Annotated in this window: 41 protein-coding genes and 1 tRNA gene (2 of these 42 cut by a window edge); 26 read left to right on the forward strand and 16 right to left on the reverse strand. The window is 56.2% G+C overall.

Features of this window, described 5'->3' with window-relative positions; translation table 11 throughout:
• Positions 1–425 carry the 5' end (the start) of a carbohydrate-binding protein gene (locus ACIPF8_RS01310; protein WP_400416671.1) on the reverse strand. The gene continues 1,096 nt to the left of window position 1, outside the view, so 425 of the gene's 1,521 nt are visible here — the first part of the coding sequence; it begins with the start codon at positions 423–425; its stop codon lies beyond the left edge, outside the window.
• A gap of 261 nt (positions 426–686) precedes the next feature.
• On the opposite strand from ACIPF8_RS01310, the gene ACIPF8_RS01315 reads away from it, so the two are divergent.
• The 3 genes from ACIPF8_RS01315 to ACIPF8_RS01325 are packed head-to-tail and all read left to right on the forward strand — an operon-like array spanning position 687 to position 3,085.
• The gene (locus ACIPF8_RS01315) at positions 687–1,001 is read left to right on the forward strand and encodes a hypothetical protein (RefSeq protein WP_400416673.1); all 315 of its coding nucleotides are present in this window, start codon (positions 687–689) and stop codon (positions 999–1,001) included.
• Positions 971–2,179, forward strand: a complete 1,209-nt coding sequence (locus ACIPF8_RS01320; protein WP_400416675.1) for a PQQ-dependent sugar dehydrogenase — start codon at positions 971–973, stop codon at positions 2,177–2,179. Before ACIPF8_RS01315 ends, ACIPF8_RS01320 begins: the two co-directional genes overlap by 31 nt.
• A gap of 9 nt (positions 2,180–2,188) precedes the next feature.
• A complete protein-coding gene (locus tag ACIPF8_RS01325) occupies positions 2,189–3,085 on the forward strand; it encodes a dienelactone hydrolase family protein (protein ID WP_400416677.1) in 897 nt (298 codons plus the stop codon).
• A gap of 47 nt (positions 3,086–3,132) precedes the next feature.
• Here ACIPF8_RS01325 and ACIPF8_RS01330 read toward each other — a convergent pair whose 3' ends face one another.
• Positions 3,133–4,548: an aminotransferase class I/II-fold pyridoxal phosphate-dependent enzyme gene (locus ACIPF8_RS01330; protein WP_400416679.1), complete on the reverse strand. Its 1,416-nt coding sequence runs from the start codon at positions 4,546–4,548 to the stop codon at positions 3,133–3,135.
• 81 nt (positions 4,549–4,629) lie between these two features.
• Positions 4,630–5,370, reverse strand: coding sequence for an SDR family NAD(P)-dependent oxidoreductase (locus ACIPF8_RS01335; RefSeq protein WP_400416681.1), 741 nt, complete (start codon positions 5,368–5,370; stop codon positions 4,630–4,632).
• A 547-nt stretch (positions 5,371–5,917) separates the two neighbouring features.
• Between ACIPF8_RS01335 and ACIPF8_RS01340 the strand changes: the two genes are divergently transcribed.
• The 3 genes from ACIPF8_RS01340 to ACIPF8_RS01350 are packed head-to-tail and all read left to right on the forward strand — an operon-like array spanning position 5,918 to position 11,839.
• The gene (locus ACIPF8_RS01340; RefSeq protein ID WP_400416683.1) at positions 5,918–9,136 is read left to right on the forward strand and encodes an efflux RND transporter permease subunit; all 3,219 of its coding nucleotides are present in this window, start codon (positions 5,918–5,920) and stop codon (positions 9,134–9,136) included.
• A 1-nt stretch (position 9,137) separates the two neighbouring features.
• Positions 9,138–10,397 (forward strand): efflux RND transporter periplasmic adaptor subunit, encoded by a 1,260-nt coding sequence (locus tag ACIPF8_RS01345; RefSeq protein WP_400416685.1) that lies wholly within the window; start codon positions 9,138–9,140, stop codon positions 10,395–10,397.
• Complete coding sequence (locus tag ACIPF8_RS01350) at positions 10,394–11,839, forward strand: efflux transporter outer membrane subunit (RefSeq protein WP_400416687.1); 1,446 nt, start codon at positions 10,394–10,396, stop codon at positions 11,837–11,839. The genes ACIPF8_RS01345 and ACIPF8_RS01350 overlap by 4 nt, the downstream gene beginning before the upstream one ends.
• 6 nt (positions 11,840–11,845) lie before the next feature.
• Here ACIPF8_RS01350 and ACIPF8_RS01355 read toward each other — a convergent pair whose 3' ends face one another.
• The 3 genes from ACIPF8_RS01355 to ACIPF8_RS01365 all read right to left on the reverse strand — a co-directional run bounded on the left by ACIPF8_RS01355 (position 11,846) and on the right by ACIPF8_RS01365 (position 13,981).
• On the reverse strand, positions 11,846–12,415 hold the full coding sequence (locus ACIPF8_RS01355; protein WP_400416689.1) for a peroxiredoxin family protein: 570 nt from the start codon (positions 12,413–12,415) through the stop codon (positions 11,846–11,848).
• The gene (locus ACIPF8_RS01360) at positions 12,405–13,442 is read right to left on the reverse strand and encodes a transporter (protein WP_400417007.1); all 1,038 of its coding nucleotides are present in this window, start codon (positions 13,440–13,442) and stop codon (positions 12,405–12,407) included. Before ACIPF8_RS01360 ends, ACIPF8_RS01355 begins: the two co-directional genes overlap by 11 nt.
• Before the next feature lie 173 nt (positions 13,443–13,615).
• The gene (locus ACIPF8_RS01365; protein ID WP_400416691.1) at positions 13,616–13,981 is read right to left on the reverse strand and encodes a DUF2946 domain-containing protein; all 366 of its coding nucleotides are present in this window, start codon (positions 13,979–13,981) and stop codon (positions 13,616–13,618) included.
• A gap of 364 nt (positions 13,982–14,345) precedes the next feature.
• On the opposite strand from ACIPF8_RS01365, the gene ACIPF8_RS01370 reads away from it, so the two are divergent.
• From ACIPF8_RS01370 to ACIPF8_RS01415, 10 genes are all read left to right on the forward strand, one after another.
• Complete coding sequence (locus ACIPF8_RS01370; protein WP_400416693.1) at positions 14,346–16,937, forward strand: filamentous hemagglutinin N-terminal domain-containing protein; 2,592 nt, start codon at positions 14,346–14,348, stop codon at positions 16,935–16,937.
• A gap of 6 nt (positions 16,938–16,943) precedes the next feature.
• Positions 16,944–18,731, forward strand: coding sequence for a ShlB/FhaC/HecB family hemolysin secretion/activation protein (locus ACIPF8_RS01375; RefSeq protein ID WP_400416695.1), 1,788 nt, complete (start codon positions 16,944–16,946; stop codon positions 18,729–18,731).
• Positions 18,732–18,827: 96 nt separating this feature from the next.
• The gene (locus ACIPF8_RS01380; protein ID WP_400417008.1) at positions 18,828–19,652 is read left to right on the forward strand and encodes a peptidyl-prolyl cis-trans isomerase; all 825 of its coding nucleotides are present in this window, start codon (positions 18,828–18,830) and stop codon (positions 19,650–19,652) included.
• A gap of 81 nt (positions 19,653–19,733) precedes the next feature.
• On the forward strand, positions 19,734–28,910 hold the full coding sequence (locus tag ACIPF8_RS01385) for a hypothetical protein (protein WP_400416697.1): 9,177 nt from the start codon (positions 19,734–19,736) through the stop codon (positions 28,908–28,910).
• Between the two features lie 414 nt (positions 28,911–29,324).
• Positions 29,325–29,600, forward strand: a complete 276-nt coding sequence (locus ACIPF8_RS01390; protein ID WP_400416699.1) for a hypothetical protein — start codon at positions 29,325–29,327, stop codon at positions 29,598–29,600.
• A 10-nt stretch (positions 29,601–29,610) separates the two neighbouring features.
• Positions 29,611–30,450 carry a transposase gene (locus tag ACIPF8_RS01395; RefSeq protein ID WP_400416701.1) on the forward strand — a complete coding sequence of 280 codons (840 nt, stop codon included), beginning with the start codon at positions 29,611–29,613 and terminating at the stop codon, positions 30,448–30,450.
• Between the two features lie 233 nt (positions 30,451–30,683).
• Entirely contained in the window at positions 30,684–31,175 is a 492-nt protein-coding gene (locus ACIPF8_RS01400) for an SMI1/KNR4 family protein (protein ID WP_400416703.1), read from the forward strand.
• A gap of 216 nt (positions 31,176–31,391) precedes the next feature.
• A complete protein-coding gene (locus ACIPF8_RS01405) occupies positions 31,392–31,649 on the forward strand; it encodes a hypothetical protein (RefSeq protein ID WP_400416705.1) in 258 nt (85 codons plus the stop codon).
• 280 nt (positions 31,650–31,929) lie between these two features.
• Positions 31,930–32,574 carry a hypothetical protein gene (locus ACIPF8_RS01410; protein ID WP_400416707.1) on the forward strand — a complete coding sequence of 215 codons (645 nt, stop codon included), beginning with the start codon at positions 31,930–31,932 and terminating at the stop codon, positions 32,572–32,574.
• 32 nt (positions 32,575–32,606) lie between these two features.
• A complete protein-coding gene (locus ACIPF8_RS01415) occupies positions 32,607–33,197 on the forward strand; it encodes a hypothetical protein (protein WP_400416709.1) in 591 nt (196 codons plus the stop codon).
• A gap of 236 nt (positions 33,198–33,433) precedes the next feature.
• On the opposite strand, the gene ACIPF8_RS01420 is transcribed toward ACIPF8_RS01415, so the two are convergent.
• The 5 genes from ACIPF8_RS01420 to ACIPF8_RS01440 all read right to left on the reverse strand — a co-directional run bounded on the left by ACIPF8_RS01420 (position 33,434) and on the right by ACIPF8_RS01440 (position 38,968).
• On the reverse strand, positions 33,434–35,416 hold the full coding sequence (locus ACIPF8_RS01420) for an aconitase family protein (protein ID WP_400417009.1): 1,983 nt from the start codon (positions 35,414–35,416) through the stop codon (positions 33,434–33,436).
• Between the two features lie 98 nt (positions 35,417–35,514).
• On the reverse strand, positions 35,515–36,168 hold the full coding sequence (gene leuD / locus ACIPF8_RS01425) for a 3-isopropylmalate dehydratase small subunit (protein ID WP_400416711.1): 654 nt from the start codon (positions 36,166–36,168) through the stop codon (positions 35,515–35,517).
• 15 nt (positions 36,169–36,183) lie between these two features.
• A complete protein-coding gene (gene leuC / locus ACIPF8_RS01430; RefSeq protein WP_400416713.1) occupies positions 36,184–37,581 on the reverse strand; it encodes a 3-isopropylmalate dehydratase large subunit in 1,398 nt (465 codons plus the stop codon).
• Positions 37,582–37,718: 137 nt separating this feature from the next.
• The gene (locus ACIPF8_RS01435; RefSeq protein ID WP_400416714.1) at positions 37,719–38,618 is read right to left on the reverse strand and encodes a LysR family transcriptional regulator; all 900 of its coding nucleotides are present in this window, start codon (positions 38,616–38,618) and stop codon (positions 37,719–37,721) included.
• A gap of 273 nt (positions 38,619–38,891) precedes the next feature.
• Positions 38,892–38,968: transfer RNA gene (locus tag ACIPF8_RS01440), tRNA-Pro, on the reverse strand.
• Between the two features lie 171 nt (positions 38,969–39,139).
• Between ACIPF8_RS01440 and ACIPF8_RS01445 the strand changes: the two genes are divergently transcribed.
• Positions 39,140–40,261, forward strand: a complete 1,122-nt coding sequence (locus ACIPF8_RS01445; RefSeq protein ID WP_400416715.1) for a M14-type cytosolic carboxypeptidase — start codon at positions 39,140–39,142, stop codon at positions 40,259–40,261.
• A gap of 81 nt (positions 40,262–40,342) precedes the next feature.
• On the opposite strand, the gene ACIPF8_RS01450 is transcribed toward ACIPF8_RS01445, so the two are convergent.
• From ACIPF8_RS01450 to ACIPF8_RS01470, 5 genes are all read right to left on the reverse strand, one after another.
• Positions 40,343–41,596, reverse strand: a complete 1,254-nt coding sequence (locus ACIPF8_RS01450) for a DUF2863 family protein (protein ID WP_400416716.1) — start codon at positions 41,594–41,596, stop codon at positions 40,343–40,345.
• Between the two features lie 484 nt (positions 41,597–42,080).
• A complete protein-coding gene (acnA, locus tag ACIPF8_RS01455) occupies positions 42,081–44,792 on the reverse strand; it encodes an aconitate hydratase AcnA (RefSeq protein ID WP_061533671.1) in 2,712 nt (903 codons plus the stop codon).
• A 14-nt stretch (positions 44,793–44,806) separates the two neighbouring features.
• Entirely contained in the window at positions 44,807–45,298 is a 492-nt protein-coding gene (locus ACIPF8_RS01460; RefSeq protein WP_400416717.1) for a hypothetical protein, read from the reverse strand.
• A gap of 54 nt (positions 45,299–45,352) precedes the next feature.
• Positions 45,353–46,324: an HpcH/HpaI aldolase/citrate lyase family protein gene (locus tag ACIPF8_RS01465; RefSeq protein WP_400416718.1), complete on the reverse strand. Its 972-nt coding sequence runs from the start codon at positions 46,322–46,324 to the stop codon at positions 45,353–45,355.
• 186 nt (positions 46,325–46,510) lie between these two features.
• Positions 46,511–47,500, reverse strand: coding sequence for a malate dehydrogenase (locus ACIPF8_RS01470; protein WP_400416719.1), 990 nt, complete (start codon positions 47,498–47,500; stop codon positions 46,511–46,513).
• Between the two features lie 450 nt (positions 47,501–47,950).
• On the opposite strand from ACIPF8_RS01470, the gene ACIPF8_RS01475 reads away from it, so the two are divergent.
• The 9 genes from ACIPF8_RS01475 to odhB form a co-directional block, all read left to right on the forward strand.
• Entirely contained in the window at positions 47,951–48,736 is a 786-nt protein-coding gene (locus ACIPF8_RS01475) for a GntR family transcriptional regulator (RefSeq protein ID WP_400416720.1), read from the forward strand.
• Between the two features lie 281 nt (positions 48,737–49,017).
• The gene (gene sdhC / locus ACIPF8_RS01480) at positions 49,018–49,428 is read left to right on the forward strand and encodes a succinate dehydrogenase, cytochrome b556 subunit (RefSeq protein ID WP_400416721.1); all 411 of its coding nucleotides are present in this window, start codon (positions 49,018–49,020) and stop codon (positions 49,426–49,428) included.
• On the forward strand, positions 49,429–49,797 hold the full coding sequence (sdhD, locus tag ACIPF8_RS01485; RefSeq protein WP_400416722.1) for a succinate dehydrogenase, hydrophobic membrane anchor protein: 369 nt from the start codon (positions 49,429–49,431) through the stop codon (positions 49,795–49,797).
• Positions 49,798–49,799: 2 nt separating this feature from the next.
• Positions 49,800–51,578, forward strand: a complete 1,779-nt coding sequence (sdhA, locus tag ACIPF8_RS01490) for a succinate dehydrogenase flavoprotein subunit (protein ID WP_400416723.1) — start codon at positions 49,800–49,802, stop codon at positions 51,576–51,578.
• Positions 51,579–51,744: 166 nt separating this feature from the next.
• On the forward strand, positions 51,745–52,458 hold the full coding sequence (locus ACIPF8_RS01495; RefSeq protein ID WP_400416724.1) for a succinate dehydrogenase iron-sulfur subunit: 714 nt from the start codon (positions 51,745–51,747) through the stop codon (positions 52,456–52,458).
• 233 nt (positions 52,459–52,691) lie between these two features.
• Positions 52,692–52,961, forward strand: coding sequence for a succinate dehydrogenase assembly factor 2 (locus tag ACIPF8_RS01500; RefSeq protein ID WP_400416725.1), 270 nt, complete (start codon positions 52,692–52,694; stop codon positions 52,959–52,961).
• Between the two features lie 106 nt (positions 52,962–53,067).
• The gene (gene gltA / locus ACIPF8_RS01505) at positions 53,068–54,372 is read left to right on the forward strand and encodes a citrate synthase (RefSeq protein ID WP_400416726.1); all 1,305 of its coding nucleotides are present in this window, start codon (positions 53,068–53,070) and stop codon (positions 54,370–54,372) included.
• Positions 54,373–54,696: 324 nt separating this feature from the next.
• Positions 54,697–57,552, forward strand: a complete 2,856-nt coding sequence (locus tag ACIPF8_RS01510; protein WP_400416727.1) for a 2-oxoglutarate dehydrogenase E1 component — start codon at positions 54,697–54,699, stop codon at positions 57,550–57,552.
• A gap of 60 nt (positions 57,553–57,612) precedes the next feature.
• Positions 57,613–57,671, forward strand: the 5' end (the start) of a protein-coding gene (odhB, locus tag ACIPF8_RS01515) for a 2-oxoglutarate dehydrogenase complex dihydrolipoyllysine-residue succinyltransferase (protein ID WP_400416728.1). Its footprint extends 1,204 nt past the window's final position; the window shows 59 of its 1,263 coding nt (coding positions 1–59); the start codon lies at positions 57,613–57,615; its stop codon lies off the right edge, out of view.

The following is a 57,671-nucleotide window of genomic DNA, read 5'->3' on the forward strand; positions in this document are numbered from 1 at the left end:
GCTGAACCCGCGCCCAATAGCAGGTGGTAGTTGATGGTCCCGACTGTGCTGCCTGGTGTCGGCGGCGTCACGGGCGGCGTGACAGGTGGAGTGACGGGCGGTGTTGGCGTCCCGCTGCCACAAGCGCCGGTGGACGTCCACGGTTTGCCGCTGCCACTGCTGCCGCTGTCGGTAGCCGGATTATTCCCCTGGGTCCACCAGTTCGCCGTGTAATTCGTGCTGTTGTAGCTGGCGCTATTGCCACCGACATAGACCGCGCTGGCGTCCCAAGCGGCCGCACAAGCCGGTGCGCTCGCTTTTGCGCTGGCGACCAGCTGTTTCTGGCTGGCTCCTGACGTGTCTGACGTACCGCCGCCATCGCTGCAAGCTACGAGCATGCAGCCGGATAGGCCAAGCAACAGGGCACCATATACTTTTGATTTCATGCATTTCTCCTGAATCGAATGACGATGGTTGAGACGCAAGTCGGACGATGGACGGCAAGCACCCAGGCCCCAGGCTGCGCTTGAGAATGGGGCTGCTCAAAATGAGCGTCAAGTGGTTTGGGGGATTTGTCGGAGTGCTAATACCAGTGAGGTGGCGTCCGGATCGTCGAGGTAGAACTCGCACGGACAACGCACTGGGGAGGAATTAATTTTCGCTCAATATTTCCCCTTGGAAATTAGTTTGATCTAAAATCCTCATTGTTGTCGGTCACAGAAAAACAGGTTGTTGGAGCACTTGAAGGCGACGTCCAGCGCCGGTTCAGGCAGATACCACTTTTGCCGATTTCCCCGAGTGGTCTTACGCCAGTCATTCGTTCATTTTGGGAAATCTGTTTCGAATTAATCGTGAGGGAAGCAGATGAATTTGAAAAACCGCAGATCAACCAAGGAGTGTGGCAATATTTCAAACATTTCTCCACAGGGCATGTTTACACAACAATGGTCATCGTTGCCGATGCGACGAGACTGATTTTTGAAGGCTTTTTATGCGATCAGCGCTTTTCCTGCGCACGGTAGTTTGCGCCAGTTTCCTGCTTGCCTGCGGATTCGCCTCCGCAAAAGACAGCTATCAAACCTCCGGCACATGCGATGGTTTTCCGCGTCTCGATGTGACGGTTGCCAAGGGCTTGTGCGTTGGCCTGGTTGCTGAACACTTAGGTTTCGCGCGCGGCGTGGCGGCCATCGGTGAGGATATCTATGTGCTCGATATGGGCGGATGGACCAACAAGCATGGCCGCTTGTTGCGCCTGAATCTGAAGAAGGGGGCGAAGCCGGAAGTCTTGCTGAGCAAACTGGATATGCCCAATGCGATTGTTGCCACGCCGGATAAGCGTCTGCTGGTCAGCATGGTTGGACGCATCGTCCGTGTTGATCCGGCAGCCAAGGATATTGCCGGCAGCATGCAGGATGTCGTTGTCAATCTGCCTTCTACCGGCCGTCATCCGCTGTCAGCGATGGTGCTTGGCGCCGACGGTTCGCTGTACATCAATGTCGGCTCGGCGACGGATAATTGCGAAAGCCAGCCCGGCAAGGCTAGTCTGCCTTGCCCGGAAATTGCAGAGACGCCACCCCGCGCCAGCGTGCTGCATGCAAACCTGACGTCTGGCCAACTGCCGCTGGATGCGCGCACTTTGCCGGTCCACGCGCGTGGTTTGCGCAATAGCATGGCCTTGGCGCTCAGTGCCGATGGCAAGGTGATTGCCGCCACCAACTCGCGCGACAATATCAATGTAGCCGACCCCAAGCTGTCCGACGCCGCGCTGCCGCACGACACCCTGAGCTGGCTGGTTGCCGGTGCGGATTACGGCTGGCCGTATTGCTTCGACATGCTGAAGGCGAGCCCCGAATATGTCGGCTTTGACTGCAGCAAAAAGACCGCGCCAAGCCGGCTGCTGCCGGCCCACGCTGCGCCGCTCGGCATGCTGATCTACAACGGTAAAGGCATGCCGGCATTGGCTGGCCACCTGATCATCGGTTATCACGGCTATCGGGATACCGGTCACAGGCTGGTTAGCCAGGCGCTGAATGCCAATTACTTGCCTGTGGGAGAACCGCAGGAAGTGGTGTCGGGATGGCAGTTCCGGTCTGGCGGGCATCCGATGGGTGCGCCGGTAGCGTTGGCGACACTGGATGACGGTAGCATCGTGATTACCGAAGACCGCAACGGCACCTTGCTGCGTCTGGCTCCCAACTGACCGACAACCATGAAGACTGCCGTCCGGCCCGTTTGCATCGGCTTGCTTTGGCTGCTTGCCGTGTGGCTGCCATTGGCGGCATGGGGCGAGACGCCTCAGACGGTTTACTTTCCTGCCGCTGACGGCAAGACCGAATTGGTCGGCTATCTTTTCGTTCCGCAAGGAGCCGGCCCGCATCCTGCGATTGTCATGCTGCATGGCCGGGCTGGCCCTTATTCGGCCAATGTCAATGCCGCTTGCAGCTCGGTGGCGCGCGGGCAAGTTTCGGCCTGCGACGCCGCTGGCTTGTCCAAGCGGCACATGATGTGGGGGACGTACTGGGCGCAGCACGGCTATCTCGCATTGCATGTGGACAGCTTTGGGCCGCGCGGACGCGCACATGGTTATGGTCGGGGTACGCACGACGACCCTGACAGGAGCGAGGTCAATGAGCGCACGGTGCGGCCGTTGGATGCGGAGGCTGCGCTCGCTTATTTGCTAACGCGTAGCGACGTGCAGCCCAATCGCGTGATGCTGCAAGGCTGGTCGAACGGCGGCAGCACCGCACTCAACGTCATGTATCGGCAGGCCTTGGCTGGAGCCGGCGAAGATCGGCCAGGCTTTCGCGCCGCGCTGGTGTTTTATCCGGGCTGCGGTCCGCGTGCGCTGTTGTCGCAGCATTACCAGGTCGATAGCAAAGTATGGGTATTTCTCGGCTCTGCCGATGAAGAAGTTTCACCGGTGATTTGCCGTAACGTTTTGAGCCGCACCGACGCCACACCGGGTCAGCTTGATGTGACCTGGTACGACGGCGCTACACACGATTTCGACGACCCCGGCGACAAGCGCCAGGCCGTCGAGGCCAACCGCAAGGCCAAGGACGACGTGATGCGTCGCGCCGCCGGGTTGCTCGATAACGTTCCTTGAAACGACGGCAGATAGTCCAGCAAGAGCCGTCTTTCGGCCAGGTGGCGTCAACCGTGCAACACGGATCGGCACACCTCAACGATCGCCTTGCCGCATTGATGCATCTCTGCTTCCGAGATCACCGGCATCACGGTTAGGCGTATCTGGTCGCGCCCCTGCGGCACTACCGGATACACCAGTCCGAGCACGTATACGCCGTGCTGATAGAGTCGCTTTTGTATCTCGAACAGGGCCTGTTCGTTGCCGACGACGATGCGCTGCACTGCGCCGGGCGCAAAGTCCGGCTCGGTTTCGATTCCCAGTTCCTGAAGCTGACGCAGGTAGCCGCGCAGGATCTCCATGTTGCGGCGCTGCTTGTGATACATGCTGCTGAAGGTGTTGCCGGTAGAGCTCGCTATTGAGGCAGGCGTGGCGGCGTTCATTTGCCGTAGCACCTCGGTCGCGGCGGCGGCGATCGAGGCCGGGACGCCGGATGAGAATACGCGATTGGTCGTGTATTCATAGCTTGCCTCTGCGGCCAGCGACGCGTTGCAGATGATATAACCGCCTTGCGCGCCAACCGCTTTCGCCAGCGTGCCGGTGATGACGTCGATGCAGGCCGGGTCCATGTTCCAATGGTCTGCCGTCCCGCGCCCGGACGGGCCGAGTGCGCCCAACGCATGTGCTTCGTCTATCAGCAGACGGCATTGGTAGCGGCGCGCCAGTTCCACCAGTTTCGGCAGGTTGCAGACATGGCCGCTCATGCTGAAGATGCCGTCGCTGACCAGCAACCTGCGGCGCACTCTTTGCGGATCGTTGCGGTCGAACTCAATCAGTTTTCGTTCCAGTTCCTGCATGTCGCCATGTTTGAAGCGCAGCACGCGCGCTTGCGAGGCCGTAAAACCCTGCATCAGCGTCATGTGGCTTTCGGCATCGGCAAAGATGGTGTCGCCCCGGCCGACCAGCATCGGCACCGCGGTGATATTCGCCATGCTGGCGCTGATGGTCAGGAATGCGGCCCCGCCGCCGTTGGGACGGTACAGCTTGAGCAATTCTTCCTTGACGTGTTCGTGATGCAGGGTTTCGCCCGATAGCGGCGCCGAATCGTAGGAGCCGACGCCGTGCGAGTCGATGGCGCGATGCGCGGCGGCGATGGTTTCCGGCCAGAACGAGGCGCTCAGGTAAGCGCAGCCGCAGAGCACGAATACGCCATCGGCATGTGACAGTTCGCCGTGGGCGTTTCTGATGGTGGTAGCCGTATGCAGTGGAAAGCCCGGCGACGTCAGGTGCCGCACCCACGCACCTTTGGGGCCGACCGAATCAACGCGCAGCCGCGACAGATCCGCGCCTGCTTCGGCCGCCTTGCTGTAACTGTCCGCCATGCCGCGCGCGCTGCGCGCGAAAAAATTATCTGCGGGGGCGGTGGCCGCATCTGGGGTATCGATAACCGGGGTGTCGGCATCCAAGGTCAATTCCTGTTCCATTTGCAGCTCCTTTTCGCAGGCAGTGGATCAAAATGAATAACAACGGAAGATGTTGGTCGATCGGCGTCGGGATCGAGTTGCTCAACTCAGAAAGCCGCCATCGATGGTCAATGCCGAGCCGGTGACGAACGCGGCTTCAGGCGACACCAGATAGGCAACGCCAGCCGCGATTTCATCGGGCTGGCCGTAACGCGGTACGGCGAGCATGCCGACGAGCTGATCAGCCCATGGCGTGTCGCGCGGATTCATGTCGGTTTCGATTGGCCCCGGCTGTATCACATTGACCGTGATTCCCAGTTTCCCCAGGTCCCAGGCCATGCCTTTTGTCAGGCCAATCAGCGCACTCTTGGTCATCGCATAGCCGGTCATGCCGACCATTCCGGCCCGTACGCCGCTGACGCTGCCGATGTTCACTATACGGCTGCCTTTTTCCATCACCTTGGCAGCTTCCTGGCAGGCGGTGAACACACCACGGATATTGATGTTGATGAGCCGGTCCAGCGCCTCCAGGGCCAAGTCGGGCAAGGGTGCGGCTTCCAGGATGCCAGCGTTGTTGACGAGGATATCCAGCCGTCCAAATTGGTGCATGACCTGGCTGACGGCTTCCCTGATGGCGATCGGGGAGGCGGCGTCAGCGTGGATCGCGATTGCCTCTCTGCCCGATGCGGCAATGTCCTTGGCTACCGCCGCAGCCTTGTCGGGTTGACTGACGTATGTGAACGCCACATTTGCGCCATCCTTTGCCAGCCGCCGGGCGATTGCCGCGCCGATGCCGCGGCTGCCGCCGGTAATCAATGCAACCTTGCCGATCAGATTTGCCATTGTCGTTACTCCTCGTTGCCTGCATTTTTTTGTGGAAGAATAGAAAATGCGCCGCGTTAATCGTGCGGCGCATCACATGCATGAATTTTCGTGGGTATGCTTCGCTAACAAAGGAGCGATTGGCTGGGCAAACTGGGTCTTTTACAGCTTAGGTCGGCTTTAAAATATTTCCACCTGTCAAGATTGATAGGTTTTTGTTGGGACTGATAATCACGATTTGACGGGCAATTGAGCCGTCACCGTCGTAGAAATGGAAGTAGGCAAGTTGCCGACCAGGGCCGTCGTGCCATGCGTTGCAAAAATGGGTTGCATGCGGTCGGGACGAATTGCGACTCAATTCTGCACTGGCGCGACGGCAAAGTATCTTAAAGAAACACGATGTATCACGCCTTTGCCGGGTAGCTTGTTTGTTTCATTTTGACCGTGCCGAACCCTGCATAAAGCCGGGCATGTTCCGCTATGATAGGCGTTGGGCATGGCGTGCCCGATATTGATGTCATGCGCTCATCTCTAACAACACCGATAACCGGTGTAGGGCTTGTCTACTATGTGGATCGTTCAAATAGCGCTGCGGCGGCCCTACACGTTCATCGTGATGGCGCTGCTGATCCTGCTGGCGACGCCCATAGTGCTGTTCAAGATGGCGACCGATATTTTCCCGGAAATTAATATCCCGGTCATCAGCATCATCTGGAACTACAACGGTTTGTCGGCCCAGGACATGGGACAGCGCATCGCCGCCAGCAACGAACGCGGCCTGACCACAACGGTCAACGACATCGAACACATCGAGTCGCAATCGCTGGCCGGCATCTCGATCATCAAGATTTTCTTCCAGCCGACCGCCAATATCCAGACCGCGATTGCCCAGGTGGTTGCCGTCGAGCAGGCGCAATTGCGCCAACTCCCGCCCGGCATCACGCCGCCGCTGATCATCAAGTACTCGGCGTCCAGCATCCCGGTGATCCAGCTGGCACTGTCCAGTCCAACCATGACCGAACAGGCGCTGGGTGATGTCGCGCTCAATTTCCTGCGGCCGCAACTGATCACCGTACCGGGCGCCGCCATACCGTATCCGTATGGCGGCAAATCGCGCGTGATTTCAGTCGACCTCGATACCAAGGCGATGTTGTCAAAAGGCCTGACGCCGACCGATGTGGTGAATGCCGTCAACGCGCAAAACCTGATCCTGCCATCCGGCACGGCCAAGATCGGCGTCACCGAGTTCAACGTCAGCATGAATGGTTCGCCGGATACGATTGCCGGCTTGAACAATATCCCGGTGCTGAACCGCAGCGGCGCCACCACTTATCTTTCCGAAGTGGCAAGGGTGCGCGACGGCTTTACGCCACAAACGAATATCGTGCGCCAGAACGGTGAGCGCGGCGTGCTGATTTCAGTGCTCAAGAACGGCGGTTCGTCGACATTGGATATCGTCAGCACCTTGCGTGCGATACTTCCCGTCGCTTTGCAATCGCTGCCGGAAGATTTGAAGATCACGCCGTTGTTCGATCAGTCACTGTTCGTCAAGGCGGCCATCAGCGGCGTGATTCATGAAGCGTTGATTGCCGCTTGCCTGACCGCTGCGATGATCCTGGTGTTCCTGGGTAACTGGCGGAGCACCTGCATCATTGCCGTGTCGATTCCGCTGTCTATCCTGTCGTCGATCCTGGTGCTGTATGCACTGGGCGAAACCATCAACATCATGACCCTGGGCGGATTGGCGCTGGCGGTCGGGATCCTGGTCGATGACGCCACGGTCACCATCGAAAACATCGAACGCCATTTGCACCAGGGCTCCGACTTGCACAAGGCGATCCTGGAGGGCGCCGGTGAAATCGCAGTGCCGGCGTTTGTCTCCACGCTGTGTATCTGTATCGTCTTCGTGCCGATGTTCTTCCTCACCGGCGTGGCGCGCTACCTGTTCGTGCCGTTGGCGGAGGCGGTGGTGTTTGCGATGCTGGCGTCGTATGTGCTGTCGCGCACATTGGTGCCAACCATGGTGATGCTGATGATGGATAACTCGCATGTCGATCCCAACGCCAAGCCGAGCCTGTTGCAACGGATGTATCGCAGATTCGACGCCGGCTTTGAGAAATTCCGCGGCGGTTATATCGTTATCCTGGCGTCGTTGTTGACCCGCCGCAAAGTGTTCGGCGGATTGTTTTTGGGATTTTGCGTGCTGTCCTGTGGCCTGGTGTTCTTTTCGGGCCGTGATTTCTTTCCAAGCGTCGATGCCGGCCAGATCCGCTTGCACATGCGGGCGCCAACCGGTACCCGTATCGAAGAAACCGCGCGCCTCGCCGACGAAGTCGAAAAAGTGATCCGCGAAATCATTCCGGCCAAGGATCTGGGGCCGATCCTGGACAACCTGGGTTTGCCGTATAGCGGTATTAATCTCTCTTATAGCAATGCCGGCACCATCGGCACGCTGGACGGCGAAATCCAGATCCCGTTGAACGAAGGTCATCGCGCCACCGCCATTTACGTAGACAAGTTGCGGCATGAACTGCCGCGCCGTTTTCCGGGCATGGAATTCTTTTTCCAGCCGGCCGACATCGTCACCCAGATCCTCAATTTCGGTTTGCCTGCAGCGCTTGACGTGCAGATCAGCGGCGCCGACGTGGCGACCAACTACGCCTTTGCCAGCAAGTTGATGAAGCAGGTCAAACAGGTTCCTGGTACGGTTGATGTCCATATCCTGCAACGGCTCAACCAGCCGACGCTGGCCCTGAACATGGAGCGGGTGCAAATCAAGCAGCTTGGCCTGAATCCGGTCGACGTTGCCCAGAATGTGCTGGTGTCGTTGTCCGGCAGCTTCCAGACCGCGCCGGCGTTCTGGCTCAATCCAGCCAATGGCGTGGTGTACAACATTGCGGTGCAGACGCCGCAATACCAGGTCGATAACCTGGATGCATTGCTGCGCACGCCGGTCAGTGCCAACTCGGGAGCGTCGGGCCTTGCAAATGGCGCGGCGCCAACCCAGCTGCTCAGTAACCTGGTACAGGTTGCGCCGGCACAGCAATTGGCCGATGTCTCGCATTACAACGTCACGCCGGTGGTCGATCTGTATGTCAGCGCGGGAGGGCGTGACCTGGGCGGCGTATCCGGCGATGTTGAAAAGCTGGTCGACCAGCTGCGGCCAAGCTTGCCGCGCGGGACGCACATCGTGATACGCGGCCAGGTGGATACCATGAAATCGTCATTCATCGGCTTGGGCATCGGCTTGTTGATGGCGGTTGTGCTGGTCTATCTTCTGATCGTCGTCAATTTCCAATCCTGGGTTGATCCGTTCATCATCATCACCGCGTTGCCGGCGGCGCTGGCGGGCATTGCCTGGATGCTGTTCCTGACCGGCACCACGCTTAGCGTGCCAGCCCTGACCGGGGCCATCATGACCATGGGCGTGGCCACCGCCAACAGCATCCTGATGGTGTCGTTCGCGCGCAAACGGTTGGACGAAGGCGTGCCGCCACTATCGGCGGCACTGGAAGCCGGCGCCACCCGCATCCGGCCGGTGCTGATGACGGCGCTGGCGATGATCATCGGCATGATCCCGATGGCGATCGGCTTTGGCGAAGGCGCGGAACAGAATGCGCCGCTCGGCCGGGCGGTGATCGGCGGCCTGCTGTTTGCGACGGTCTCCACCTTGTTTTTCGTTCCGGTCGTATTCGCCGGCATCCATCGTCATTTGGCGCGCCGCAATGCAGCGCGCAGCGCCGTCCGGCCGCATTCGTCATCGCCTGCAGCAGAGGGAGATATTTGAAATGTCTGAAAAACGTCACGCCGCACTCGGAATCCATGGCGCCGAGACAGCTTCCGCGACACAAGCGCCACATTATCCGCGCGCGGCGATCCTGAAGCGCGCCCGCTTGGTTGTCGCTTGCATTCTTGTCTTGCTGCTGCTGGGGGCTGTTGTCACGGTTGTAATGCGTTTTGCCCACGCACGCACGCTGAATGCATCGATCGGCGAGAATGCCCGGCTGTACGTGACCACAACCAACGCCAAACAAGCTGCCAGCAGCGAACCCGTCACCTTGCCTGGCACCTTGCAGGGCATCATCGAATCAACGATTTATGCGCGCAGCAGCGGCTACCTCTTGCGCTGGTATAAAGATATCGGCGCCAGCGTCGCCAGAGGCGAGTTGTTGGCCGATATCGATACGCCCGAAGTCGACCAGCAATTGTCGCAGGCCATCGCTGCACGCGACCAGGCTGCCTCCAGCCTGGACCTGGCCAAGACCTCCGCCGAACGTTGGGAAGCGTTGCGCAAGAAAGATGCGGTAACGCAGCAGGAGCTCAATGAGCGCAGCAGCGCCTACACGCAGGCGCAAGCCAACCTGGCAGCCGCTGACGCCAATGTGCGGCGCCTGCAAAAGCTGGAAGGCTTCAAGAAGGTGATTGCGCCGTTTGCCGGTGTGGTGACGCGCCGCAGCGTCGATGTCGGTGATCTGATCGATGCCGGCAACGGCGGCGCCGGACGGGCATTGTTTTCGTTGGCGCAGGTCGACCGGCTACGGGTATATGTGTATGTTCCGCAAGCTTATGCGCAACGTATCAAGGTCGGCGATCCGGTCGATGTCAGGCAAACCGAGCTGCCCGGCCAGGTATTCCACGGCACCGTGGTGCGTACTGCCGGCGCAATCGACGTCGCTACCCGCACCATGCAGATGGAGATCAACCTGCCGAACCAGGAGCACGCCTTGTTGGCTGGCGCTTATGTACAGGTGGCGTTGCCGGTCAGCGGTACATCCGATGTGTTGATCGTGCCGTCGAACGTGATTTTGTTCCGGCCTGAAGGCACGCGCATTGCGGTGGTCGACGGCAATGGGAAGATCAAACTCCATCCGATCGTCATCGGTCATGATCTCGGCAATTCGCTGGAAATCCTGAGCGGTATCAGCACTGCAGACAAGCTGGTGCTGAACCCGCCGGACTCCCTGGCCGACAACGACGCCGTGAGCATTGTGCCGCCGAAGGCAGCTGCGCCGGCTGCAGCTGCGGCTGCGGCGAAAGCCAAATCATGAAACCCGCGCGCCGCTCAGCATTGCTCGCATCGCTTGGCGTTGCCACCTTGCTGGCGGGCTGCGCCAGCGGTCCGGATTACAAGAAGCCGGATATCGAGATGCCTGCGGCCTGGCAATTCGAGGCGCCATTTCACGAAGCCACACCCAACGATGGCGCATTGAAGGGCAACTGGTGGGAATCTTTCCAGGACGAGCGCTTGAATCAATTGGCGCAGCAGGCCTTGGCGCAGAATCAGACTTTGCGCATCGCCGCCACGCGCCTTGAACAGGCCCGCCAGCAGGTTACGGTGAGTAGCGCTGGACTGTTTCCGCAGGTTAGCCTGCAGGCCGGCGCTGCCCGCGAAAAGATATCAGCCAACCGGCCACTGAGCGCCTATGGCACGCCGAACCAGTCGACCGTGCAAAACAATTTCCAGCTTGGCTTTGCAGTCAATTATGAAGCCGACTTGTTTGGGCGGGTGCGGCGTACCGTGGAAGAGGCGCGTGCCTCGTCCGAGCAGGCCGCCGCCGATTTCGAAAATGCGCGGCTGGTGCTGTTGTCGGAACTGGCCGCCGATTATTTCAACCTGCGTGAGCTCGATGCGGAAATCGATGTCGTGCGGCAGGGTATCGGATTGCAAGAAAAGGCCTTGGAATTCATCACTGCGCGCCACGATCTTGGCATCGCCTCGGGCCTGGATCTGGCGCAACAGCAAGCGCTGCTCGACACCAATCGGACCCAGCTGGAACTATTGCAGAACCAGCGCATGCAATACGAACACGCGCTGGCCACCATGACCGGCACGCCAGCCCCGCAATTCAAGCTGGAGCCGACGCTGACCAAACCGGTCCTGGCGTCGTTGCCGGTCGGCCTGCCATCCGATGTGTTGCAGCGCCGCCCCGATGTGGCTTCCGCCGAACGCGCAATGGCTGCCGCCAATGCCGGCATCGGCGTGGCGCGCGCCGCTTACTTCCCGACCATCCTGTTGCAGCCAAACGGCGGCTGGGACAGCAACCAGATCGGCAACCTGCTGAGTGCGCCCAGCCTGCTGTGGTCACTTGGCGCGTCCCTGACACAAACACTGTTCGATGCCGGCAAGACCCGCGCTACTGTCAAGATCGCCGAAGCTTCGTACACGGCCTCGGTGGCCAATTACCGGCAAACCGTGCTGGTCGCCATGCAGGAAGTCGAAGACGGGATCGACGGCCTGGCGATACTCGGCCGCGCCGGCAAACAGGCCGAAGCCAGCGTGCGCAGTTCGCAACGCGTGCTCGATCTTGCCAACGATCGCTATACCGGCGGTCTCGATACTTATCTCGACGTCATCACCGCACAGCAGTCGTTGCTGACCAACCAGCGCCAGGCCGTGCAGATCAACGGCCAGCAGATGCTGACCGCGGTCTACCTGGTCAAGGCGCTGGGCGGCGGCTGGCAGGGTGATGTCATGCAGGTTGCAAAGTAAGATGCACTAGCGCAGCAGCGGTGTGACGATCCGTTCCAGCCGTTCAGCGGTCCAGACCGGCTCCTTGTCTTTCCAGCCATTGTCGACCAGTACCCCGTCACGGTCGATGGTGAAGTTGACTGGAATATGCCAGATGCGCCCATAGTCGCCCGCCCAAGGATTGCCCAGTAAGCCAACCGGGAAACTCAGGCTGGCCGCGACTTTTTTCACTTCCGCCAAATCGTCCGGACTGTCCAGGCTGAACCCCAATACTTCGAGGCCCTGCTTGGTGTGGCGCGCGGCATAAGCCGAGAGCAGCGGCAGCTCCTCGCGGCATGGTCCGCACCAGGTCGCCCAGAAAGTCAGGATCACTACTTTGCCCTTGAGATCGCGGCTGTCGATACTGCGTCCGTCCAATGTGTGGAGGATCAGCTGCGGCGCCGCTTTGCCGACTTCCAGGTTATTCGCGTTGGCCATGGGCGACCAGCCGAAAATGCTTAGCCCAAGCCAGCAGGCCAGGGCGGCACGCAGCCAGTGACGACGTCCCGTAAAAGCCAGGGCAGGGACGAGCGACATGTTTTTGAAATCAGAACGCATAGCTGACACCCACGTTGCCGGTCCAGCGCGGAAACACCTGGTAGCCATCGAGTCGGCTATAAATGGCGCGCTGCACGAAGGCATAGACATGCGTGTTCTTCAACACGCTGAACGTCACGCCAGGACTGAGATAGGCGACGGTGCCGGCGGTATCGGTGGTATCGGCCAGCGCACCCTGGTCGGCGCTCTTGCGGGAAATGTTGACTTGCAGTTGCGGCACCACGTCTGGATTGGCTTCATAGCGCAAACCAAAACTCACGGTGCTGGTATTGCCGGGACGATAGTCGCTGCCAACCTGGTCGAGTTTCGTCATGACCGCTGCCTGGAACTGGCCATTGATGAAAGCGTCGAAATCCTGGCTGATCGGCTGGAAATAGTAAGCGCCAAGAATCAGGTCGGTGCTGCCGGTGCCTGGCTGCAGGCTGGTGTCGAGCGCCTGGCCGGCACTGGCGTTGGGGCCGCTTGAAAAGAACACCGGATTACGCCCGACGGTCGCGCCGGTGAGGACATTCTGTCCGCCGTAATTCCCGGTCGGCAGTTTGATGCCGAACTGCACGCCCAGATTATGCGTCGGCAAGAATCCCTGGTAACTGGCCAGCAATTTGATGTCGCCCAGGCCGCTGCTGTTGACGCCGCTGACATTCGACGGGTTGAGCTGGTCGCTGGTGGCATTGCCGTAAGTAGTGTGGCTGCGATCAATGTAAGGAATGATCGCACCGAAATTCCAGTTGGCGTTCGGCGCGTAGTTGATGCCCAGGTTGATATAGCGATTGATCGTTTGCTTTTCCACTTCCTGCTCACCGCCGGCGTCGTTGATGCTGGCCGGCCGCGTATTCGGCACTGCGCTGGAACCATAGCGCAATTGATTCTGGTTGATAAAGTTGTATCCCAAACTGATGCTCCAGCCAGGCTCGGCCGAGTAACCGGTCGCCGCGTCGGTGCTCAATGAGCAACCGCAGGTGGCGCATGCGTAGGCAGCGCCGGGCAAGAACACGCTCGCCGCCAACGGCAGCGCATAGCGCAGCATTGCGCCTTTATTCATCAACATCATTTCTCCGATTCATACAAAAATGCGCGCATGCGTCCATCTTGGACGTCGATACGCATTGGTTTTCTGTAAATTTTGCCAGGCAAAAGGCCGCTCCTTGTCACATCGCCATGAAGACGCCGCGAATCAGGGAGCGGACAGGAACAGACGAATCAGGAAACGAAGGGAGGGTCGCGCGGGCGCCCGGATGGGAAGGTGAAAATCGGAACGAAGGCGACCGGCTCCGAGATGCGGGGAGCAACGAACACCGCATCCGTCAAAGCCTGGGGCGGTGCGACGATGGTGGCGGCGACATGGTGCGAAAAGAAACTGCAATAACCGCAGGCATCCATCTGGTCATGCGACCCGGAATGGCTGGCGGCGGAATGTTCATGGACGACAGAAGAGCAAACGATCTCAACCGGTTCCTTGGCGCGCGCCGAGGCAATCAGCTGACATGTCAGCGGCGCAAAGACGACAAGCAGCATGGCAACCAGGCCAAGCCATGCGACAGCGTGCTTGTGAATTCGGAGCTTCATATCTGTTGGGAAAAAATGTCTGTAGGGATTTTACGCCGATTCGTTAAGGAATCGGTCGTGGATTGCGCATGGAATGTTTATCGCCTGGAGTTGGATTTTTTTAGAGGAGCATTCGGCGATACAAAGGCGTATTGGTATTGGTGAGGTGGCTGGCAAATGATTGCCGCATGGAAAATTACTGATGTAAATGAGCAACAATTTGTTACATGATGAAAAATATTTCTCTTTTCCAAAGATTTCTTTAGGAGAACATAATGTCGTTTTGTAAAATCCTGCCTCGGGGAAATAATAAAGAAGGCAACAAATGGGGAAGTCTGCGGAGTTCACAAACAACCATCCGTTGGTATCGGTAAGGCATTTACGTTTGCAACGAAAGCCAATCGCACTGTTGATCAGTTTGTGGCTAGGAACATCGGGGCTGAGCTGGGCTGCTGGCATCGTCAGCGATGGCGGCACCGCAACCACCGTCAACACTGCCGGCAACGGCAGGCAAACAGTCAATATCGCGCCCGCGGTGTCGGGCGTTTCCCATAACACCTACAGTCAGTTCAATGTTGGTCAGGCTGGCGCCAGTCTCAACAACGTCGGCGTCAATGCCCGCAACATCGTCAATCAAGTGACCAGCACCAATCCGAGCCTGATTCAGGGCGATATCACGGTTCTGGGGCCGCGCGCCAACGTGATTCTGGCTAATCCCAACGGGATTACGGTGAATGGCGGATCGTTCGTCAACACCGGCAACGTTGCTTTGACTACGGGGCAGGTATCGTTCAACGATTTCATTCCCGCACCTGGCCTGACCCAGCGCAATATTGTGTTGAATACCAGCCAGGGCCAGATCGTCATCGGCCCGGAGGGATTGAGCGGCGCGATGCTGAATCTGGAGTTGATTGCCAAGAGCCTGGTAGTGAATGGGCCGGTAGCTAACTCCTTCAGCGGTAGTTCTGCCGGGATTCGTGCCGTCGCCGGCGATAGCCATGCAGAGATCGATAGCAGTGTTTCCCCAACCGATAATCTGACACCGTGGATCAACTACACCTCTCCGAATACCAAGAACGCCGTGACGGCGATAGACATCACGCCGCTGGGTAGTTTGACCGCCGGGCGCATTGAATTGATCGTCACCGATCAGGGAGCGGGAGTGCATCATGCCGGCGCAATGTACGCCAACGTCGGTGATTTTTCTGTTTCTGCCAGTGGCGATATTCAGCTCGCTGGCGGCAGCATCGCCGCTGCCGGCAACCTGATCGTGGCGGCACCCGGCTTGAATGTCGCAAGCGGCATGAATGGTAATCCGTCGTTAAGCGCTGGCGGTAACGTCGACATTCGTTCCAGTTCGGTGCAATTGGCGAATGCCACGGTCACCGCCGGCAGTCCGAAAATCACCCAAGCCGGCAATATTCTGCTCGGTGTCCAAGGTGCCGCAACGACAACCGATACGACCATAGCCAATAGCAATTTGACTGCTACCGGCGGCATCGGTGTGTTCAATCAGGGACACGCGCTGCAAGTCAACGCCAGCACCTTGAATGCGGCTCAGAATGTGTTGATCAACGCCGACAGCGTCAACCTGATATCTGGTTGGAACGGTCAGGCGGCAGCGCCGACGCAAGTCAACTCGAACGGTGGCACAGTTGGCATTACTTCGTCCGGAGCATTACAAATGTCCGGCGCCCAGGTCAATGGTACGGCGGGCAGCCTGGTTGATGTCTCCAGCCTGACGCTGGCAGCGTTACATAGCCCGGATGGTAGCAGCGTGCAAAGGGCCGGGTTGCAATCGGCCGGCGGTGCGGTGATGGTGACAGCAACTGGAGCGATCAGCGTTACCGGCTCCGATCTGCTGGCGGCAACCGACCTTGTGACCAACAGCGCCGGTTTTGCCTTGAAAAATGATGGCGCATCCGGTTCCACCGCTGTGGCTAGCAACGGCGGCGTGGTCATTAATAGCAGCGCCGATATCTCGAACAGCGGAAGCCTGATTCAGGGAAAAATGCGAAACGCTGCGAATACTGCTTCGTTAGGAGCTGTCACGCTGATGGCGGCTGGCAACATCCTGAACCAGTCGCCGGACACGAACACGCTGGCAGCGGTATTTGGCGTGAGCGACGATGTGAACTTGAAAGCCAACGGCAATATCGTCAATCACTACGGCCGTATCCTGACCAACAACGCGTTGTACATCAGCGCACTGGGCGACGTCAGCAACATCGTTGACAAGCAAACCGGTAGCAATAACGAACAGCCGCAGAGCAGCCAGAGTCAAGGTACACGCTGGCTCTTCCTGACCAAGAGCACGAATAATTTTTCTGTCGACTACGGTCAACTGGACAGGCCTGATCAATTGTCCTATTTGGTTTCTTATGCGGGAACCACTATCAGCGGCCGTAATGTGCTTAATCTTGGCGGCGTGATTCTTGCCAACGACGCCGGCAATATCACTATCAATGCAACCCAGTCTTTCCAGAATGCAGCCCTGTTTTCCGGGCAAGCGCAATTTCAGCGCAGCTGTCTGTTCATTTGCCACAGCAGTGCATCAAGCACGGTGCAAAGCGTCGGCGGCAACATCAGTGCTGGCAATAATATCCAGATTACTGCCGGAACTACGGCCAGCAATATCGGCGGCACGGTCACCGCGGCAGGCGGCAACCTGACCGTGACTGCACCGACGGTGCTGGCGCAAGGTGTGCTTGGCTACCGGGCCTATGAGCAGGGGAAAGGATTCAAGTCCTGGTTCGGCGACACCTGGGCGCAACTTTATGCAATGGATGTCGGTGGCAGCTGGATGGCGAATGTCGGCAAGATCGTCATCAACGGCCAGGAAATCATCGATGGCGGTTCGTTTAACGGCGCCGGCGGCGTCACCGCGTCAGGTGGCGTCCTAACTCTAAAGAATCCGCAAAACGATCCCGTTACGATTAACCGTCATCTCGGCCTGATCAGCTGGTTGTGGCATTAAAGGCAAATGATGCGATACGTTTTTTATCCGCGTTTGCGGTCATCTATGCTGGCGACAGCACTATTATTCGTCGGCTCGGTCAGCATGCAGTCGGCGTGGGCGCAACAGGCGCCAAGGATTGAACAAGATCCGGCTCAACGCTTGCTGCAGGAGCAGAGGGACCGCGAGCGTGAGCGCGCATTGAATCAGCCGCCGCCGCAGATTACCGTCGCTCAGCCGCCGCCGCAAACGCTGCCGGCCGGGGTGGATATTGAATCGCTGCCCGATGTTGAACCGACGTTCAAGATAGATCGCATCGATCTGGTCGGCAATACTGTGCTGCCGACGGCGCAAGTGGAGGAGATCACCCGTCCGTTCATCGGCAAGCACTTGGGCAGCAATCGTATCAATCTGCTGCTGCGTCGTTTGACTGAGGCGTTTGTCGCGCGCGGGCTGATTACGACGCGTGCCTACCTGGGAGAACAAAATCTCAAGGATGGCAAACTGATCATCACCGTTATTCCAGGCAAGATCGAGGAAATCAAACTCAACGGTATGCCGTTATCGACGGTAAAGGGCTATGCGGCATCCGGTCCGTTGCAGGGCGGTGGCTGGCTGACCGATCGCGGCGTGTTGTTGGCCATGCCCACGGCAGTTGGCGAAACCCTCAACCTGACCGATCTGGAGCAGGGTGTCGAGCAAATCAACCGTCTGCGCCGCAACAGGGCTGAAATGCAAATCCTGCCAGGAACAACGCCTGGCAGCTCCATTGTTGCCCTTAATAATCAACCTGGCGATCGCTTCTGGTACACCGCCGGAGTGGATAACTATGGCAGCAACCAGACCGGATTGGTGCGAACAAATCTGATTGCAGAGGCTGACAACCTGCTTGGTCTACAAGAGATGTTCTCCATCAGCTACAGCGGTAGCCTTGATACCAATGCGCTGGTCGGTTCTGTGACGCTTCCGATTGGCTACAGCACGTTCAGCTATACCGGTGCGATCTCCGAATATCAAAACCTGGTCGGCAGCACGGCACTTTTGTATGGCAATAGCACCAGCCATACCTTTGGCTGGAACTACGTTCTGTCGCGTAGCCAGGCGGTAAAAAACGCCATGGATGTGACACTGTCAAGGCGCAAGGTCGAGCGCAATGTCAATGACTTTGAACTCGACCCACAGCAATTAACCGTATTGCGCATTGCTGCAAATACCTTGCATCGGTTTGCCTTTAATGACCAACAGGCAAGTTGGACGCTGGATGCCGGTGTCTCGCAGGGATTGCGTGCGTTGGATGCCAGCAGTGACGCTCCCGGTATCGCCAGCGGCGACGCACACAGTCAGTTCACCAAGATCGACGCCACGGCAACCCTATCGCTGCCCATGGGAAAACTCGGCTCGACCGCATGGAACTGGCGCGCACAACTTAATGCGCAGTGGAGCAAGCAAGCCTTGTTCGGATCGGAACAGATTTTTGCCGGGGGCATGTCATCTGTGCGCGGATTTCAGGAAGGCGGCGGCAGCAGCGGAGATCGCGGCCTGACGTTACGTAATGACGTGGCGTGGGTCAACGCGCCCGAATTTGCCGGCGTGCACTTCGAACCCTATGTGTTCCTCGATATGGGGCGGACCGAGCTGATTGCGCAGAGAGCGTACCAGCAACTTGTCGGTGCCGGATTTGGAACACGCATGCAAGCCGTGTTTGGCAAGCACCGGCTGACAGGTGAAGTCCTGTTGGGCCGTGCATTGGCGCAACCCGATGGATTGCCACCTAAGAGCACCTTGTTACTCGCCAGTTTGAACTGGTCATATTGATTCCGTCATTCAAAGCAAAGAGGAAAAGCCATGTCTTACGCATCCACATACCGCCAACTGCAGCCACTGTTCGTTGCATGCAGCCTCGCTGCCGCGATGGCCGCACCGATTGCGCATGCGCAAACTGCAACTGCACCGGCGAGTGTCGCCGCGCCGGCCAGCAATCTGGGGCCTGGCGTGATCGCCAAGGTCAACAATGTAGCGATAACTGAAGCGCAGTTGCTACGTGCGGTTCAGCAATCCGGTTTGCCCGATAGCCTGAATTTGCGGGCTGCGTTGAAAAGCCAATTGGTATCGCGGGAATTGTTCCGCCAGGAAGCAGAAAAAAAGCACATTTATGACAGTCGCCCTGAGGTCAAGCAAGCCATGCAAGAGGCCAAGGATGCGGCCATTACGCAACTGTATTTGCGCGACGTAATCAAGCCGGCACCTGTCACCGAACAGCAAGTGCAGGCGCAGTTCGACAGTATCGTGGCTAGCTTGGGCGACAAGGAATACAAGTCGCGGCTGATTCAGGTGGGCGATGCCGCCACGGCTGCCGACGCATTGGCCAAATTGAAGGCTGGCGCAGATTTCGGTCAATTGGCGCAACAGGTGAGCCTGGCGCAAAACAAGGTACGCGGTGGTGAACTTGACTGGATCAGTTTCAAGACCCCGGCACAAGAAGGGCATACGCAGAATCTGCCGTTGCCGATTGCCCAGGCGTTGGTAGGGCTGCCGGTAGGCGGGTTGACGCCGACGCCGGTGAATTGGAACAACACGTACTTCATCCTCAAACTTGAACAGGTCCGTCCGACGCAAGTGCCGAAATATGACGACGTGAAAGCGGTGCTGCGGCAGCAGCAGGAAGTCACGGCACTTGAAAAAGCCACGATTGGCGTTGTCAGCAATCTGGTCAAGCAGGCCAAGATCGAACAGTAAGTGTAGGTAATACCGTAGTTGGAACGTTGTGATTTTTGTCGTCGCAGTCATAGCGTAAAAAATAAAAAATCAGGGAAAAGTATGAATCGCTCGCTCCGTCAATTGCTGTCTCGTCTGGATCAATCGCGTCTGTCGATATCGTTGCGCCGCAGTGGGCTGCAGGCCGATCGTTTGGTCTCGGCGGAGCAGGGCATCATCGGTCTGTCACAGGACGGCGCGCCCCAGGTACGCGTTTGGCAACGCTTAGTTGCTGCGATAGTTGCTTTTACGTTATGGCTGGCTCCTTTGCAGGTGACTTGGCAAAACGCGACGCAATCTGCGGCTCAATTGGGCATCAGCGGCGATGTGCAGCGGGCTGGAAATTCGGCGGCGGATTGGCAATTTTTTACCGGACAGTTGAAACAGAGCTTGGCGAAAGCGCAGCAGGACGGCAATTGGGCGCCGCTGCAGGCGCAGATCGAACAGAAAATGCCGGGCTTTAGCCGTGTGCTGGCAGCCAGGATTGCAGCAGCATTGCCTTCCGTGCAAATTGGCCTTCATGGCGCCCAGGCGGCGCCGATCACTGATCCTAGCGCACCGATACGCTTTCAACCGCAAGTTACCAGTAGCACTGGCGTCGGCGGCAATGTGCCGGTGGTCAATATTACCCAGCCGAACGCCAACGGCATTTCGCTCAACCAATACAGTCAGTTCAACGTCGACGCGGTTGGGTTGATACTTAATAACAGCACGACCGCAGGCGGCAGTCTGTTGGGGGGCAACGTCGCGGCGAATCCTTTCCTGAACGGTCGCACGGCGACTCAAATTATCAACCAGGTCACCTCACAAGGTGGTCCGAGCAATATCGCCGGAACGATAGAGGTTTTCGGCGCTCCGGCTTCGGTCATTGTGGTCAATCCAAATGGCGTGAATTGCACAAGTTGCGGCTTTGTGAATGCGCCGCATATCACCTTGAGTACCGGGACGCCGCAGTTCCTGAGCGGCCCGGGCGGCAGCACCACTTCGTTCGACAATGCGGCGGCGCTGTCCTACAACGTCCAGGGAGGCCGGATTCAGATTGAAGGCGCACCTGGTGCAAATGGTACGCCGGGTGCGGGTATAGAAGGAACTGTCGGCGCAATCGATTTGATCGCCGGCAGCATCGGCATCAATGCACCGCTTTACGCAGGTCAGCAAATCAATTTGATCAGTGGTCAGCAAGTTGTGGCGCAAGCGCAGCCGGGACAAGGCCGTGCCGGTAGCGACTATCAAGTCAGCAGCAACGGCGCCAATACTGCCGCCAGCAATACGTCAGCACAAAATGGTTTGCAAATCGATGCCAGCGCATTCGGCGCGATGACGGCGGGGCAGATCAAGGTTATTGGCACCAGTCAGGGACTAGGCGTACGTAACGACGGCACCTTGACCTCCAGCGTGGGGGCACTGTCGATAGATGCCAACGGAGATGTCCGGGTTGGCACCACTTATGCGCAAACCACGGTCGGCGTCACGACGAGCGGCAATGTCATCGCTAACGGCGACAGCCTCGGCGAACAAGCTGTTAACATCGCAGCCAACGGTAATGTGCAAGTCAACGGCAGCATCCAGTCGCAGCAAAACGTCAATCTGCAAGCCGGCGGCAATATATCCGGTACCGGCGGCGCGGTCGCGAACACCATTACGGCGAGCGCCGGCAACTCGCTCAGTTTGGGCGGCACCGTCCAGGCGACCAATGCGCTGAATCTTACTGCGCAGGGACACGATGGCACAGGGGACATTACCCTGGGCGGCAATGTAACAGCTCCGAACCTGACAGCGATCAATGCGGCGCGCGACATCACCATCGATGGCAGCATCACCAGCGCCACCACCTTGGCGCTGGCGGCGACACGCAATCTGACGATCAATGGCACCGCCGGATCGATTGGCGATTTGAGCCTGAAGGGGCAGCAGGGTAGCGTCATCACTACCGGCAATGTGGTCAGCTCCACCGGCAACGTGAATGTCGTGGCAAATACAGACGCCAATCTGGGCGGCCAGGTCTATGCGGCACAGAGCGCCCAACTGCAAGCACAGAACGGCAGCATCACCGTCGGCGGTACGCTGGCAGCACAACAGCAGGTAAGTGCCACAGCTGCCAACGATATTGCTTTAGGCGGCAGCACGCAATCCGGCGCCAACACCAGCATCACGGCCGCCAACGGCAGTGTGGCGTTGAACGGAGATTTGACCTCAGGTGGTGTGGTCGGCGTCACTGCAGGACAAAACATCACCGGTACCGGTAAATTAACCGCTCAAACCGATACGACGTTAACTGCCGGGCAGGGCATCGCCATCAGTGGCGCCCTGCAGGCCGGCGGTAATCTGAATGCAACAGCTGGCAGGGATCTCTCGCTGGCGGCATTGACAGTCGGCGGCAACAATGGCGGCAGCGCCAAGCTGCAAGGCGCCAATGTCACGCTGTCCGGCCCGAGCGTGGTCGGCAATGCCAGTGGCGGCAATCTGACGATCGGCGCCAGTAATGATGCGAACTTGGGTGGTCAGACCCAGACTACTGGATTGCTGCAAGTAACAGCTGGGCGCGACATCAGCGTCAACGGCGGCACACTCTCCAATGGTTCGACGACGTTGAGTGCGAATCGCAATCTGGCCGTTGGTGGCACTGTCATCGCTCTGGGAGATATGAACCTGAGCGCGCAGACCGGAACACTGAAGACTACCGGTAGTGTGCTGGCAATGTCCGGGTTGACGGCCAAATCAGGTGGCGACTTCAATCTTGGCGGACAAGTCTATGCGCAGAACGCAGCGGTCTTGCAGAGCCAGAACGGTAGCCTCAACGTTAGCGGCGATGTCAATGCACAAAGCAGCTTGCAGGTAAGCGCGGCCAATAATGCTACGCTGGGCGGTACCACTCAGGTTGTGGGCGACACGACAATTACGGCAACATCCGGGGACATAACTCTGGCCGGTAACCTGGCCGGACATACTGTGGGAACCCTGACCGCAGGCGGCAGCATCAACGGCGCCGGCAATACGCAATTCACGCAAGATCTCACGCTCGGCGCGGCCAAGGATGTTGCCTTGGCGGGCACAGTTGGCGTTGGAGCGAATCTGAATGCGACTGCGGGTAACAACCTCGCGCTGGGTGCAACCACAGTGATCGGCAATGCAACGCTGGCTGCTACCCGAGGTAATGTCGGTCTGAACGGCGCCACGACTGCTGGCGGCAACATTCAGGCCAACGCTGGAACCGACCTGATTGCCGCTGGTGCCGTCAACAGCTTGCAAAATATCACTCTCAACGCTGGACGCAACCTGACGACGCAAGGCAGTATCGGCGCGAGCAATACGCTGACTGCCGGCGCCGGTCAGGCGTTGGCGTTGAATGGCGTCACTACCAGCCTGGGCAATGCGACCCTGACGGGAGCCAATATTGGGACCGGAGGCGATCTCAATGTGGGCGGCACGCTGCAAGCCACCGCGCAAAATAATCTCAGTCTGACTGGCGGCTTGCTGACAGTCGGCAAGGATGCCAATCTGGCTGGCGCCAACATTACGCTGGGTGGCGTCGCAAGCGCCACCAGCATCACGGCAGCCAATCCGAATCCGGTCAACGCCATCGGCGGCAATTTGACCGCGACAGCCGGCAACAGTGTGACCACCAACAATGTCGGTGTCGTCAAAGGCAACGCGACCTTGAACGGCGCCAACAGCGCGACCAACAACGGCAACTGGCTGGCAGCGGGCAATGTCAATATCACGACGCAGCAGGCGGCCAACAATGCTGGTGCAGCCTTGCAATCGCTGGGTACCGCAACAATCAACACCAGCAATTTGACAAATGCTGGCACGATCTACGGCGCCAGTACCAACGTCAACGCCAACAACAGCATCATCAATAACAATGGTTCGTTATTGGCTCGCGACAATTTGAATCTGGTGACCAATACTTTCGCCGCCAATCAAGGTGGATTATTGTTTGCCGGTGATACTAGCGCCTCCGCATCGGCATCGCCTGCATCCGGTAATGTCAGTTTGACTGTCAATGGCGGCGCCGGCAGTTTCAACAACGCCGGTGGCCAGATCCTGGCTGCCAACAACGTCACATTGGCGTTGCGGAACCAGGATGTCGATCCGACTGCAGTGGCATTTGGCACAGTCAATTTGAACGGTACGCTGACGTTGATCGCGCAATCGATCAACGTCAATGGCAATTGGAATTTGCCAGGTTCAGGTTTGAACCTGCAAGCGACCAATGCGTTTACCAACACCGGTACGATCCAGAAATCCGGTGATATTTCGATCAGCGGCGCGTCCTTCACGAATAGCGGCAGCGTCATTTCCGGCAATGACCTGACGCTAAATGGCGTGATCACCAATCAGGCTGGCGGTACCCTCCATGCCGATCGCGATGTCAATCTGGGTGGCGTAGTCACCAACGCCGGCAAAGTAGAAGCGGTACGAGATGTCAATCTGTCTGGTGCCAGCTACGACAATACCGGCGGCACGACCACGGCCAACCGCGACGTGAACGCTACGTTGTCCGGCACACTGACCAATGTCGGCAGCACCATCACAGCGGCCAACAATGTCAATATCAACGCAGCAACAGTCAATAATAACCGTGCTGCGCCGGTATTCTTGCAAAACACCACAACTTCGGTGATTGACCCGGCATTATTGGGACAAGCGCTTGTCGGCACCCAGCAAATTCAAACCGGCGGCGGCTGCAGTGGTGACAATTGCCAGCCAATCAGCTACGTCACCCAAAACGTGACACTGGCCGATTTGAGTCCGAATTATTCGGCGGGGACGCTCAAGGTCACCAGCGTCTATGAAGTAGTGCCGAACGATGACGGGAGCGGCGGCAGTCACTTTGCCAATGTATGGCATTTTGCTGGCGACAATCCGGAGACGCTGACAACCCCGACGACCCAGTTGCTGGCCTTGCCAACAGTGCAGACAACGGTACAGAGTCAGACTAATGGTCAGCAAGGCCTGATCACGGCAGGTGGACAGACCAGCATTACCGCCAACAGCTTGTCCAATCGTGGCAGCACCATCAGCGGCAACAATGTAGTGCTGAACGTACAGAGCCTGGATAATGGCCGTTCCGACACGATCATCACCTCCAAAACCAGCACCTTGGTTGATCAAGCTGGATTGAATAGTTTGATTGCGCAAATTGCCGGACTCGGTGTCAGCGCCATCGGACAACCGAATATCGCTACCTGTCCTGGAGAGTCTCAGGGTGGTTGCACCTCAACGCTGGTGATTCCCTACCTGACACCTGCGGCTGCAGGAACCAGTGTGGCGCCAAGCACCGGCGGCACTACCACGGCATTAGGTGTGCGCGGTCAGATCGTCGCGAACCAGGATATGCAGATTAGCGGCGGCAATTTGGTCAACGCCGGCAATATCGTTGCGGGGCGAGATATTACGTTCAATGTGGCAGGGCTGACCAATCAGGGAGAGAGTAGCTATAACGTGCTGACTCAGGGTAGCTTGGTGGTGGCAAACCAGGTTGGCTTTACGGTGAGCGACAATTTTAATCCGCTGTCGCAGAGCATTGCGATCACACAGGATCCTGCGATCATCGTCGCCGGGCGTAATCTTGCGATTAATGCGGGCAGCGTCACCAACAACAATGCCAACCTGGCGGCATTGAGCAATGTCACGATTACCAGCCCGGGCACTGTCAGCAACCAATCCGGCACAATCCAGGCAACGAACGGCGATGTCAGCATCACTGCCGGGCAGTTGAACAATGCGCGCAGCGGTGGCACTGTCGGCTTGCAATCCCGCCAGACCACGTTTGCCGGCCAAACCGTGGCCGACTTGAACCAGGACTTCTTTGGCGTGACAGAGCAAGCCGAAACGTCGCAGGCAGCTGTCATCAATGGCGCCCGCAATGTAACGATCAATAGCGCCACGCTGAACAATAACGGTAGCTTGATCAATGCCGGACAAAATGCCAATATCACCGTCACCAGCGCACTGAACAACAATGCGGATGTACTGGCAGTGACCAGCTACCACAGCCATGTCGAAAACCATTGCAGCCTGGGTTCGTGCGACCACGTGCGCGAGAACGATCCCGTCAACAACAATACGCCGAATCAATCCAACAGTGTCATCCAGGCTGCGGGCAGCCTGAACGTCAACGGCCAGGGTGGCCAGTACGCCGCGTTGCAAAACACCGGCACCATCAGCGGTTACCAGGTAAACCTGACCGGCAGCAATATTACCAACGGCTATACCAACCCGCAAATCATGACGCCGGCCGGTTCCAGTCCGAAAAACGTCATCCCGCTCGGGCCGATAGGCGTACCGAGCGCAGCAGCAAACGCCCAGAACGGTGCGAGCCAGGCCGCAGGAGCCGGCGGCGCCACGAGCCAAGTCAACGCCAATCCAAATGTGGGGCAGCAAACAGCAGTGCCGACAGCCACCGCAAACGGTAGCACCGGCAATAACGCGACATCCACGGGAGCTATTGGCAGCCAGGGTTTCAGCACGGCCCCGACTTCCACTGTCGGCAATGGCAACTTCCATTTCACTGGCACCACGCCAACAGGGCAGGCGAGCCTGCCGACGCAAGGCAGCAGTAGCGATCCGAAATACGTGATCAATAATCCGGCCAGCAATGTGCTGGGCGGATTGACGCCGCAGGTTTTGTTGAACAGCTTGCCGCCGGCATTGCAGCCGAACGGCTCGGTGCCGTTCTACTTCGATCCCTTTACCGAAGATCAGAAACTGCAACAGGCCGCGCTGGCGCAAACCGGCAATGCCAGTTTTGTCAGCGGCGTGCAATGGGACAACCAGACGCAGGTCAGCCTGGCCGATCAGCAAAAGGCGGTCCTGTACAGCAACGCGATCAACTACGCGACCGAGAACAATATCCAGTTAGGGCAAGCGCTGTCGCAGCAGCAGATCAACCAGTTGACCGCGCCGATGCTGTGGTACGTCGAGCAAACGGTTCCTGACCCCAGTTGCACCGCCACAGGCACCTCTCAATGCGGGACCATCAATGCGCTGATGCCGCAGGTCTATCTGCCCCAAGCCACGCAAGGCGCGCTGGCAGGCGGCGTCATCCAGGGCAATCAGGTCACGCTGACCGCAACCGGCACCGGCGATGCAGACCATCCCAACGGTACGGTCACCAACACCGGCTTCATCAGCGCCCAGCAACTGATCATCAACGCGCAGCAGCTCAACAACGAGGCGCGCAACGCCGATATCGGTGTACAAACCTATCGCACAGACAAGCAGGGCTACACCAAGGTAACCGGCGACGAAGTCCAGCCGGGCGGCTTCCTGTCGGCCGCCAACTACCAGCTCAACGTCGACCGCGTCAACAGCGTCAGCGGCCAGTTCCAGCAACTCAATGCCGACGGCAGCGTCAACCAGGCCGGTAGCCAGGCCTTGCTGGACAACCTGCAGCAGCAATTGGGCAGCGATTTCACCCAAAGCACGGCGCAGAACCATATTCAGCAGGAGTGGGTACAGACCAAGAAGGCTGATCCAACCGCTTCGATTGTGATGATCGCTGCCGCGATTGCTATTGCAATAGTGACGGCAGGTGCGGGGGCTGCGATAGTTGGAACAGTGGCAGGAATGTCATCAACCGCAGTTGGTGCGAGTGCTGTAGCGTCAGCGGTGGCGGCAGGGATACAAGGTGCAATTGTCGGCACCCTGAGCAGCATGACTGGCCAGCTCATCACCAATGGCAGCATTGATATCGGGCAGGCCCTGAAATCCGGTGCAGTCAGCGGTTTGACTGCTGGCGTGACGAACGGTGTCCTTGGGAATATGAACAGCCCAGGCACGGTCACTCCTGGCGTTGATGGCGCACAGCCGATCAGCCAAGGTAGCTGGAATAACTTCGTCAATAACCCAAGCCAATACGTTGCGACCAGCGTCGTGCGTAGTGGTATTAGCGCGGCAATTAATTCTGCAGCTTACGGTGGCAGCTTTGGTAATGCCTTTGCAAACGGAATGATCGGTGACGCGGCGGCAGTTGGTGCTAACGGTATCGGGGCAAATTTAGCCGGAATCAACGCTGACGGTGCGACTGCGACCAGTATTGTCGCGAACGTCAGCAGTCATGCGTTATTGGGATGTGCGGCGGCGAGCTTAGGTGGCAACAGCTGCGCCAGTGGCGCGATTGGCGGCGCGACGAGCGCGATTGTTGCACCGTTGATTCGGGATGTGATTTATGACGGGACGCAAACCATTAGCACTATCAATAACGGCGACGGTACGCAGACTACGACGACTAGCTACATTAATGCGAACTATAACGCCGCCATTGATGCGTTAGCGATCCTTGCTGGTGGAGGGGTAGCAGCGGCGTTAGGTCAGAATGCGACCGTAGCTGCCAATGCGGCCGCGAATGAAACCATTAACAATGCTACCAGCATCAAGATTTCCACTACAACAGTGCCGCTTCCGATTGTTGTGCCAGTTGGCCCATTTCTAACAATTGCTCCGGGGCCAATTACACTGACGAGTGGCGGCATCACGGCGGACCCAGTCGGAAAAAATCTCTACGGTTTGATTAGTGGTGGTTTGAGCGGCTTGAAAACGCTGATAACCGATCCATCGACTGCGTGGAGTAATTTTCAAAAAAATATCTATGATGATTTTGGTATATCGATCGGTGTTAACGGGAAGCCGATCACCGCTCCGCAAGCCAGTGGTCCGCTGATTAACCCGGGTGATCAGTCAAGCGGTAATAATATTCTGGTGAATCCAGCGGCGCAGCCCCAAGGGTCTAATATCATAAGCACTCCGACTAACCAGTCTGGGGGCAACAACGTGTTGGTGAATCCGGCTGCTCAGCCCCAGGGATCTAATGTCATATTTAATTCGGGGAATTCGGGGAGCAGTGGGTCATCATTTTCAAGCAATGCTACAAACAACTCTCAGCAAGGGTTGGACTGGTCGATTGTTAGCAAATCTGGCGAAACGCGAGCCGATCACGTTATTGATCAGCACGGGGATCTCAACCTTAATAAGCCGAACCAAGGCGTTTTCTATGGCAATCCTGTGTCGGTAGTGAACGACGCTTGGAATGCTGTCCAGCAAAATGGCATCCAACCGGTAACCAACGGCGGTACCGATATTTACGTTGTACCACGTCCGAACTCGGGATATGCTGGCGGCTACACTGGGCAGCAACAAAACTTGAATACGGTGACCATCATTACGGTGCATGGGACGAATCAAGTTATTACCGCATTCCCTGGTAATGGTCTACCTTTGCCGAAAGCTCCCTAATCATGACGTATTCGCACTACGCTGTTGTCAACGAAATATGTTCGGTCTGTAGTCAGGGTAGAGTTCTTGTGGCCTCCGAGAGAGGGGGGCACACTCTCTTCGTTATCTGCGAGGATTGTGAATCCGAGTGGCGTGAGCCGAATGAATCTCACGATGCGGCTTTAGCTACCCGAGACAAGCATACGTTCTCGCATTACCTTGAGCCTGATGAATTGGCGGACCATCAGTGGTACCCTTTGATACTAAACAGGTAACCGCAACATGGGGTATTAAAGGGAGGTCGGGGGGCTTGCAATGACACATTTAATGATTTGACGCAGGACAATCTGTACACGATATTTGCTTTGGCGTTGTGGCGTTGTGGCGTTGTGGCGTTGTGGCGTTGCGGCGTTGCGGCGTTGTGGCAATGTGCCATTGCAAGAGCTGATCCCAATCTCTTCGGCTGCCATCGGCAGCCAAGGTTTCAGCACGGCCCCCACATCGACCGTCGGCAACGGCAACTTCCATTTCACCGGCGCCACGCCAAGCGGCCAGGCGAGCCTGCCAACGCAAGGTAGCAGCAGCGATCCGAAATATGTGATCAATAATCCGGCCAGCAATGTGCTGGGCGGATTGACGCCGCACAGAGATCGGGGTCAGGTCTTGCAGAGATCGGGGTCAGGTCTTGCAATGACACATTTCCTGTTTTAATGTGAGGGCTATGTCAAGGCCCTTAAGATTAGAACTCGCTGGTGGTGTCTATCACGTTACCTCGCGTGGGGACAGGCGCGAAGATATCTATATCGATGACCAAGATCGATTGATGTGGCTGGAAATTTTTGAGCAGGTCTGCAAGCGTTTCAATTGGACTTGTCATACCTGGTGTCAAATGTCCAATCATTATCACGTTGTGGTGGAGACGGCGGATGCCAATTTGTCGCAGGGCATGCGCCAACTCAACGGCGTCTATACGCAAAGCACAAACCGCAGGCATGGCCGGGTCGAGCATGTGTTCCAGGGGCGTTATAAAGCCATCTTGGTCGAAAAGGACAGTTATTTGCTTGAGTTGTCACGGTATGTCGTACTCAATCCTGTTCGGGCGCGCATGGTGAAGGATATTGGCAAGTGGCGATGGAGTTCTTATGCTGCGATGTTGGGAGGGGAAGTTGCTCCCGGCTGGCTGCAGACGGATTGGATATTAGGGCAATTCAGTCGTCAGCGGAAAAGAGCAATTGCCAAATACATTGATTTTGTACGCGCAGGTATAGGCTTGCCCAGCATTTGGGAAAATGTGCGCGGGCAAGTCTATCTTGGCGGCGACACCTTTCTAGAACACGTGCAGGATTTTCTTGATTTAGAAACCCTAGAAATCCCACGCGCACAACGACACCCGAATGTACGTCAACTCTCGTTTTATAGCGACAACGATCGTGATGCGAAGCATGCGATGGCAGCGGCGTTTGCCAGTGGAAATTATACTTTGCATGAGATTGCCGAGCATTTTTGCGTGCACTATTCCACGGTTAGCCGAGCGATAAAGAAGGCTGAAAAAGAATTTTAGCAGTACTGAAGACAGCGGATTCCACGTGGACTCCTGGTGCGGTGTTGTGGCAATGTGTCATTGCAAGACCTGACCCAAATTTTCACAACGGCAACGGTGAATATTGCTGTTCAAAATACTTCTCTATCTAATCCAGGAATGTGTGCGGGTTGCATACAAACGATTCCAAATTTTGCTATTAAAAATCCGAATTTGCAAATCAACGTATTTCAGGGGTCAACAGGAGTTAATCGATGAGCAAAGACGTATTTAAACTTTTGGCAGGAAAAGATGATGTTGAGTCCAAGGCTGTTATTGGATATACGGAAAATGAGATAAATAAAATAGAAGCTCTGTATGACATTAAAGTCAAAGGTGAATTCCGTGATTTTATGCTACAAATGGGACGATCTGATGGTGGATTAATTGGAGATGACCCCATTGTTCTTTATAGACCAGCATGGACGGTTCGTGGTCAAATTTTATTTCAAATAAATTTGTTTAATTCACTTCAAGAATATGGCGCTTGGGATCAAATAAATAAACCATTTTCTTTCTCGCGAGAAAGTGAGACACAATATTATTACCTGCAAACGGAGAAAAATGATGGTCTTGTATATCATTTCGATGAAAATGCGGGGAGTGTTGAATGCACAAATTTAACTTTCCTTGAGTATCTTCTCGATGTGCGGAAAAGGTATCCTTATAAAGGAGTCGTTTGCAAGGGTGAGTTGATTGTTGTCTAATCACTTTTGAGAAAATGGGAAGTCGGGGTCAGATACGGTAATGAAGGAGAAATCGGGGTCAGATACTGTCTTGAATAGCAAGCCCGTTCGCTAAATAATTTGGATCGAAGCAGAGGTCGGGGTCAGGTACCGCCTTGTAGAAGTTGCGATTAGGTTTTGCAATGACATATTTTATGTTTTAGAGCGAACAATCTGCACTCGATTTTTACTGTGTTAATGCAAAACCTGATACCAATTCTCTGCTTGGAAAGAAATGGGCTGGCAGTGAAGATTTCATTAATTAACAACGGGAAGCTTACAAATTTCGGATTAAATTTGGTAATGCTCCTGGGATTTGCAGTCATGGCAGGTGGATACTTTTTCACAAGTATTCACTGGCTAAAAATTGTAGTCATGAGCATCGGGTTAGCAATTGCCGCCATTTCTGGTTATGGGGCAAAGGTGCAAGCTTGGGGGGATAAAACCTTTTTCTAAAAAAGAAGAGTGGCGCACAGTAAAAAAACATACCAAGCAGACTGAGTCGCCATCAGTAGCCTAGCCACTCTCAATGCTGCCATTGCGGCCGCCGGCAATACCAATCCGAACCTTCCTTTTCCTGCGCCATACACAGCATCTCTTCCGCGCGATTGATGTTGTATTGTTAATTGCCATGTGTCAATATGGCATGTTTGTCTTCACCATCTTTAGCCATGCATTTTGCCCGCCCAATCTCGCCACAGAACCGATTTTTCTGTGACAGGAAGCGGGCATTTGCATGTTTCATGTACGGCGAAAACAAACACCAAAATCAGTTTTTCAATTTCTCATAACAAAACAACCAACTGCAGGGGGATTTAACATGCATTTTTTACGAAACATATGCGCGATGGCCGCCGTTGTCGTGATGACGGGTTGCTCGGTCATGGCGCCGCAGTATTCGGCATCAATCGATAACGTACAAAAACTCAAGGATTCTGGCGACTACTCGGCAAAGGTTGGCGCATTCACTTCCAAGCCTGGTCAGGGGAACGTCAATCCGATTTCGTTGCGCGGCAGCTCCATGAATTCTCCTTATCAAAGTTCGTATGCGAAGTACGTGGAAGAGGCGATCAAGCAGGAATTGTCCTTGGCTAACAAGATGGCGCCGAATGCGAATGCTGAGGTGTCGGGAACGCTGTTGAAGAATGATTTGGATTCCAGCGGTTTCTCTACCGGTACAGGTGACATAGAAGCGCGGTTCGTCGTCAAGAAGCAGGGGCAAATCTTGTACGATCAAGTGAAGTCTGCACATCGCGAATGGCCGTCGTCGTTTGCCGGCGCGGTAGCGATTCCGCGTGCGATGCAGGAGTACACAATCCTTGTGCAAAATCTGTTGGCATCTCTGTACGCAGATCCTGCCTTCCTTAGCGCATTGAAGTGATTTAAGCCGATCAAAATTTAAAAAAACAAATAATGAATATCACAAAATATATTTCATCGATTGCTGCTGTCGTGATCCTGGCTGGCTGTGCACATCCTATGAGTGTCACTCCGAATGTCGACAGCATCAAGCTCACATCTACCGATCAGACGATCAAGAAGAATGTCGCTTACTACATAGCCGATGACGTGCGCATCAAGGAAGTCACCACGCCGGGTGGCGGTGGCGACAAGGTAACTTATGCGCCTTATCGCGATATGGAAACGGCGTTTTACAAGATGTTGTCGAACGTGTTTGCCAGCGTCACAAAATTGAGCAAGGCGGACGACAAGGATGCCATCGCAAAGAATAAAATCGATTACGTCATCACGCCGCAACTGGTTACAAATTCATCGTCTTCCAGCGCGCTGACCTGGCCGCCAACGCAGTTCAGCGTCGACATGACATGCAGTGTCAGCGACGTTAACGGCAACGTGCTGGTTGCGCAGAAAGTGGAAGGGCAGGGGCATGCAGAATATGCGGAATTCAAAAAGGATTTTTCCTTGTCCGGTAAGCGGGCAATGGAAGATGCGTTGATGAAGATGCAGACTGCGCTGATAGAGGCTCCGGCTTTGCGTCAATAGCGCTTGCCGATGCAGTGATACGGCCGTGCCTTCCGGTCGGCAAAGGCCGTAGCTAGTTGGCCACGTTCGACTTCGAAGTGCCGCTGCAGTAGTCATTTAAAAGTGGCCGTTCAAACCTGACCGGTGCCGCTCGCTAACAGAGCGGCGCCGGTTCAGCTGAATCGATTTCCTTCGTGATGAGGTGGTGCGCAATCATCAAGCTTTACGCAACGCATCAAATTAAACTGCGCGATGCATCAAGATGCCCCTGAGAATGTCTGCCGCTGCAGTTGCTCAAACGAAGTAATACGCCCAGCCAACGCACTGGCCGCAACCGTATATGGACTAGCCAGCCAAACATTTCCCGGGCCGGAGCGACCTGGAAAATTGCGATTGATTGCGCTGATGGTGACATCACTCTTATTCGCCGACTGACCTGGCCCGCAATTGGCACACGAACCGCAACCGGGCATGACAATGGTCACGCCGGCTTGTTCAAATACCGACAAATAACCTTGCTCCTGGCAGTAATTGCGCACGTCCATGGTGCCAAATTGCAGGAACAACGTTGTGTGCGATGGGATCGCAAGGCCGTGCGCTAATCCCCACTGCAAGACTTCATGATAAAAATCGAAGTCAGCGCGTTTGCCTGCCGTGCAGGAACCGCCGTAGGCGATGTTGATGGCGACATCCTCCGTCAATGCATCGGCAGCAACGCCGTTACCAGGATCGCCTGGACGTGCCAGCATAGGTCCTATGCTGGCAGCGTCGATACGAATCACCTGGCGATAAGTGGCATCGGCATCGCTACGCATCCAGCTCTGCAATTGAAAATCGATACCGCGTCGTTCTTTTAAAAAATCGACTGTCTTTTGATCCGGTTCAACGATGCCGGTAAAGCCGCCCAATTCGGCAACCATATTGGTCAGGGTTGCGCGCTCGTCGATAGTCATTGCCCGCACCGCCTCACCACCATATTCGAACACCAGACCAATCACTTCACCATTGCGTATTGGCTCCAATTGCAACAAATGCAGCACCAGATCTTTGGCGGTGACATCGGCGCGCAAAAGACCATCAATTTCGATGCGCACGGTTTCCGGTATCTTGCAGCGCACGTAGCCGGTCACCCAGCTATTGGCGATTTCAGTCGCGCCGGCGCCGAAAGCCAGGCAACCCAGTGCGCCAGAGTGGGGCGTGTGTGAATCGGTACCCACCACAACTTGTCCGGGCAACGCGTATTTTTCGATCATCATGGCGTGGCAAATGCCTTCCGCACCAGAATCGTGTTCTAGTTTTCCATGCGAACGCACCGGATAATCTTTGCTAAAGCTTGTGTGTCCGGCTCGCAAATTGGCAACCCCATCCAATAAATTTCCTTGTATATGCGGGATGCTTTGCGCGGCCAAGACCAAGTGATCTTCAAAGGCGATGATACTTTCCGGCGCATGTAATGTTGCCGGCTTTCCGAAAGCACGATGCATTAAATGCGCGCACATGCCGGTGAAATAATCGTGGCTGAAACGCCAATCGGTGGCAACGAAAACACCGTCGCCACGCGTGGCGTTCGTGGTGTCTGGATGCAAATGTGCTGTGATGATTTTTTCGACTAATGTCTTCGGTGTTTTTGGGAATTGCTTCTTTTGTTCTTGTTGCGTGGATGGCGACAGTGGTCGAGCAGAAATTTTGCTGTACGCGAGCAAGCCGCCACAACGGATAATGTCCTGTGTCAGTTGATCTCGGCCTTTGAGGAATTCTTCGATCGGGATGGATTCTGAGGCAAGTATCCTGTCCAGAATAGAAAAATCGGTGGTGGTCAGGATGCCGATATTGTCGCAATTTTGCTGATAAATTCTTTCAAAGCTTTCCGCAATAATCAGCCTGATCCCTGCCGACAACTCTGCCAGTGGGCTGGATTCGCGCGATGAGCCCTTGCCGTAACGCTTGCCAGCCACCGTGACCTGGAAGCCGCCGTCTTTAATCGCGTTCTTGCCGATGGGCGTTTCATCGCCTGCTTGAAAGCCGACATAAGGAACATCGGCCAATCGTTCGTCGTAGACCATCATGACTGTCACGGGCGTAATCTCGTCGGTCGATATATTGTCGCGCAACGGACACGCCTCGGCCAGGGTGATGGCTTGGCCATCAAGCTGGGTTTTCATCACCGCCGCATCTGCCGATAGAAATAAAATTCTTCCATCAAAATGGATGTTGTCTTGTGTTTGATGGACTTGAGGCATTTGATGCTCCGCTAATCTTGGGTAACGCTGAAATTGATAATCCGTCATCCTTGCGAACGTGTGAACGACGGATTTTTGAACTGATTACGCCATGTTATTTACAGCGTTTTCAACAGCCAGGGATTGGCAAGCAGATGATTATTTTCAAATGCTTTAATTTTTTCGGCCTTGCGCAAGCTCAAGGCAATATCGTCAAAGCCATTGAGTAAGCAAAATTTGCGAAATGGATTTACCTCGAAATCGACATTGAATACCCCGTCCGCGCTGATCACTTTTTGTGCTTCAAGATCTATCGTTAATTGTAAGGCCGCTGTGTTCTCATCCTGCGCGAGGGAAAATAATTGCGCTATCTGTGCTTCACTTAAGACGATAGGCAGCAAACCATTTTTAAAGCAGTTGTGAAAAAAGATGTCGGCAAAAGAGGGCGCAATCACGGTGCGGAAACCATATTGCTCCAATGCCCACGGTGCGTGTTCGCGTGAGGAACCACAGCCAAAGTTCTGGCGGGCCAGCAAAATAGATGCACCCTGATAGCGCGGCTGATTGAGTACGAAATCAGGATTCAACGGTCGTTCGGAGCAATCGTCGCCTGGTTCCCCATGATCCAGATAGCGCCACTCATCGAACAGATTTGGACCGAATCCGCTGCGTTTGATGGATTTTAAAAATTGCTTGGGAATGATGGCGTCGGTGTCAACGTTGGCCCGGTCCAAGGGGGCAACCACGCCGGTATGTTGTGTAAATTTTCTCATGGTTTATAGACGCATTTAAAGCCGAACATCGACAAAATGACCCGCAATAGCGGCTGCCGCGGCCATCGCAGGGCTGACCAGATGCGTGCGCCCGCCGGCGCCTTGCCGGCCTTCAAAATTGCGATTGGATGTCGAGGCGCAACGCTCGCCGGGCTGTAACCGATCAGCATTCATCGCCATGCACATCGAACAACCGGGCTCACGCCATTCAAATCCGGCATCGAGAAAGATCTTGTCCAATCCTTCTTTTTCCGCCTGTGCTTTCACCAATCCGGACCCCGGCACCACCATCGCCAGTTTGATGTTGGCGGCACGATGGCGGCCTTGCACAACAGCGGCAGCTGCGCGCAAGTCTTCAATGCGTGAATTGGTGCAAGACCCGATAAATACTTTATCCAGATATATTTCTGTCATCGGCGTGTTGGCTGTTAATCCCATGTAAGCCAACGCTTTTTCCATGCCGTCGCGCTTGGTTGCATCGGCTTCCAAACACGGATCAGGAACACGACCATCGATGGCGACCACCATTTCCGGAGAGGTTCCCCATGTCACTTGCGGTTTGATTTGGCTGGCATCCAGTGTGACCGTGACATCAAAATGCGCACCGTCATCTGAATGCAAATTGCGCCACGCCGCCAGCGCTTGATCCCACAATGCGCCTTCCGGCGCCAATGGCCGGCCCTTCACATAATTGAGTGTGGTCTCGTCGAAAGCAATCATGCCGGCTCGCGCGCCGGCTTCTATCGACATATTGCAAACGGTCATGCGTCCTTCCATCGACAGGGCACGGATGGTCGAACCTGCATATTCAATCGCATAACCGGTACCGCCCGCCGTACCAATTTTGGCGATCACTGCCAGTACGATGTCTTTCGCTGTTGCGCCGTTTGCCAATTCGCCATCGACCTGTACCAACATCAATTTTGATTTGCGCGTCAACAAAGTCTGTGTAACTAAAACATGTTCCACTTCTGATGTGCCGATGCCATGTGCCAGGCAAGCAAAAGCGCCGTGGGTAGAAGTGTGCGAATCGCCACATACCACGGTCATGCCGGGCAAGGTTGCACCTTGCTCAGGTCCGATCACATGTTCTATGCCCTGGCGTCTATCCATCATGCCTAAATAAGTCAGCCCATGAGTCTGCGCATTGCCCGCCAGGGTATCCACCTGCAAGCGTGATATGGGATCGGCGATGCCGTTGCTACGATCAGTAGTAGGGACGTTATGGTCGGCTACCGCAAGGTTGGCGGCAGCGCGCCAGGTAGTGCGGTTTGCTTGCGCAATACCTTCAAAGGCTTGCGGGCTGGAGACTTCGTTGATGATATGGCGATCGATATACAGCAAGCTGGTGCCGTCTTCATCAGTCTCCACTACATGGGCGTCCCATAATTTGTCGTAGAGTGTTTTTGGCATGATGTAAGAATTAAATCCGTGTTGAACGATTTAATCATCATACTGACGGCGAGAAAACGCCAAAAGCAATCACTTGCGATGGCAGGCATCTCTGTTCACGATGCCACCTGTCGCCACTCGCGCGGTGCTGTGTAAGCTCAGTTGCGTACTAGAAAGTTCATCAGCGAAGTTGCTGTTGCGGTCAGCTGTTCCCGATGCCGAAAGATAATAATCAATTGGCGCGCGGCCCATGCATCGTGGATCGGTACCAACCGGACGTCCAGCGTATTGAGGTACATTTCGCCTATCTGTTGCGGCACGACCGCGATGCCCAATCCAACGTGCACCATGCGGCACAAGGCATCCAGGCTGCCCACACGGATCTTGATATTCAGTTTCGATCCGAGATTGAGTGCTTCCTGTGCCAGCAATTGTGTCAGGGCGCTCTCGTCGTCGAGGCCGACAAAATTTTCATTCAGGATATCGCTCAAGCCAACGGTGGTCGCATGACTTAAACCATGGCTACGAGCGACCATCAGGAATAAGCGATCGGTACGATAAGGCAATTGTTCAAATTGTTCAGTACCGGCAATGGCGTTGCAAATACCGATGTCGGCAGTGTTCTCTTGAATGCTGCGCATGACATTGCTGCTGCTTTGTTCTTCCAGATCAATATCGACCTCAGGAAATACACGCTGAAAGGCAGCGATATCCTCAGGCAAAAATTGAACGATGGACGACAGATTGCCTACCAGGCGCACCTTGCCTTTGGTTCCGCTTGAAATGAGCGATAGTTCGGCGCCCATGGCCTCGATGCTGGCAATCACCGCCTGCGCATGCCGCAACACCGTTTCGCCAACGGAAGTGATGGAAATGCCGCGCGATTCGCGATGAATTACTGGCAAGCCGATGATGGCTTCAATCTCTGCGATGCGCCGGCTGATCGCCGATGGCGCAATAAATTCACGCTCCGCCGCTCTGGCGATATTGCGCTCCTGGCAAACAGTCACGAACAGGCGCAATGACGTCAAGTCGATTTTTCGTAATAAATTATTCATTAGTCGGTTCGCAGATGAGTCGTTACGAAAGATGCACTGGCATGTCGCTTATCCGTTGAGGTTGTCCCATCTTGAACGGCTAATGACTGAGCGAAGTCTTGAAACTTCGGCCCTGGCTTGAGAATAAGTTTGCGCTTTGCAGGGTAGATATTGGCACAGAGTTGACGTTCGATGGTGTCTCTATGCCAGCCTTGTTCGTTCAGTATGGTTTAACAAATACGCCCGAAAAGGAAAAGGGCTACAAGTTGAAAACTTGTAACCCTTTGATTTCATTGGTCGGGGCGAGAAGATTCGAACTTCCGACCCCTTGCACCCCATGCAAGTACGCTACCAGGCTGCGCTACGCCCCGACAAGCCTGTTATTATATCAGAGCAAAATTGCTTTGTTCTCAACGCAGTGCCGGGAACGAGTAAAAATTTTTCACCGATTGTCCAGCAGGCTCTGACGGCAGTCCGCCGGCAGCAAGTTGCCGCGATTGACGTGCAGATTCTAGCGACGATCCTCACTACACAATATTCTTATGCCAATTAAAATTAGCCAGCAGTTTGACGCCGGAGCAATTGAAGTCGTGCGCGCCGATGATCCTCAGCAAATCGAATTGAAAATTCGCAGCGATTCGCATGCGGATTTCACGCAATGGTTTTATTTCCGCCTGCAGGGCGCGCGCGACGAGGCGTGCCGGATTCGTTTCCTGAATGCCGGCGCTACCACCTATCCAAAGGGTTGGGAAAACTATCAGGCGGTTGCCAGCTACGACCGCGAGACCTGGTTCCGGGTGCCGACTGAATTCGACGGACAGGTAATGACCATCGAGCATACACCGGATCGCGACAGCGTCTATTACGCCTATTTCGAGCCGTATTCCTGGGAGCGTCACCTGGCGTTGCTGGGTAGCGCTGAAGAGTCGCCGTTGGCGCGAGTAGAGGATATCGGCAGCACGATCGATGGCCGCGACATGAATGTGCTGGTCATTGGCGATCCAGACGCGCCGAAGAAGGTGTGGGTCATCGCGCGCCAACATCCGGGTGAGACCATGGCTGAATGGTTTGTCGATGGCATGGTCGATGCATTGTTGGATCGTTCCGATCCGTTGGCAACCACGCTGATGCAGAAGGCGGTGTTCTACATCGTGCCGAACATGAATCCGGATGGTTCGGTGCGCGGCAATCTGCGTACCAACGCGGCCGGCGCCAACCTGAATCGCGAGTGGATGACGCCGTCTTTGGAGCGCAGCCCGGAAGTGTTTGCGGTGCGTAACAAGATCCACGAAGTCGGCTGCGATCTGTTCCTGGATGTGCATGGCGACGAAGCGTTGCCGTATGTGTTTGTGGCCGGTTCGGAAATGCTGGAAGACTTCAGCCCGCAGCAGGCGCTGGAGCAGCAAAAATTCATCGACGATTTCCAGCGCGCCAGCCCGGATTTCCAGACAGAATTCGGTTATGCGGCCAGCAAGTACAGCGATGATGTGCTGACCTTGGCGTCAAAGTATATCGGCCACACCTTCAAGTGCGTATCGCTGACGCTGGAATTGCCGTTCAAGGACAATGCCAACCTGCCTGATCTCGAAACCGGTTGGGATGGCGCACGCAGCGCGCGCCTGGGTGCGGTGGTGTTGCAGCCGATACTGCGGGCTTTCTCTTAAGCTGACTGAGCAGGTTTCATGCGCTGCATAGAGCGGCGCATGACCCTGTTTCGGCCCTGATTGCCGGGCCAACCGATCTCTTCAATGAAAATGCGCTGACCCTGTCGGCGCATCCTCTGGCATCTCCGGATGTGCCAGGTCGCCTTCGCGATCCGGGTACAGCGGCGTGCCGCAATCATCGCAGAATTCCATCGCATACAGGCCGGCATGGCGCTGGATGTCGTCGATGCCGCACTCACGCAGCAGGGCCAGGATCTGTTCCAGCGGCGTTTCGGCTTCGGCGGTTGCCGGGTCGGCATCACTGCTGCGCACGATGACATCTTCATTGGCTTCTTCCGGGCCATACAGCGGCCACACGACGCCGTAGATCACTTCGTTAGTCTGGCCCAGCGAGAAGCCGATCCGGTATTCATCGACCCGGCCGCTCTCCGGCTGTTCGCTGAAGCGGCCGATGCTGGCATGCAGGTCCTTCGATGCGATTTCCAGGGTGTGGGTCAGGTAATAGCTGGCGGCGCGCAGCGAGGCCGGGCGAATTTGCAGATCGGCTTCGCGGCAGGCTGAAAAATAGGCTTCCGGCAGTAGCAGTTGGACACCGCAACCCGGCAGCAGGCGCGTCAGGTTGGGCGTCATCTGGTTGCGCCATTGTTCCAACGCCTGTTCCTGGTCGGCCGCGATGTGGCCGGCGTGGCCGTGCGCCAGCTGCCAGCGGAATAGCGGCATGCCGGTCGGGACCACCAGCGCCGCCAGCACATAGCGGGTATCTGCCAGGAACGGTGCAGTTGGCGGTGGATTGGCAGGACTGCGCACCGGCACTGCGCTCAGCGCCGCATGCGCCAGCTGATGCAACAATGCGTAAGTGTCGGAATGGCTACGCGGCAATTGGTCGATCGCGTACAGCGTTGGTACGATTCCCGTCAGCACTTCCGGCGCCAGGATATGGGCATGCAGATGGGCGCTGAGCGTCGTCATCACGTCGGCCGGAATCGGGCCGGAGCCAATCGAGAAACGGGTCCACGCCAGTAACGGTATGCCAATCAACAGGCAATCGTATTGCTTGCCCTGATACTCGATGCTGCTCGATTCGCTGCAGGCTTCGACCACATCCATCAACGCATCGTAGGCATCGGGCTGGGTCGGAAACAGTTGTTCCAGCGCGCCGTCGATAGGTTCCTGGTGGTGCGCCTTGAAGTGCTTGTTGAGCAAGGCTTCGATATCACGTTCCCATGAGCGTTCTTCGAGACGGCTGGAGGCTTGTGTCAATGCCTGCGCCAGTTCGGCCAGGCGATGGCTGTCAGTGGAAAATTTACGGGACGGTTTTTTTGACGGGCGGCGCATAGTAGATAGAGTAGGGGGCTGACAACAGGGAACCTCGAAAACCTACTGCACGCTGCAATCTCGGCACTGCGATGCTCGCCGTACTCTTGTACGGCTGCGCTTCTCCTGTCGACCTTGCAACGTTCGCTACGGTTTTTTGAGGTCCCCAACATAGTCGAATTCTTACTGCGCGACCGTAGCAGATGCGCATTGCGCATCCGATGGCATCAGCGGGCAACTGAGATGCTCACATATTCGTCTATTTAAATATGCTCCGCTTTTCTGCGCTGCCTTCTGGCCTACGACCGCTTGCTGAGAGTTTCAACGACTCTGAGGCAGGAAGACTGCAAGTTTGTATTGTAGTGGATTTCTGCGCGCGGGCCGCAGAAATGCAAAACGCCGGCAATGCCGGCGCTTGTCATTCCATCCAGATTATTTGCAAACTACTTGCAACTGACCGCCTGGCGCCATCCCGTGCAGCAGATGGCGCCAGGCCGGCCGGTTGTTATGCTGCCAGCAACTGGCGCAGCACGAACGGCAGGATACCGCCGTGTTTGTAGTAATCAACTTCGATCGGTGTATCGATACGCAGCAGTACCTTGACTTCCTTGGTTTCGCCGTTGGCGCGATGGATCACCAGGGTAGCGTCTTGCTGTGGCTTGATTTCGCCGTCGATGCCCTTCAGGTCGAAGGTTTCATTGCCGGTGATGCCCAGGGTTTGCACGCTGTCGGTACCGATGAATTGCAGTGGCAACACGCCCATGCCGACCAGGTTGGAACGGTGGATACGCTCGAACGAACGCGCAAACACGGCCTTCACGCCCAGCAGTTGAGTGCCCTTGGCTGCCCAGTCGCGCGACGAACCTGTACCGTACTCTTCACCAGCAAACACCATGGTTGGCACGCCATCCTTGATGTATTGCATTGCTGCGTCGTAGATCGATGTTTCTTCGCCGGTAGGCTGGAACAGGGTGATGCCGCCTTCGACACGCGAACCGTCCGGTGTTGCCGGGATCATCAGGTTCTTGATACGAACGTTGGCGAACGTACCGCGCATCATGATTTCATGATTGCCGCGACGCGAACCGTAGGAGTTGAAGTCTGCCTTCAGCACGCCGTTGGCGATCAACCATTTACCCGCTGGGCTGGATTCCTTGATGGAGCCGGCTGGCGAGATGTGGTCGGTAGTGATCGAATCGCCGAACACGCCCAGTGCACGCGCACCGGTGATGCCGGTTGCAGCTGCCTTCGGCACCATGGTGAAGTCCTGGAAGAACGGTGGCTCAGCGATGTAAGTCGATTTCGGCCAGTTGTAGACTTCGCCGCCGGCGACGCCCTTGATGGCTTCCCACAGCTTGCCTGGTGCGCCCTTGACGTCAGCGTAGTTGGCTTTGAAGGTCTTGGCGTTCATCGCAAACTTCATCAGCTTGGCGACTTCTTGCGAAGTTGGCCAGATGTCGCCCAGATAGATATCCTTGCCGCCCTTGCCCTTGCCGACAGGTTCGGTCATCAGGTCGCGCGTCATGTTGCCGGCGATTGCGTAAGCAACAACCAACGGTGGCGAAGCCAGGAAGTTGGAGCGAATGTTCGGGTGGATCCGCGCTTCGAAGTTACGGTTACCGGACAATACAGCTGATGCCACTACGTCGTTCTTGACAATGGCTTCGTTCATGGCTGGTGTCAGGTCGCCGGCGTTACCGATACAGGTTGTGCAACCATAGGCAGTGACGCCGAAGCCGAGCTTTTCCAGGTACGGCAGCAGGCCAGCCGCTTCCAGGTACTCGGTAACCACGCGCGAGCCAGGGGCCAGCGAAGTCTTGATGTGCGCAGGCACCTTGAGGCCGGCTTCAACTGCTTTCTTGGCCAGCAAACCAGCCGCCAGCATGACGCTTGGGTTGGATGTGTTGGTGCAAGAAGTGATGGCAGCGATCAGGACGTCGCCGTTCTGCAGCTTGACGCCGTCAGCGTTGGTGTAAGTCGCATCCAGATCTTCGGCTTTCTTGTTGAAGCCGTTTTCTGCGATAGGCTTGCTGAACAATTCTGCGAAGTTGGCTTTGACATGACCGATTTCGATACGGTCTTGCGGACGCTTTGGACCTGCCAGCGACGGTGCAACTGTGCCCAGGTCGAGTTCGACGACAGTGGTGTAGTCGATGTCGCCGGCCTTTGGAATGCCGTACAGGTTTTGCGCCTTGAAGTAACCGGCGAATGCGTCGATTTCCGCTTTGCTGCGGCCAGTGCCCTGGAAGTATTCAATAGTCGCATCGTCAACTGGGAAGAAGCCCATGGTGGCGCCGTATTCAGGCGCCATGTTGGCGATGGTGGCGCGGTCGGTCAGGCTCAGCGAGGCAGTGCCTTCGCCGAAGAACTCGACGAACTTGCCGACGACTTTTGCTTTGCGCAGCAGTTCGGTGATGGTCAGCACCAGGTCGGTTGCAGTAACGCCTTCGCGCAGCTGGCCGGTCAGGTTGACGCCGACTACGTCAGGTGTCAGGAAGTAAACCGGTTGGCCCAGCATGCCGGCTTCCGCCTCAATGCCGCCCACGCCCCAGCCGACTACGCCGATGCCGTTGATCATGGTGGTGTGCGAGTCAGTGCCGACCAGAGTGTCCGGATAGTAGACCGAATCCTTCTTGTGGACGCCGCGCGCCAGGTATTCCAGGTTGACCTGGTGGACGATGCCGAAGCCAGGAGGCACGACGCCGAATGTGTCGAATGCCTGCATGCCCCATTTCATGAACTGGTAGCGCTCGTTGTTGCGCTGGAATTCCAGTTTCATGTTCAGGTCGAGTGCTTTCTTTTCACGGAAATGGTCGATCTGCACCGAGTGGTCGACAACCAGGTCAACCGGCACCAGCGGCTCGATGTTCTTGGCGTTCTTGCCCAGCGAAGCGGCGACGTTGCGCATGGCGGCCAGGTCGGCCAGCAGCGGTACGCCGGTAAAGTCTTGCAGCACGACGCGCGCTACGACGAAAGGGATTTCGTCGGTACGGGCTGCGTTGGCGCCCCAGGCGGCCAATTGCTTGACGTGCTCTTCAGTGACCTTCTTGCCGTCGCAGTTACGCAGGACGGATTCCAGCACGATACGGATCGACACTGGCAGGCGCGAGATGTTGATGCCGAGTTTTTTCTCCAGCGCAGGCAAGGAATAGAACTTGCCTTTCTTGGAATCGGAAATCTTGAATTCCTTGAGTGTGTTCAATGTGTTGCGGGACATGATTTCTCCTTAATTTACAAACTGTTTGCCGGATCGGCAGGGGCCGCAGCCGGAAGCTGTTCTTGTGCCGGGGACTTGCATTCGTTAGCCAGTTGCTGGCCCTTTTTTGAATCAAGCAAAATGCCCTTGGCCGGGATGCCGATCCACAGCAGGCCGTATTTGCGGTTTTCAAAGCGGTTGGCGCCGGTGGTGGTCGGCACGCGGGTCAGGCGATGCAGGGCTTTGCCCCAACGCAGCGCGATGTGCTTGTCGTCTTCGGCGTTGGTGTAGATGGTCAGGTTGTTGCCCAGTTCGCAGTGGTAGTCGACCGCGGTGGATGTCTTGATGTCTGGCGTGCCTTCATCTTCGCCGTCATCGACTTCTGCAGGAGCAGCCTTGGGAGCGGCTTTCTTGACAGCCTTCTTGGTTGTTTTCTTGGTGGTAGTGCTGGTTTGCGCCTGCACTTGCGGTGCGGCGACGGCCAGGCTGGCGCACAGCAGTACTAAAATGGACAGACTCTTTTTCATTTCCAATGCTCCGTAGTGCTCTTGCCATACTGCTTATCAGTCGGCAGGATGCGGTTATAACAAGGTTGTTGCGATTTCAGGTACTGCGATGCCGCTGCTTTTGGCGCGCTGCAGGACTGTCCAGTAATAACGATAACTGGCGCGGTCATGCAAGATGCCGTGATGCTGTATTGGTCCCCATGCGGCGTGCTGCGCTGCATGCAGGATCTGTGCCGCCTCGGTAATCTCCGAGAGTGGCGGGGTAAAGGCTTGCACGATAGCCCGGATCTGTTGCGGATGGATGCTCCACATCCGGGTATAGCCGAATTCGCTCCTGGCTTGCTGCGCATCGGCGGCGACGGTCGCCGTGTCCTTGATGTCGGTCGTGACGTTATGCGACGGCACTTTGCCGTGTGCATGGCAGGCGGCGGCAATTTCCAGCTTGGCGCGGGTCACCAGCGGATGGCTGAACTGTCCCGGCGAGCGCATTGCATCGCTGGGGATGGCGCCGTAATGTGCCGAAACGAAATCCATGATGCCAAACGACAGCGATTGCACCTGGGGTAGCGCGGCGATGGCGAATACGTCAGCCAGCGCGCCATGCGTTTCGATCAGTACGTGGACCGGGAGTGCTTGCCGTCCGGCCTGGTTGGCATGATGATTGATCAGGTCGATGGCGCTGCGCACTTCGCCGACGCTTTCGGCCTTGGGCAGCATCATGTAAGCCAGCCGGCTGGCTGCGCCCTGGCAGATGATCTGGATGTCTTGTTCGAAAAAACTGCTGCCGATGTCATGTACGCGAGCGCCGATGCGCTCAAAGCGATTCTCTGTACCGGCAATGATGCTGGCCACCAGTTGTGCATGCGCTGCTTCGTTGCCTGCACTGGCGCCATCTTCGCAGTCGAAAGTGATATCGAATACGGGGCCTAGTTCCTGTTGCAGCAGGAGCGATTTACGCATGAGCTTTTCAGCGCCGGCGTAATGATCGCAGACCGGTAGCGATACCGGTTGCTGCTTGCCTAGGAATAAGACCTCGGTAGGATGCATTGCGAAATTTCTAATAATTACAGATCGGTATCAACCGTAGGGTGGGCGCACAGCACCCACGCATGAACCAGATAACCGGGGTACATGCCGACGTGGCATGGAAAACGGCTGGCAAGCGCGTTAATGCAGTTCACGCGTGGGCGCCGTACGCCCACCCTACGTCGCTTGCCGGCCTGTGGGTCAGTATTAGCCGACCAGGTGTTTCACGCCATCACGCTCTTCTTGCAGTTCTTTCAGCGTGATGTTGATGCGCTCTTGCGAGAACTCATCGATTTCCAGGCCCTGGACGATTTTGTATTCGCCGTTTTCAGTAGTGACCGGGAAGCCGAACATGGTGCCTTCAGGGATGCCGTAGGAGCCATCCGACGGTACGCCCATGGTGGTCCACTTGCCGTTGGTGCCCAGGACCCAGTCGCGGACATGGTCAATCGCCGCATTGGCTGCCGATGCTGCCGACGACAGGCCGCGCGCTTCAATGATGGCTGCGCCGCGCTTGCCGACTGTTGGCAGGAATACGTCCTTGTTCCAGACCTGGTCGTTGATCAGGTCCTTGACCGATGCGCCGTCAGCTGTTGCATAGCGGTAGTCAGCGTACATGGTTGGCGAGTGGTTGCCCCATACGAACAGCTTTTCGATCGCAGCAACCGGCTTGCCGATCTTGGCCGCAACTTGCGACAAGGCGCGGTTGTGGTCCAGGCGCAGCATGGCGGTGAAGTTCTTGGCTGGCAGGTTTGGCGCCGATTTCATGGCGATGTAAGCGTTGGTGTTGGCTGGGTTGCCGACCACCAGTACCTTGACATTGCGCGAAGCGACGGCGTCGAGTGCCTTGCCTTGTACGGTGAAGATCTGTGCATTGGCTTCCAGCAGGTCCTTGCGTTCCATGCCTGGGCCGCGTGGGCGTGCGCCAACCAGCAGGGCAACATCGGCATCCTTGAATGCAGTCAGCGGATCGCTGTGGGCGGTGATGCCGGCCAGCAGTGGGAATGCGCAATCGTCAACTTCCATGATCACGCCTTTCAGCGCTTTTTGTGCTTTCTCGTCAGGGATTTCGAGCAATTGCAAGATGACCGGTTGGTCTTTGCCGAGCAGGTCGCCGTTGGCGATGCGGAACAGCAGGGAGTAACCGATTTGACCAGCGGCGCCGGTTACGGCAACGCGCATAGGGGATTTAGCCATGTTGAATCTCCAGAGAGGTGATGGAAAGCGATATCTAATTAATCAATGCACGACTGAGTAATGCACGACAGAGCGCAGGAGCCAACGCAGCGTGGCGAATTACCCTGTCAACAACCGTTTGGACAAAGCGGTCGAATTGCAAAAAGCCCAGTTAACTATAAAAAGCGTGACGCAAAATTGGTAACGTAATGCGGAACCTCTAATAATACCGGCGAAAGCCTCGCTCGTCAGTTTGTTTCGCGCCGATTTGATCTGCAGGAAATCGGGCATTGCATCCCAGGCATGAAAATCGTTTGCGGCGACGGCGAGTAAATTCTGGTACTGTTTATGCCCGCGAGTTTAGGCCTGTGGTCATGGGATGTCAATCGATATCTTATGTCTTATATAAGACATATCATTGCTTATTTTTTGCTGGACGGAAGCATGGGTTTTATGGTGAAATCTGAGGTTATGAGTTCCATCCCGTCCAATGTGAGTAGCAGCGACCCAGCCGGCCAGAGCGCCGCTGTCCCCGGAGCGTCTCCGACGTTCAGTCCGCTCTACCAGCAAATCAAGGCGTTGATCATGCAGCGCCTGCAATCCGGCGAGTGGAAGCCGGGCGAATTGATCCCCAGTGAAGTCGAGCTTGGCAACCGTTTCAAGGTCAGCCAGGGCACAGTGCGCAAGGCGATCGACGAGCTGGCAGCGGAAAACCTGCTGGTACGGCGCCAAGGCAAGGGAACCTTCGTTGCGACCCATCACGAGGCGCGCTCGCAGTTTCGCTTCCTGCGCCTGATGCCGGATAGCGATCAGCCACAAACCACCGATAAAAAAGTCATCGAGCTGAAGCGCTTGCGCGCGCCGGCGGAAATCGCACGTCTGCTCGGCATGAAATCGGGCGATTCGGTCGTCTATGTCAAACGTGTGTTGGCGTTTGACGGCGTGCCGACGATTCTCGAAGAGTTGTGGTTGCCGGGAGCGTTGTTCAAGACGCTGACGCTGGAGCGTCTGGCTGAATACAAAGGGCCAATGTACGGTTTGTTCGAAACCGAATTCGGCACGCGCATGATTCGCGCCACCGAGCAGATCCGCGCTGCCAGCGCTGATGGCGATGCGGCTGAGTTGCTGGCGGTTGAAAAGTCGTCGCCGTTGCTGTGTGTGGAGCGCGTGTCCTTTACCTATGGCGACAAGCCGGTAGAAGTACGGCGCGGGCTATATGTGACCAATCGCCATCACTACCAGAACGAATTGAGTTGAATTGAATTTTGAGTGCGCGTAACGGCGCACTATTGCGTTGGCCGCAATTGGTCATTGCAATTTGAAAGGTGGGCAGGTTTAGGTTTGCTCACATGGCGGCGCCGGAAGGGCAGTCCGGAGCGCGCCAATGGCGTCTGGCGGCAAGTTTGACGAGAAGTAGGGTGCCGATGGTGGTGATTATTCCTGATATTGAATAATAACTATTGGTGTGCTGCACAAAAATCGGCGAAAATTGCGGGATTGCACTTGCAGTAAATTTTTAAACTGAGGAGAACCCTGTTATGTCTGAAGCCGCGAAGCCCAATCGGCCACAGTTTCGTAATATTCACATTACCCAACTTGGCAGCTACCGCTTGCCGTTGGCCGGCCTAGTTTCTTTTTTGCATCGCGTTAGTGGCCTGCTGATGTTTTTGCTCCTGCCTTTCATCCTGTTCTTGCTGGACAAGAGCCTGGTATCTGAAACTTCCTTCGACTACTTCAAGGGTTTCACCTCGAACTGGTTCGTCAAGCTCGTCATCCTGGCCTTGTCGTGGGCCTATCTGCACCATTTCTGCGCCGGCATCCGCCACCTCATCATGGATAACCACATTGGCCTGGACAAGGTCAGCGCGCGCAAATCGGCTGTGGGCGTACTGGTGATCAGCGTGCCGCTGGCGCTGATCGTTGCATTGAAACTGTTCGGAGCATTCTAAATGGCAGATAACAACAATATCGGAGCCAAGCGCCTGGTCGTTGGCGCCCATTACGGCTTGAGAGACTGGCTGGCACAACGCCTGACAGCCGTCGTCATGGCAATCTATACCGTCATCCTGCTGGTGTGCTTCCTGACCGCCAGCAACTTCAGCTATGACGGCTGGGCAGGACTGTTTTCACATCAGTGGTTCAAGCTGGTCACATTCGTGGCGCTGATGTCGCTGTTTTTTCATGCATGGATTGGCGTGCGTGACATCTGGATGGATTACGTCAAGCCAGTCGGTATCCGACTGTTCTTGCAAGTTGCCACAATCCTGTGGTTGGTCGCTTGTGCCGGATATGCGGCGCAGATTTTGTGGAGAGTGTAATCGTGGCTGCTATCAAATCCACAATTCCTACACGCCGCTTTGATGCGGTAATCGTTGGTGCCGGCGGTTCCGGTATGCGTGCTTCGCTGCAGTTGGCTGAAGCTGGTTTGAACGTTGCCGTGCTGTCGAAGGTGTTTCCTACCCGTTCGCACACCGTTGCTGCGCAGGGCGGTATTGGCGCCTCGCTCGGTAACATGTCGGAAGACAGCTGGTACTGGCACATGTTCGACACCGTCAAGGGCTCGGATTACCTGGGTGACCAGGACGCGATCGAATTCATGTGTCGCGAAGCGCCTAAGGCTGTGTATGAGCTGGAACACTTCGGCATGCCGTTCGACCGTAACGCCGACGGCACTATTTACCAACGTCCGTTCGGTGGCCACTCGGCCAACTTCGGCGAAAAGCCTGTTGCCCGCGCTTGCGCAGCTGCCGACCGTACCGGTCACGCGCTGTTGCATACGCTGTACCAACGCAACGTGCGCGCCAAGACCCACTTCTTCGTTGAGTGGATGGCGATCGATCTGGTGCGCGATGCCGAAGGCGACGTTATCGGCGTGGTTGCGCTGGAAATGGAAACCGGCGATGTCATGATCCTGGAAGCCAAAACCACGGTCATGGCGACCGGCGGTGCAGGGCGTATCTGGGCGGCTTCGACCAATGCCTTCATCAACACCGGCGACGGCATGGGCATGGCGGCACGCGCAGGCTTGCCGCTGGAAGACATGGAATTCTGGCAGTTCCACCCAACCGGCGTAGCCGGTGCGGGCGTGCTGATCACTGAAGGCGTGCGCGGCGAAGGCGGTATCCTGATCAATGCCAACGGCGAACGTTTCATGGAGCGCTATGCGCCAACCCTGAAGGATCTGGCGCCACGCGACTTCGTTTCGCGTTCGATGGACCAGGAAATCAAGGAAGGTCGCGGTTGCGGTCCGCACAAGGATCACGTGATGCTGGATCTGCGCCACATTGGTGCTGAAACCATCATGAAGCGTCTGCCATCGATCCTGGAAATCGGTCACAAGTTCGCCAACGTCGATGCGTTGAAAGAGCCGATCCCGGTCGTGCCGACCATCCACTATCAAATGGGCGGTATTCCTACCAACGTCTACGGCCAGGTTGTGGTGCCAAAGAACGGTATCCCGAATGCCGTCGTCAACGGCCTGTACGCAATCGGCGAATGCGCCTGCGTATCGGTTCATGGCGCCAACCGCCTTGGTACCAATTCGTTGCTGGATCTGGTGGTGTTCGGCCGCGCTGCCGGCAATCACATTGTCGACAGCAAGCTCAAGGAGCGCAGCAACAAGGCATTGCCGGCAGATGCAGCCGACGTTGCCCTGGCGCGTCTGGCCAAGCTGGAAAGCAGCACTGGCTCGGAGCGTGTCCAAGACGTCGCCGGCGATATCCGCAAGACCATGCAGCACTATTGCGGCGTGTTCCGTACCGACGAGTTGCTGCAGCAAGGCTACAAGGAAATCATGGTCCTGGATGAGCGTCGCAAGCATGTCGCGTTCAAGGACAAGTCCAAGGTGTTCAACACTGCACGTGTTGAGGCGCTGGAACTGGATAACCTGATCGAAACTGCGAAGGCCACTATTACTTCGGCTGCAGCTCGTAAAGAATCGCGCGGTGCGCATGCACATCGCGATTACGAAAAGCGTGATGACGAAAACTGGATGAAGCACACCTTGTGGTACTCCGAAGGTAATCGTCTTGACTACAAGCCAGTGGTTACCAAGCCGCTGACAGTTGATACGTTCAAGCCAAAGCCACGCACGTTCTAACTCGTTGCGGGACAGAGTTTAAGAGGCGCCGCAGCGCGACGAATTACTCTGTCCTCAACTGATCAGATTAGACGTGTAAATTGCAAAGAAAAGTATTTGTTGGGCAGGGTTGAAGAGTTGAAGCCGTTCAATGACCCGATCCGACATTTAAACAAGAGGTATAGCCATGTCATCACGTACTTTGAAATTCAAAATCTACCGTTACGATCCTGATAAGGACGCCAAGCCTTACATGCAGGACCTGACAGTGGAACTGCTGCCAACCGACAAGATGCTGCTCGATGCATTGCAACGCATCAAGGCCGATGTCGACGATTCGCTGGCGCTGCGCCGCTCCTGCCGTGAAGGCGTGTGCGGTTCCGATGCGATGAACATCAACGGCAAGAACGGTCTGGCGTGCACCACCAACCTGAACGAACTGACCGAACCTATCGTCTTGAAACCATTGCCAGGCCTGCCGGTGATCCGCGACCTGATCGTCGACATGACGCAATTCTTCAAGCAATACGATTCGATCAAGCCGTTCCTGATCAACGACAACATCCCGCCGGAAAAAGAGCGCCTGCAATCGCCTGAACAGCGCGAAGAGCTGGATGGCCTGTACGAGTGCATCCTGTGCGCTTGCTGCTCGACTTCCTGCCCATCGTTCTGGTGGAATCCGGATAAGTTCGTCGGTCCGGCCGGTCTGCTGCAAGCCTACCGCTTCATCGCCGACAGCCGCGACGAAGCGACTGGCGCGCGTCTGGACAACCTGGAAGATCCGTATCGCCTGTTCCGTTGCCGTTCGATCATGAACTGCGTCGATGTCTGTCCTAAGGGTCTGAACCCGAATGCAGCGATCGGCAAAATCAAGGAATTGATGGTTCGCCGAGCAGTATAAAAGTAGCCCTAATACCCTACTGCGCGGCTCAATCTCTGGTCTGCGATGCTCGCTGTACTAGAGTACAGCTCCGCTTCTCGACCAGACCTTGAGCCAAGTCAGCGTAGCTGAGGCTACGGGTCTTAGGGCTACCGATGCGCCGGAGGAGGGGGGGGGGAGTCTTTTTTTCCCTGGTTTTAGAACTGTTCGTCGACAGCGGCGAACAGCGATATCAAATAGAATAAGTGGTTCACATGTCTATCACTCATCAAGCCGATCCTGCAAACCGAGCCCGACTGCGCTGGCGTGCGAGACGTGGTCTGCTTGAAAACGATTTGATATTGACCCGGTTCCTGGATGCACACGAAGCCAGCATGACGGATGACGATGTCGACGCTTTTACGCGCCTGATGGAGCTATCCGACAATGAACTAATGGATTTGCTGCTAGTCCGTAAAGAACCGGACGGCTTGCTGGATTTGCCGCAAGTGCATGCCTTGTTAGCCAGAATACGCACTGCTTAAGCTTGTGTCTTCACAGGCGGCGACGGCCGCTGAAGATGTTGGGCAGCTTGCAAACGCGTCTTTTGTTTTTTTGATTTAGAGTCACCTTTTGATTGAGGGAAGAGCCATGACCACCGCTGATACAAAAGCCACGCTATCGTTTTCCGATGGCAGTCCATCCGTAGAATTTCCTATTTACAAGGGCACCGTCGGCCCCGAAGTCATCGATATCCGCAAGTTGTACGGCGCTACCGGCAAATTCACCTACGACCCAGGTTTCATGTCGACAGCGGCATGTAATTCGTCGATCACCTACATTGACGGCGACAAGGGTGAATTGCAGTACCGCGGTTACCCGATCGAGCAATTGGCGGTCAATTGCGACTTCCTGGAAACCTGCTACCTGTTGCTGAACGGCGAACTGCCAACTGCAGCCGAAAAGGAAAAATTCGACGCCACCGTGACCCAGCACACCATGGTCCACGAGCAGATGCAATTCTTCTTCCGTGGTTTCCGCCGCGACGCGCATCCAATGGCTGTGCTGGTCGGTACTGTCGGCGCCTTGTCGTCGTTCTACCATGACTCGCTGGACATCACTGACCCGCGTCACCGCGAAGTGTCGGCCATCCGCCTGATCGCCAAGCTGCCGACCCTGGTCGCCATGGCATACAAGTACAACGTTGGCCAGCCTTTCGTTTACCCACGTAACGAACTGTCGTACAGCGCCAACTTCATGCACATGATGTTCTCGACTCCGTGCGAAGAGTACAAGGTCAACGACGTACTGGTGCGCGCACTGGACCGTATCCTGACCCTGCATGCCGACCACGAGCAGAATGCTTCGACATCGACAGTGCGCCTGGCTGGTTCGAGCGGCGCCAATCCGTTCGCCTGTATCGCTGCCGGTATCGCTTGCCTGTGGGGGCCTGCCCACGGCGGCGCCAACGAAGCAGCGCTGAACATGCTGAAGGAAATCGGCACGGTCGACAATATCCCGGCATTCATTGCCCAGGTGAAGGACAAGAATTCCGGCGTCAAGCTGATGGGCTTCGGTCATCGCGTCTACAAGAATTTCGATCCGCGCGCCAAGCTGATGCGTGAAACCTGCTACGAAGTGTTGAATGAACTGGGCCTGCATGACGACCCATTGTTCAAGCTGGCGATGGCTCTGGAAAAAGTGGCGCTGGAAGACGAATACTTCGTTTCCCGCAAACTCTATCCGAACGTCGACTTCTACTCCGGTATCGTGCAATCGGCGTTGGGCATCCCGACTTCGTTGTTCACCGGTATCTTCGCCATGGCGCGTACCGTCGGCTGGATCGCACAATGGAACGAGATGATTTCCGATCCTGAGCAAAAGATCGGCCGTCCACGCCAGTTGTTCGTCGGTTCGCCGACCCGCGATGTGCCGACAATCGACAAGCGCGGCTGATCCGGCATCAGTAGGCAGGGTTTGTTAACATCCTGATACAACACAAAACAGCGAATCCACGGATTCGCTGTTTGCATTTCTGCAGGTTATGCTATGCTCCTATTCTGTGCCGATTTTCATGGCGCAGCGTAGTAGAAACATGTGGTGAGCGTGTTTTGAAGGGCAGGAATAAGAAATACCCGAATTGAAAATAGTAGTAAAAAGAACACTGTAATATAGAGCCCTTCCCCACAACTTGATGTGCAATCCGCTAACCGGTCAGGCCGTGTCGCGGAAGGTTATGTAACCCGCTAATCTCGCGAAACGCGAAGAAAGGTGAGCAAGATGATGCAACAATACCGCTCTAATTCTTATCTCTTCGGAGGTAATGCACCGTACATTGAAGAGCTGTACGAGTCATACCTCGACAATCCCGGTTCAGTTGCCGACAACTGGCGTGCATATTTCGACGCCATGCAGCATGTGCCTGCCGTCGACGGCTCCGACAAGCCTGACGTAGGTCACGCATCCGTTATCGCCTCGTTCGCCGAGCGCGCCAAGCAAGGCCCAATCCGTACCATCTCCGCTTCAGCCGATGCTGAAATGGGCTTCAAACGCGTTGCTGTAACGCAATTAATCGCTGCTTATCGTTATTTGGGTTCACGCTGGGCCAATCTGGACCCGCTGCAACGCCAGGAGCGCTCCGCACTGCCAGAACTGGAGCCAAGCTTCTATGGTTTCACCGATGCCGACATGGACATCGTGTTCAACATCAGCAACACTTATTTCGGTACTGAAACGGCAACCCTGCGCGACCTGCTGAATGCGCTGCGCGAGACCTATTGCCGTTCGATCGGTACTGAGTACATGTACATCAGCGACCCGACCGAAAAACGCTGGATGCAAGAACGCCTGGAGTCGACCCGTTCGGCGCCGGTATTCACCGCAGAAAAGAAAAAACACATCCTCGACCGCCTGACCGCGGCTGAAGGCCTGGAACGCTACCTGCATACACGTTATGTCGGCCAGAAGCGTTTCTCGCTGGAAGGCGGCGAAAGCTTCATCGTCTCCCTGGATGAAACCATCCAGCGCGCCGGTGAAAAGGGCGTTCAGGAAATCGTGATCGGCATGGCCCACCGTGGCCGTCTGAACGTGCTGGTCAACACCCTGGGCAAGATGCCGCAAGAGCTGTTTGCAGAGTTCGAAGGCAAGCACGCCGACGACCTGCCAGCCGGCGACGTCAAGTATCACCAAGGTTTCTCGTCCGACATCACCAGCCCTGGCGGCCCGGTGCATCTGTCGCTGGCGTTTAACCCATCCCACCTGGAAATCGTCAACCCTGTGGTTGAAGGTTCGGTCAAGGCCCGTATGGAACGCCGCGGCGATACCGACGGTTCGCAAGTGCTGCCGATCCTGGTGCACGGCGATGCTGCTTTCGCCGGCCAGGGCGTCGTCATGGAAACCTTGAACCTGGCGCAAACACGCGGTTACGGCACAGGCGGCACAGTGCATATCGTGATCAACAACCAGATCGGTTTCACCACTTCCGATCCACGCGATTCCCGTTCCACACTGTATTGCTCGGACGTCGTCAAGATGATCGAAGCGCCGGTGCTGCACGTCAACGGCGATGATCCTGAAGCAGTGGTGTACGCCACTCAGATCGCGCTCGACTACCGCATGGAATTCAAGAAGGATATCGTGGTTGATATCATCTGCTTCCGTAAGCTGGGCCACAACGAGCAAGATACGCCAGCACTGACACAGCCGCTGATGTACAAGAAAATTGGCCAGCATCCAGGCACCCGCAAACTGTACGCGGACAAGCTGGTTGCGCAAGGCACCATCGCTGGCGATGAAGGCGATGCAATGGTCAAGGCCTTCCGCGATGCAATGGACGCCGGCAAGCACACCGTCGACCCAGTCATCTCCAACTTCAAGAGCAAGTACGCAGTCGACTGGCTGCCGTTCCTGAACCGCAAGTGGACTGACGCCGCTGACACAGCAGTGCCTGTGACCGAACTGAAGCGCCTGGCTGGCCGTATCACGACCGTGCCGGAAAACTTCAAGGTCCACGCGCTGGTTGAAAAAGTATTGAACGATCGCGCAGCGATGGGCCGTGGCGAACTCAACCTCGATTGGGGTATGGGCGAGCATTTGGCATACGCATCGCTGGTATCGTCGGGCTACGCAATCCGCCTGACCGGCCAGGATGCAGGCCGCGGTACTTTCGTCCATCGTCACGCAGTACTGCACGATCAAAACCGTGAGCGTTGGGATGCCGGTAGCTACATTCCGCTGCAAAACATCTCGGAACAGCAAGCACCGTTCAAGGTGATTGACTCGGTATTGTCGGAAGAAGCAGTGCTTGGTTTCGAATACGGCTATTCCACAGCAGAGCCAAATACATTGACCATCTGGGAAGCGCAATTCGGCGACTTCGCCAATGGCGCGCAAGTCGTGATCGACCAATTCATCAGCTCCGGCGAAGTGAAGTGGGGCCGCGCTTCCGGCCTGGTCATGATGCTGCCGCACGGTTACGAAGGCCAAGGCCCAGAACACTCGTCGGCACGCCTGGAACGTTATCTGCAACTGTGCGCAGACAACAACATGCAAGTGGTGCAGCCGACTACTGCAGCGCAGATTTTCCATCTGCTGCGCCGTCAGATGATCCGCTTGTTCCGCAAGCCGCTGGTGATCATGACGCCGAAGTCGCTGTTGCGTAACAAGGACGCCGGTTCGCCGTTGTCTGACTTCAGCAAGGGCAGCTTCCAGACCGTGATCGGCGAAGTCGATGACAAGATCGATGCCAAGAAGGTCAAGCGCGTCATCGCTTGCTCGGGCAAGGTTTACTACGATCTGGTCAATGCACGCAAAGAGCGCGGTCAGACTGATGTCGCAATTATCCGTCTGGAACAACTGTATCCATTCCCGCACAAGGCGTTCGCTGCTGAACTGAAACAGTTCCCGAACTTCAACGAGCTGGTATGGGCGCAGGATGAGCCGCAAAACCAGGGCGCATGGCTGCAGATTCAGCACAACATTTTTGAAAACCTGGAAGATGGTCAAAAGCTGGCATATGCCGGCCGTCCAGCCAGCGCGTCGCCTGCTGTCGGTTACTACGACAAGCACTACGCGCAACAAAAAGCGTTGTTGGATACTGCATTTTCCAAGCTCAAAGGCTTTGTTCTTACCAAATAATTGACGACAGGGCGGGTCTGGATGATCCGCCCGCCGCTGCACCACCTTACGGAGAATTAAATGGCACTTCTTGAAGTAAAAGTTCCGCAATTGTCGGAATCCGTCGCCGAAGCGACTTT

Origin of the sequence: Collimonas sp. NPDC087041 (assembly GCF_044745265.1) — a bacterium.
In the GTDB taxonomy this organism is placed as follows: domain Bacteria; phylum Pseudomonadota; class Gammaproteobacteria; order Burkholderiales; family Burkholderiaceae_D; genus Collimonas.

Bases quoted from the DNA above. Each gene is read 5' to 3' on its own strand.
- ACIPF8_RS01385 (WP_400416697.1), top strand. From the start codon at position 19,734: ATGAATCGCTCGCTCCGTCAATTGCTGTCTCGTCTGGATCAATCGCGT.
- ACIPF8_RS01470 (WP_400416719.1), bottom strand. From the start codon at position 47,500: ATGGCTAAATCCCCTATGCGCGTTGCCGTAACCGGCGCCGCTGGTCAA.
- ACIPF8_RS01435 (WP_400416714.1), bottom strand. From the start codon at position 38,618: ATGAATAATTTATTACGAAAAATCGACTTGACGTCATTGCGCCTGTTC.
- ACIPF8_RS01450 (WP_400416716.1), bottom strand. From the start codon at position 41,596: ATGCGCCGCCCGTCAAAAAAACCGTCCCGTAAATTTTCCACTGACAGC.
- ACIPF8_RS01495 (WP_400416724.1), top strand. From the start codon at position 51,745: ATGTCATCACGTACTTTGAAATTCAAAATCTACCGTTACGATCCTGAT.
- ACIPF8_RS01325 (WP_400416677.1), top strand. From the start codon at position 2,189: ATGAAGACTGCCGTCCGGCCCGTTTGCATCGGCTTGCTTTGGCTGCTT.
- ACIPF8_RS01345 (WP_400416685.1), top strand. From the start codon at position 9,138: ATGTCTGAAAAACGTCACGCCGCACTCGGAATCCATGGCGCCGAGACA.
- ACIPF8_RS01465 (WP_400416718.1), bottom strand. From the start codon at position 46,324: ATGCATCCTACCGAGGTCTTATTCCTAGGCAAGCAGCAACCGGTATCG.
- ACIPF8_RS01360 (WP_400417007.1), bottom strand. From the start codon at position 13,442: ATGCTGCGCTATGCGCTGCCGTTGGCGGCGAGCGTGTTCTTGCCCGGC.
- ACIPF8_RS01405 (WP_400416705.1), top strand. From the start codon at position 31,392: ATGCAAAACCTGATACCAATTCTCTGCTTGGAAAGAAATGGGCTGGCA.
- sdhC (WP_400416721.1), top strand. From the start codon at position 49,018: ATGTCTGAAGCCGCGAAGCCCAATCGGCCACAGTTTCGTAATATTCAC.
- ACIPF8_RS01330 (WP_400416679.1), bottom strand. From the start codon at position 4,548: ATGGAACAGGAATTGACCTTGGATGCCGACACCCCGGTTATCGATACC.
- leuD (WP_400416711.1), bottom strand. From the start codon at position 36,168: ATGAGAAAATTTACACAACATACCGGCGTGGTTGCCCCCTTGGACCGG.
- ACIPF8_RS01500 (WP_400416725.1), top strand. From the start codon at position 52,692: ATGTCTATCACTCATCAAGCCGATCCTGCAAACCGAGCCCGACTGCGC.
- gltA (WP_400416726.1), top strand. From the start codon at position 53,068: ATGACCACCGCTGATACAAAAGCCACGCTATCGTTTTCCGATGGCAGT.
- ACIPF8_RS01415 (WP_400416709.1), top strand. From the start codon at position 32,607: ATGAATATCACAAAATATATTTCATCGATTGCTGCTGTCGTGATCCTG.
- ACIPF8_RS01420 (WP_400417009.1), bottom strand. From the start codon at position 35,416: ATGCCTCAAGTCCATCAAACACAAGACAACATCCATTTTGATGGAAGA.
- ACIPF8_RS01375 (WP_400416695.1), top strand. From the start codon at position 16,944: ATGATGCGATACGTTTTTTATCCGCGTTTGCGGTCATCTATGCTGGCG.
- ACIPF8_RS01380 (WP_400417008.1), top strand. From the start codon at position 18,828: ATGGCCGCACCGATTGCGCATGCGCAAACTGCAACTGCACCGGCGAGT.
- ACIPF8_RS01320 (WP_400416675.1), top strand. From the start codon at position 971: ATGCGATCAGCGCTTTTCCTGCGCACGGTAGTTTGCGCCAGTTTCCTG.
- ACIPF8_RS01340 (WP_400416683.1), top strand. From the start codon at position 5,918: ATGTGGATCGTTCAAATAGCGCTGCGGCGGCCCTACACGTTCATCGTG.
- ACIPF8_RS01475 (WP_400416720.1), top strand. From the start codon at position 47,951: ATGAGTTCCATCCCGTCCAATGTGAGTAGCAGCGACCCAGCCGGCCAG.
- ACIPF8_RS01395 (WP_400416701.1), top strand. From the start codon at position 29,611: ATGTCAAGGCCCTTAAGATTAGAACTCGCTGGTGGTGTCTATCACGTT.
- leuC (WP_400416713.1), bottom strand. From the start codon at position 37,581: ATGCCAAAAACACTCTACGACAAATTATGGGACGCCCATGTAGTGGAG.
- acnA (WP_061533671.1), bottom strand. From the start codon at position 44,792: ATGTCCCGCAACACATTGAACACACTCAAGGAATTCAAGATTTCCGAT.
- ACIPF8_RS01445 (WP_400416715.1), top strand. From the start codon at position 39,140: ATGCCAATTAAAATTAGCCAGCAGTTTGACGCCGGAGCAATTGAAGTC.
- ACIPF8_RS01355 (WP_400416689.1), bottom strand. From the start codon at position 12,415: ATGCGTTCTGATTTCAAAAACATGTCGCTCGTCCCTGCCCTGGCTTTT.
- ACIPF8_RS01460 (WP_400416717.1), bottom strand. From the start codon at position 45,298: ATGAAAAAGAGTCTGTCCATTTTAGTACTGCTGTGCGCCAGCCTGGCC.
- ACIPF8_RS01335 (WP_400416681.1), bottom strand. From the start codon at position 5,370: ATGGCAAATCTGATCGGCAAGGTTGCATTGATTACCGGCGGCAGCCGC.
- ACIPF8_RS01400 (WP_400416703.1), top strand. From the start codon at position 30,684: ATGAGCAAAGACGTATTTAAACTTTTGGCAGGAAAAGATGATGTTGAG.
- sdhD (WP_400416722.1), top strand. From the start codon at position 49,429: ATGGCAGATAACAACAATATCGGAGCCAAGCGCCTGGTCGTTGGCGCC.
- ACIPF8_RS01510 (WP_400416727.1), top strand. From the start codon at position 54,697: ATGATGCAACAATACCGCTCTAATTCTTATCTCTTCGGAGGTAATGCA.
- ACIPF8_RS01365 (WP_400416691.1), bottom strand. From the start codon at position 13,981: ATGAAGCTCCGAATTCACAAGCACGCTGTCGCATGGCTTGGCCTGGTT.
- ACIPF8_RS01350 (WP_400416687.1), top strand. From the start codon at position 10,394: ATGAAACCCGCGCGCCGCTCAGCATTGCTCGCATCGCTTGGCGTTGCC.
- ACIPF8_RS01410 (WP_400416707.1), top strand. From the start codon at position 31,930: ATGTTTCATGTACGGCGAAAACAAACACCAAAATCAGTTTTTCAATTT.